Source organism: Yersinia sp. 2542 StPb PI (assembly GCF_048593855.1).
Lineage (GTDB): Bacteria > Pseudomonadota > Gammaproteobacteria > Enterobacterales > Enterobacteriaceae > Yersinia > Yersinia enterocolitica_E.
In genome coordinates this window covers 1-46329 of sequence record NZ_JAZGQA010000010.1, presented here as the reverse complement: position 1 = coordinate 46329, position 46329 = coordinate 1, and the positions used below count along the sequence as shown (strand labels likewise).

The following is a 46329-nucleotide window of genomic DNA, read 5'->3' as shown; positions in this document are numbered from 1 at the left end:
GGTGTAACTTGTAAAGATACTTATGAGTGGCTGTCAGGTAGTACTACTTTGACTTGCCAGGCTATTACTACTTGTACTGACAAGCACGGTAAAGTAACTAGCCGTACTGCTACAGCTACCAACATTGCTAACTGCAAATAAGATATAAATTAAGTATTCGTTAATTTTTATCGATATTTAATAGTATCCCAGGCAAGTGCGGGAGGGATTTCTGTACTTGCCTGATTTTTTAAAACTACCATCGATACTTAAATTCAAGAATTTTCGTATTAACTGAATATTAGAAAATTCATTTCTCGGACATAAATGTCATTTTACTCTGTTTATGTCTTACCTGAACTCTGATTGTGAATAGAACTAACTATGTCTACTGAAAAAAATATGTTTAGGAGTAAGGGATTCTTTATAGGCTACACACTGTTGGTTATCCTTATTTCTTCATTGATAACAACCGCCTATTTCCACTATTTCGTCCTCAATCAGGATGCGCAGGAAAGCTTGTTCGCTGTCAGTAGCAGCGACATTGAAAATAGCCCAATCAAAGACGATAAAAGCATTATCGAGATTTTCTCTTATGGCTGCCATTACTGCGCCATCAATGAAGAGAATGTCACCCAATTAGAAAACCGCATGCCAGAAGGGACGCGTTTTATCCGCCTGCATATCAGCAGTGATAAAACTACCGGTTTGGGGCGTTTTGCACCTATTTTCGCCACTTTATCCGTCATGGGTATTGAGCCGCAGCACCGCCAAAACGCATACAAAGCGGTACTGGAAGACAACATTGACCTGAGTGATAACAGCCAGCTCGAAACCTGGCTAAAAGCCAATGGCATTGATGTCGCCAAATATCAGCAAGTCAGCCAATCCGCTGAAGTGAAAGAGTTACTCGCCTATATGACGGCAGTGACTGCGCATTACAAGATAGACGCCACCCCGAGCTTTATTGTCGGCAAAAAATGGATAGCGTTGCAGGACAGGGAATTCCCTGCGTTCTCGGATCATCTCTTGTCATTACTCGAGCACGATAAGGCGCTGGAGAAATAATGAGACTGTTAGCCGTATGGAGCTATTTCGCCTGGAGAAACCAGCTCGATAAGCTGGCTTTGAGTGGGCGGTTACTTACCCGCGGGCAGGCCAGGCTGGCTTGCTGGCTGTTACGGCACGGTGATTATCGTTTCTTACTGATGCTCGGTGCTTTGCGCCGGGCTTTAGGCTTGATGCCAAAGCGACAGAAGAATCTGGCGCGAGTGGCGGCGGCCAACAGCCAGTGTTTATTGAATGGTGACAATAGTCCATCAGCACAGAATTTTATGCGTACCGCCCAGCGCCGTCAGGTATTGGAGCTGGCGGCGACTTATGGCCAAAACCGGCGGGTTTTAGCTCAGTTAGCAGCATGTACTCAGCAGTTAGATAGCCAGGTTCGTGCACTGCATGAGGCCGGTTCACCGGTTATTTTAGCGCCGCTGCATATGGTTTCTGATGTGCTCGCCGGCATGGTGGGGGCTAATGCTTATCCGGGGCAGGCGACCGTGGTGGTATCAGCCAGTGCCGAGGCGTATGAAGAGCAGGCGCGGCAGATGGGCGGGGTGAATATTTCCTATTGTTCCATCCATGCTGACAGCCGTGCAATCGCCGGTAACCTGATGGAAGGCATCATGGAAGCGGCCGAGCATAAGCGCAATATTATGATTTTCCCGGATATTACGCCGGATTACACCGTCAATAACCAGATGGCTGAAACGGCAAAAATACCCTGCCAATTGTTCAACCGCCCAGCCAATTTACACAGTGGCATTATTCGCCTTGCCAGAGCACTTTCAGCGCAGGTGGTTTTTTATTATCTGTACTACGACAAAGAAATAAAAATAAATATTTATCCTGCACTTAGCGCGCGAGAAGTGAAAAGTAAATTACCCGAATTGATTGAAACATCAATGACGCAACATCCGCAAGATTGGCTGTTATGGCACTCACATTCGTTATTTTTTATTAACGAATAATGGCACTCATAAAGAATAGTAGAAAATGGAAAAGATAATCCCGACCCAAGTTTTTCAAAGCGAAACCAATGAATGCGGTTTAGCCTGTATTGCGATGCTGGCACAGACGCAAGGCATCAACGCGCCGTTGGAAAGCTTACGGGAGCGTTATCCTGCCTCGGCGCATGGCACGTCATTGGCTACGCTTTGTACTATTTTATCTGAATTGGCGATACCCGCTTACCCTGTGGTGTTTGAACATCAGGAGCTGTCTGCCTTACCGCTGCCCGCCATTCTGCATTATGGCGCGAACCACTACGTGTTACTTGCTTACCGTAAAGGCAACTATGTCTGTGTGATGAATCCGGCAATCGGTCAGCAGTTGTTGCCAATGGAGGCTTTGAAAGCGGAAATTAGCGGTTATGCCTTGGTGTTGGATCCAGAAACACCGGCAGACCCAGAGGCGGTGAAGAAAATTGAACACAGTACGCGATTAAGCGCACTGGACTGCATGAGCTTGAAAGAGACCGCCAGTGTTCGTGGCATCTACTGGCTGATGACGTTGGCATTTTTGATCTCGCTGACACTGTTTATCATGCCGACCATGGTCAGTAGCGCCATTAATGACGTATTTTCTTCCGCGGGTGATAAAGACTTCCCCTATTTCTATTTCCTATTGGCTTTTGTGGTCTCAACGTCACTTGCTTTTTGCGTGCGATACATCACTGAGCGTTATATCAAACACTTTGTGGTGCTAAATAGTGTTGCCGGCTTCTCCCGTTTGCTCAGTCATTCGCTTAACTTTTTTGATAAACGCGCACCGGGTGATATTTTCAGCCGCTTCTCCAACTGGCAAATGGCGGCTACGCAAAAAATAGAACTGGATAACGGCCTGCGTACCGACTGGATAATTGGTGCTATTGCGCTGGCGGTGATGTGCTATATGAGTCCGGTGCTGGCGATGGTTTCTGCCGTCGGCGTGATGCTGATGGGGCTTATCAGTATTTGGGCCATCTACCGTGACCGTTATTACACCCAACAGTTACAAGTAAAAGGTGCTGAGCAAAGTGATTTTATTCTGGAAACCATTCAGGGATTTTCCACTATTAAATCAGCCGGTTTGGCCAGTCAACGCCAAGGGGTGTTTGCCGGTCTGGCACTTTCATTATTCAGTGCGTTACAGAAGAAGAAAATTTACGATCAGGTCAAAAATAGTCTGTATCAACTAATCGGCAGCCTGGAAATGGTGTTCTTTATGCTGCTGGCGTTGCCGTTGTTGAAGCAGGGGACGCTGAGTTTGGGGGAATTCTTTGCCTATAGCTTTGTCCGTGAGATCTTTACCTCGTATATCACCAAGATCTTCTATGCGATTTTGCAGAAAAACCAACTGCATGTCATTGATATCCGTGCCCGTGATCTGTTTCCTGCCGGGCAGGCAACACCCTCAACCAGCAGTTCACCGATTCCGCAGGCGATCCCGGCATTTACCCGCCAATTGGTCTATCAGAATATCCGTTTTGCCTATGACGCCAGTCAGCCGGTATTGCGCAATTTGTCGCTGTCACTGACGCGCGGGCAAAGTGTGGCGATCATCGGGGAATCTGGTGCGGGCAAAAGTACTTTGTTGAAAGTGATGGCGGGGTTGATGCCACCACAGCAAGGGCAGGTATTGGTGGATGGGGAGCCGGTAGATTTTCAGCAGGCCCATGCCTTGTTCTTCCTGCAAAGCCAGGAAGATATCCTGTTTAATGCCTCGGTATTACAAAACATCACTTTGTTTGATGGGCATGTCGATGCTGAAAAACGTCAACGTATTGAACGTTCACTCCAAGGGCTGCAATTAACCCCGGTTATCGATAAGTTGCCCGGTGGCCTCAGCGCTTTGGTACGTGAAAGCCATGCCGCACTCTCTTTAGGCCAGCGTCAGCGGTTATTGCTGGCCAGAGCGATGTACAGCGATTGCCCGGTATTGGTGTTAGATGAACCTACAGCCAATCTGGATGAAGACACCGCCCATCAGGTGATGCAGACCTTATTGGCACATTGCCGGGAATATCAGAAAACACTGATCACCGTGACACACAGTGAAAGTGTCTTACCCATGTTTGACAGTGTTTTCCGCTTAAATGACGGTCAGTTGGCGCGTTTTGCGCAATCTGCGGCATTAAGCCGCCTGACACCGGTTGCAGGTTAATCATGCGTATAAACATAGTGAACAACAGACCACGGTTACTCCTGATCCTGCTTATTACACTGCTGTTAGTTATCGGCGGTGGGGTAGTGCTGTGGTTATCTAATAGCGAGCAGGACGTACCGCAATTAACCGAAACTATTGGTCGCGGTGATATCGAACGAAACGTCATGGCAACCGGCAGCTTAAAACCCTCATTGCAGGTGAATGTTGGCGCACAGGTCAACGGACAGCTAACCAAACTCTATGTTAAACAGGGCGATCGCGTCACTCGTGGCCAATTGTTAGCTGAAATAGACCCGACCTTGCAGCAAAACGAGTTACGTAAATCGGAAGCTGAATTACAGAGCGCGCAGGCACAAAAGCAGGCGAGCCAAGCGTTGTTACGCCAATATCTACTTGAATTTCGCCGTCAACAGACTTTGGCGACGGAAGGTTCTGGTGTGAAAAGTGCGCTAGAAAAAGCGCAGGCGCAATACGACAGCCAGTTAGCACAATTGCACGTTAACGAAGCGCAAATTGTGCAAAGCCAAATGTCACTGCAAACCGCCAAAGCCAATCTGGGTTTTACCCGCATCATGGCGCCGATTGACGGCGAAGTACTGGGGATTGTCACCAAAGAGGGGCAAACCATTGTTTCCTCGCAAACTGTGCCGACAATTTTGGTGCTGGCGAATGTCGATACCATGACGGTTCACACCCGTATTTCAGAAACCGATATTCTCAAAGTCAGCGTTGGGCAGCCGCTATGGTTCTATGTGGTCGCTGACCCCGAGCGCCGCTATGAGAGCCGGATGGATGCTATTCAGGAAGCGTCGGCAGAAAGCTTACGCGAAGAGAGTTCCGGCACATCTAACAGTCAGCAACCTTCTGCCGTCTATTACAACGGCATATTCAGCATTGCCAACCGTGAGCGACTATTGCGCACATCAATGACGGCGCAGGTATTCATTATCACCGCGCAGGCGAAAAATGTGTTGCGAGTACCGCTGTCAGCGCTGGGGAGTCAACAGTCAGATAAACGCTATCAGGTTCAGGTCATCCAAGGCAAACAAACGGTGGTTCGTGAGGTATTGCTCGGTCTGCGTAATGATCAATATGCCGAAGTAAAAGAAGGATTACAGCCAGGTGATCAGGTGGTGCTAATGGGTGCACCTTCGGGAGTCACCAATGCGCGCTAATACCGTTGATTCTCCATGTCCGTTGATCGAACTTAATGGCATTTATCGCCATTTTGCGTCGGGTAGCCAATCGGTCGCGGTCCTTAAAGATATCTCGCTGTCTATTGGTAGCGGCGAAATGGTGGCGATCATCGGTGCTTCCGGGTCAGGTAAATCGACGCTAATGAATATCATTGGTTGTCTTGATAAGCCAACACAGGGGGAGATGTCGATTCATAACATCTCTACCCGGCAGGCCAGCAGTGAGCAACTGGCGCAATTAAGAAGCCAGTACATCGGTTTTATTTTTCAGCGCTACCACCTGATGCCATATCTGACGGCAACGGAGAATGTGGTCATTCCGGCACTTTACACTGCTATGCCATCTGCTGAGCGTCAGGAGCGTGCGACCTATTTATTGCGCCGCTTAGGTCTTGGTCAGCATCTGTTACACAAACCAGCACAGCTCTCGGGCGGGCAACAGCAGCGTGTCAGTATTGCTCGCGCTCTGATGAATGGTGCCGGTATTATTTTGGCCGATGAGCCGACCGGTGCGCTCGACAGAGCCAGTGGGCAAGAGTTGATGGGAATATTGCATGGCCTGCATCAGTCCGGCCACACCATTATTATCGTGACCCATGATCGTAATATCGCTAATCAGGCCCAGCGCATTATTGAGATAAGCGACGGTGAAATCATTGCTGATCGCCATAATGAGGCATCTGAGACAGAGGCTGTTCACGCCGCGTTACCCGCCACACTGGCAACGGGTCGGCCACACTGGTGGTTGAGTGTCAGGGAAGCTATCAAAATGGCCTGGCGCTCACTGCTCGGGCATCGCATCCGTGCTTTCTTATCGATGTTGGGCATCATTATCGGCATCTCATCGGTGGTCTCTTCCATGGCGGTGGGCGAAGGTGCGCGTCAAGAAATTCTAAGTGAAATCAGTCAACTGGGTACCAGTAATCTGGATATTCGTCCCGGATTGGGCTGGGATAAACCGCGCCCTGATTTTGAGCGCGCACTCACGCAGGCAGATGTGGCATTACTTAGCCAACAACCCTATGTCGATAGCTTGTCACCGGTGGTGAGCAAGATGGTTGCCGCGGTGCGTGGCGACAAACAAGTGATGATTTCGCTCTCTGGGGTCAGTAACGGTTTCTTTCAAGTAAAAGGGCTGAGTTTTACTGTGGGTGATGGTTTTACCCAGCACCACGTCAATGCGCGTGAGCCGGTGGTTATCTTGCAACCTGAGCTCAGTGACACCCTGTTTGCTGTCGGGGAAAATCCGATTGGCGAAATTGTTCAACTCGATGGTATTCCTCTGCGGGTGATCGGGGTCGCCAAGCGTAATGGTTCGTCATTTGGCGGGTTATTGGCCGCTTGGATGCCTTATACCTCACTCACCGAGCGCATTTCAGGTGATATTCCACTCGAATCAATCACCGTGCGGGTACGTGAGGGTTACAACCTGAATGAGGTGCAGCGCGAGGTTGAAACGCTGCTGGATATGGCCCACGGCCAGCGGGACTTTTTCATTCTGAGCAATGACCAGATGAGCAACGCGATTCAGAAAACCTCTGATTCGATGACATTGTTAATCACCTCCATTGCCGCGATTTCGTTGCTGGTGGGGGGGGTCGGGGTGATGAATATTATGCTGGTGTCGGTGACTGAACGGACCCATGAAATTGGTATTCGCTTGTCAGTTGGTGCTCGCCCCAGCGACATCATGATCCAGTTTCTGATTGAGGCGGTGGTTATCTGTACTCTCGGCGGCTTGATTGGGATTATCGGTTCGGCACTGGCGGGGGTGATTTTCTCGTGGGTTACCCAAGAATTTACCCTAATTTTCACCTGGCCGCCGTTAGTGCTGGCGTGCAGTTTCTCTGCGCTTATCGGGCTAGGGTTTGGTTTTTTCCCGGCGCGCAATGCCGCCCGTTTGCACCCAACCGAGGCACTGGCACGAGAATGAGCAGACTGATTAATGTAGGACTTATCATGCTGCTGTTAACCGGCTGCGGTTCATTACTGAAAAGCGATTATCAGCGCCCCATGCTGTCGGTTCCCGAGGAGTGGCGGGTTAAAGATACCGGCGGGGGTTACCTGCATCACAGTGTGCACTGGTGGGAAAATTTCGATGATCCACAACTGTCTGACAGCATCAGTCGCATGTTGGTCAGTAATAATGACTTAGCTGCTGCTGGCCTGAAATTACAGCAGGCGCGCCTGACGGCAGGGCTGACCAATACCAATTTGACACCGGATATCACCATGACCGGTGCGGGCAGTAATACCCGTTCGTTGAATGAAAATACCCAGCCGCGAGAAAGCTATAGCACCTCGCTTGGTCTGAGTTACGAGCTGGATTTGTGGGGCAAACTGGCCCGCGCCCGTGAGCAATCTGCCTGGCTGGTCAATGCGACCGAACAGGATCGACAAGAAACTGCGCTGTCACTGATTGGGACCACTGCGGATCTCTATTGGCAGATTGCTAAATTTAACCAGCAGTTGGGCTACCAACAGGCGGCGTTGGCTATTTCGCAAGATACGCTCAACATTGTGCGCTCGCGTCTGGCGGCGGGGGATGCCAGTGAAATTGAACTATTGCAGGCACAACAAGCCCTGCTGGATAGACAAAATCAGTATCAAAATCTCGAACAACTGCGGGAAGCTGCACGTAATGCCATGGCACTGCTGTTTAACCGCGCGCCTGATTATCGTCAGGCCGAACGCAAGTCATTGGATTTACAACAGCAAGTTGCGATAGCGGAAAGTTTACCGTTACAGGTGATTGCTCAACGGCCTGATGTGCAGGCTGCCGAATGGCGCTTGCGTGCAGCCTTGGCCGGATCTGATGTCGCCAAGCTGAATTTCTACCCGACCCTTTCGCTAGGAGCGAGTTTAGATGCCGGCAGCGCGGTGTTTTCACAATGGTTTAGCAACCCGAGCCGGACACTCAGTGTCAACAGCGCACTGCCTTTCCTCCAGTGGAACACTGTGCAGCTCACCATCGAGCAGTCAAAGCTGGAAGTGAAATTGGCGGCCGTTGATTTTCGCAGCAAGGTATATAGCGCCTTGAAAGATGTCGATGACGCGATGACGGCACGGCTGAGCTATCAGCAACAAAAACAGAATCAGTGGCAAAACCTGCAACTCAGCCAACGTCGGTTAATCCTGACCAACAGCCAATATCAAGCCGGTGCCGTCTCATTTCAGACCTTACTGGATGCGCAGGATGCCCTGCTGACCAGTGAAACCAATTTGCTCGAACTTCAATATAACTACCTAAATGCCACCATGAAACTGTGGTTGGCACTAGGGGGTGGTGTTGATAACAGCAGGGAAAGTAAAGGAATTAAATCATGACAAATACAAATAAACAGCGCCGCGTGGTGGTAACCGGCTATGGCAGCGTGACCCCGATGGGCATGACGGCACAGCAGAGCTGGGCGGCGATTATGGACTATCAATTGGGTTATCGTTATTACGATAAATCTGAGCAGGGTATCAAGTCGCGCTTTTTTGGTTTGCTTGATGCTGAGCCGAATCTGAAATCAGTGCCTGCGGCTATCCGCCGCCGCCTACCGCGTTATGCCCGTTTGGTACTGGCGGCAGCGAAAGAGGCGATGGGGATGGCCTTCGCCGAGCAATCTCCCGAGGCTCATTATGACTTGTTGGACTGCGGAACCATCATTGGTAGCGGTTGGGCGGGGCAGGATGAAACACATGATAACTATGAAGGTTATCTGGCAACCGGGCTGGGTACGCCTTTTGGCTGCTTCCTCTCAATGCCTAATGCGGGCACTGCGGCGTGCAGCCTGTACTGGGGGTTACGCGGCTATCAGAACTCCCCGATTGCTGCCTGCGCTACCGGGACCATAGCCATCGGTGATGCATTTGAAATTATCCGTAGTGGTCGGGCGTCAATGATGCTGGCAGGGGCGGGTGAATCATTGCGCAGCGATGCCGCAGTATGGAATATCGATATTCTGGGTGCACTGGCGCGCGAGCAAGACGATATCACCAAAGCCAGTTGCCCGTTTAGTTTGGATCGCAACGGCTTTGTGCTGTCTGAAGGTGCGGCAGTACTGTGCCTGGAAGAACGAGAAGGTGCGATTGCACGCGGTGCGACCATCCTCGGTGAGATCAAAGGTTACGGTAACTACTCTGATGCATTTGATTTCACCGCACCGGCGGAAGATCGGGTGGCGCGGGTGAAGACTATCCGTCACGCCTTGCAACAGGCCGGTTTGAGTGCTGATGAGATTGATTATGTGAACTTGCACGGCACCTCGACCCAGCTTAACGACCTCAATGAGACTCAGGCCATTAAACAGGCCTTTGGCGATGCGGCTTATACCACGCCATTGTCCAGCACCAAATCTTATTCCGGCCATCTAATTGCGGCGGCGGGCAGTTTTGAATCCATTATCTGTCTGCAAGCGCTTGAGCATCAGATAATGCCCGCCACCTGTAATTTGAAAAATGCTGATCCACAGTGCGATCTTGATTACATCAGCGAGGGGCATCGACCTAAAGTACTGCGCAATACCCTAAACCTGAGTTTCGGTTTTGGTGGCGCCAATGCCGCCTTGGTTATCGGGCTGGATTGAGCATGATATTCAACTACACCCTCAGTGATGCACAGCGTTGGGCTGCGTTTTCCGGCGATTACAATCCGATCCATTTTGATCTGCAACATGCACAACGGTTCGGCCAACAGGCACTTACCGTACATGGTATGCGTGCGATGTTAGATATCAAATATCAGCTCAGTGCTGGGTTATTACCCTGCTTGCCTGCAACGGATTTTCTGCGTTTTAACACCCGTTTACGTCAGCCGGTTCTGTGCAACACCCCCTACTACCTGCAACTCGAGCAAGGGGCAGGGCAAGCCAGTGGCAATCTGGTGGATATTGGCAGCGGCGAAAACTGTTTTAACAGCAAATTGCGCAGCGCACCGGCGTTGGTATTGTCAGAAAGCGAGCATTGGTCGGTCCTCTCGGCGGATAACCTTCATCAGTTAAGTCAACAGTATCCAGGAGATGCTACGCAACCCGCTGAATGTTGGGGGTTTTTCGATGCATTGCTGTTTAAATTATTAGTCGCCGCCCCACAAACACTGGCCACCGCTAAACAGGTGTTACCGGGCATTCAGGCTGACACCTTGATTGATGTCTTTAAGCATGTGCCAGTCATCCAGACTCACCATGACGTGCATTTCAGTGCTGAATTTATGGGCGTCAATAACCCAAATTTATTTGTCCGTGGCGCATTGCGCTACAGCATCGAGCCAACACTTATTGTCGGTAATGCCGATGATGGGTGGGTATTGCGCGCCGCTATTCAGGCCCGCTTAGATGCTGGGGCATTAATTACCACCGCTGTAACATTAAAAACGTGGCCATTAGCCGCGCACTAAATAAGGATAAGACCATGGAAAAGTATCAACACGTCTATGACACCGTTTGTGAAATGTTATCTGACGCCAAAGATCTGGAAATGTCGGCATTGTCACCGGATATGCCGCTGCATCAGCTAAAACTCGACAGCCTTGATTATGTCGAACTGATGGTGCTGGCAAAGCGCGAATTCGGGGCGACGCTGAATGCGGAAATGTTTATGGAAAATCCAGATATGACTTTAGGCGAGCTTTGCCAGAAGTTGGCAGAACAGAAGAAATAATATTATGAGTAGGCAATGGGTATTAATTACCGGTGGCAGTCGTGGTATTGGCCGTGCTTTGGTCGAAGAACTGGCCAAAGAGTGGAATGTGGTCTTTACCTGGCGCAGCGGTGAGCAACAGAGTCACGATGTGATAGCAAGCTGTGCGGGCCTGCCCGGCTGGGTAACCCACTATCGTTGTGATGGTAGCGACGAAGCGGATGTCGACCACCTCGCGCCACAACTGCTGGCGAAGTATGGTGCGCCCGGCGCGGTAATCCATAATGCGGGTATTACTGGTGATGGCCTGCATATTCAGCAAAATGGCGATAACTGGCGCAATGTGATGAACACCAATTTGAACGCTATCTTCTATTGGAATAAGCACCTATTGCCGCCGATGATCATGCAGGGCGAGGGCGCAGTTTTGCTGATGTCGTCGGTAACCGCTAGCAAAGGCAATGTCGGGCAGAGCGCATATGGTGCCAGTAAAGCCGCAATGATTGGCCTTGGCCGCTCATTGGCGCTGGAGATGGGACGTTTTGGTATCCGGGTTAATTGCCTGCTGCCGGGGATAATCGACAGCGATATGACGCGCGCGATGCCTGCCGATGCCTTAAAAGGCTTGCGTAAACAGATACCACTACGGCGTTTAGGTGATGCGCAAGAAGTCGCCCGTGTCAGTGCTTTTATGATAGGCAATGACAGCCGCTATATGACCGGGCAAACACTGGTATTGGACGGCGGATTGACCGCCTAATTCAGGTTGCCTGTTCAAATGCACTTGGCCTGATCCCATCCTGAATTTGGTATGGATGGCGGGCAAAATCCCACTTTTCGCGGTGTTGTTATCCACGTATTTGTCGGGTAATCGGGGGGCCAGCCCCCCTTTATATCGTAGGTCGACATATCGTAAGTCGACACAGGATAACGGCGGTTACACCCAACCCTTGGTGCGGAACATTTTTAGCACCGAGACAAAGGCCATCATCTCTTCCGGCGTCCCTAACGTGAGGCGGTTCCAACCCACCGCGGGGGGAAATTCACGCCCGACAAACACGTGATATTGTTTCATGCGGTTTTGATAGGTTTTCACATCCCCGTTCACCTGATGAAAAACAAAGTTCGCCTGCGACGGAACATAGGATAATTTCAGTTCGTCCAGGGTCTGAGTAACAATTCGACGCGCCTGATCGGCTGACTGGCGGCTGTATTGTACAAAGGCTTTGTCTTGCAACGAGGCTAAAGCCGCCGCTGCGCCGGCGGTATTGGTGTTATCCAGCGAAACAAAGTTTTCCACCGCGGCTATCAGTTCTGGATGCGCGATACCATAACCTACCCGAAGGCCCGCTAGCGCGTAAATTTTGGAGAATGTCCGAGTAACCAACAGATTTTTGTGGCCGGCTTGAACCAGCCCGATAGCACTGCGAAATGCAGGATCGCTGACAAACTCGGCATAAGCCTCGTCGATGATAAACAAGGTTTCCGGTGAGGCATTTTTAATCCAGGCTTCAATAAGGTTTGCCGGGGTAATGGTCGCGGTAGGGTTATTCGGATTACACAGATAGACGATTGAACGCCCTTTGAAGCTGGCGACTTTCTGCTGCATTACAGGCAGGTCAAATGCCATTTCTTTGGTCAGAACGACTTTCTCAATGGGAATGCCAAAAGGCTTGGCATAGAGTTCGGCGTAGTTAAATGTAGGGTCCGGCACCACGAGCTGGATTGGTGTATTCGCAAGTTCAGCCTGGCGGATAACCGCTTGAATGACTGCCTGAATCGTCTCTGATGAGCCATTCCCCAGCGAGATATTCTCAGTTTTGAGTTGGTATTGTGTGGCGATATTAGCAATCAATTGTTCGCGGGCAGCATCGGGGTAGCGAAATGCAGTCGGCAACGCGGCGATAATCGCCTGATGCGCTTTGGGTGACACTCCTAACGAGTTTTCATTAAAATTCAACAGCAGTGGCTGCTGTTCAGTAGGGATCAGCGGTTGTGCGTTTATCTTAGAACTTTTGGCCTGAGCCGTTGAAATAAAGTTACCCAGTGTTAATCCGCCCAGTAATAGACCGGATGATTTTAAAAGTGTACGACGATCCATGCTAACTTCCCCTGTATACCCCTTTACTTGTAGTTATAGGTGTATTAGCGACGTTCACTCACCCGAATGGCTTACTGACGTAAGTTGAACTGGATTAATGAGCCTTTTGAGATTCACCCTACGGGCATGGCATACATGCTGTTCAAATCAGTTCATAACCGATTTTCCCTTCATCTACCGCTCACCTGCAACTACAACTTCTTTGGGTATAACGCTCTGTTACATTTAGTTATAAGTGGGATGAGCATAGCCTGAGGCCTTATTTTTAAGCAATATCTTTTATCATAAACTCATTTTTTACCAGTAACTTACAAGATTATTCTTATCACTATCGGCGAATTCAATTTAGTTTGGGCTATTGGCTATTCATGGCGAAGATATCCGTTACCAAATGGATAATAGCCCCTCAACATCCAGCCGGTATTGCGGGGGGAATACTCGTTATTGACGCGGAATATATCCCCCTATCGGCCTTTCCCGACCCGTCATCGTGATGCTGCTCACAATAATTTGTGCAGTTGCCTAAAAAAACACGTCTTTATTGCCAATTTTGCAGCCAATCTCCTAATGACTAATGCAGGGTTATCTTCAATACTGGTAAGGTGAAATGATATTCCATTTAAATAGATCCGATGTTTTATTATTTTAAGTGAGTTAAATCATCATAAAAAATAGGGGTTTACTGCGTTAACTGACCAGAGACTCAATGAATTATAAAGGCAGGTAATCAGGTGAAAATAATATCAGTAGATGTAACCGTTTTTTCTTATCCGACCCGACGTGTTTCTGATACCGCAGGGCACTCGCATCCAGGCGCAGAGTCCTTAGCCAAAATGGCCATGCTGACGCTGACCACTGACGAAGGTGATTGCGGTTATGCATTTGCACCACCGGAAGTGATTCGCCCGCACATCGTCAATAGCTTCTTTAAAAAAGTTCTGATTGGGCAAAACCCGTTTGACCGCGAACGGTTATGGAATGATCTGGTGCATTGGCAGCGCGGCAGTGCCAATCAGTTAACCGACCGGGCGCTGGCCATTGCCGAGCAAGCCATTTGGGATTTGTTGGGGCGCAAACTGGGTCAGCCAGTCTATAAATTGCTGGGCGGATATCGCGACAAAGTATTGGCTTACGGTAGCACCATGTGTGGTGATGAGTTAGCTGATGGATTGTCGACCCCGGATGAGTATGCGCGTTTTGCCGAGCAACTGGTCGCCCGTGGCTATAAGGGGATTAAGCTGCATACCTGGATGCCGCCAGTCTCTTTTGCGCCAAGTCCGCAGATGGATGTTCGTGCTTGTGCGGCGGTGCGTGAAGCCGTCGGCCCGGATATTGCTCTGATGCTGGATGGCTACCATTGGTACAGCCGCAGTGATGCCCTCTATATTGGTCGCGAACTGCAAAAACTTAATTTCAGTTGGTTCGAAGAGCCGATGGAAGAGCAGAGCATGGCCTCTTACTGCTGGCTGCGGGAAAACCTGCAAATTGACATTATCGGACCTGAAAGTCTGGCCGGTAAATACTTTAGCCGTGCTGATTGGGTGAAGGCCGGTGCCTGCGATATTTTACGCGCTGGCGTCCAAGGCGTGGGCGGTATCACACCTTGTCTGAAAGTGGCTCATCTGGCGGAATCGTTCGGCATGGATTGTGAAATCCACGGCAATGGTGCGCCGAATCTGGCGGTAGTCGGTGCAATCCGTAACTGTCGTTGGTATGAGCGTGGGTTGTTGCATCCATTCCTGGATTATGACGAGCCTGCCGCGTATCTCAACAGCATCATTGACCCGATGGACAGTGATGGCTATGTCTCTCTGCCGACGAGAGCAGGCTTGGGCGAAGATATTAATTTCGATTATATCGCCGCCAATACCCTTAGTGCTTGAAGCCGCGGCAGTGCGAGCTGCCTACCTGCGACTCCAATCACTTTGGGGATAACTCTATTGTATCGACCTATAAAAACAAGCATTCAGATCTAGCCTTTTCTTACCGGAGATGGTCCATGAACGCGATAATAATAGTAAGAACACTCCTCCTTACCCTACTGATCACCCTGACGTCGACCGGCGTCAGTGTCGCTAAAACACCCGATGACCAACTGATTGTTGGCATGAATATGAATAACCTGCTGTCGCTCGATCCGGCAGCCATGACCGGCAATGATGCTGTCGCTATCATTGTTAACCTGTACGACTCTTTGGTGGAACTGGATCCACACACTCCCAGTAAGGTACTGCCCGGCGCTGCCACCGAGTGGAAAATCAGTGACGACGGCAAGTTGATCACCTTTACGTTGCGTGAGGGTATGAAGTTTCACTCCGGCAATCCCGTGACGGCGGCAGATTTTGCCTGGTCGATGAACCGCTTGATGCATCTGAATCTGGCACAGGCCACCACCTGGAAATCCTACGGTTTTACCGCCGATAACGTGGAGCAATTGATCCGCGCCAAAGATCCACTGACGGTCGAAATTGAGTTACCGAAACCCACCGATCCCAAGCTGGTAATTTATTCATTAGGTACTTTAGGCAGTGGATCGATCCTTGATCGCGCCACCGTCATGCAGCATGAGAAAAACGGTGACTGGGGTAATGGCTGGCTGACCACCAATGAAGCTGGCTCCGGCCCATTCAAACTGGATGTTTGGCAGGCAAAAGATGTGTTACGTATCAGCCGGGTAGATAATTACTGGCAAGGTGACGCCAAAATGAAGCGGGTGATATTCCGCCACATGACTGAGTCGCAGGCGCTGCGCTTAATGATTGAAAAGGGCGATATTGATATCGCCAGCGGGATGTCGGTACCGGATATCAATGCGCTGAAAAGTAACCCGCAAATCCAGGTTGATGAGGTCCAGCGCGGCACTATTTATTATGTCGCGATGAGCCTGAAAGAGCCGCATTTCGCTAACCCTAAAGTACGGGAAGCGGTGCGCTACCTGGTTGATTATGATGGTATTAATAAAACGATTATGCCGGGTTATGGCATCTTCCATCAACGGCCAATCCAGAAGGGTATGGATGTCACGCTACCGGATCCCGGCTACAAGTTGGATGTGGCTAGAGCTAAAGCATTGTTAGCAGAAGCCGGCTATCCCGACGGTTTCACCACCACCCTGCGGGTATTGTCTGATCCGCCGTTTATTAATGTCGCCACCTCGGTTCAATCGACACTGGCACAGGCAGGGATTCAGGCCAAAATTCTGACGGGCACCGGTAATCAGGTGTATGGCGCAATGCGTGATCGTCAGTTCGATATGCTGGTGGGCCGTGGTGGTGGTGGTGTCGATCCGCACCCGCACTCCAGTTTGCGTTCCATTGCCTATAACCCCGATAACAGCGATGCCGCCAAACTGACCAACTTCCAGGGTTGGCGCACTTCATTCTATGATCAACAACTCAACTCGCTGATCGACAACGCGTTAATCGAGAAAGATCCGGCTAAACAGAAGCAGATGTACATTGAAGTTCAGCAGCGTTATGACGCGCTATTCCCAGCCATTTTGCCGATTTCCCAAATGGTTGATTCGGTCGTCGTGCGTAAAGACGTGATGGATTATGTACCACATCCGTCGACCACAACCCGCCTGTTGCAGGTGTATAAGCAGCGTTAAACCGCTGCATGTTGGGGGAGATAGCATGAATGTTTCAGATTGGATGGCGCCACACGGGATCGTACGGCGTTTATCGAAGCGCTTTTTGCAGGTGGCCGTGACCTTATTCGGTTTATTGATTCTTACTTTTATTATTGGTCGGGTGATGCCGATTGATCCGGTACTGGCGATTGTGGGTCAGGATGCGGATCAAAGTACCTATCAGCAGGTCTACCTGCAATTGGGGCTGGATAAACCGCTATGGTCACAGTTCTTTATCTATTTTAACTCACTGATCCACGGTGATTTGGGCAATGCCTTACTCACCGGCCGTCCGGTAGTGGATGACATTATCCGGGTCTTCCCGGCCACCATTGAGCTGGCAACCATGGCGATTCTGGTCGGGGCTGGTCTCGGTATCCCGCTGGGGGTCATGGCGGCAGCACGTCGCGGCAAGTTTGCCGACTATGTGGTGCGGTTTATCAGTCTGGCGGGTTACTCAACTCCGATTTTCTGGGTGGGCATGATGGGCCTGTTGGTGTTCTACGCCTGGCTAAACTGGGTGGGGGGCGCGGGTCGGGTAGATATGGCCTACGACGGTTTAGTTGATCGCCGCACCGGCTTATTGTTGATTGATTCGGCGCTGGCGGGGGAGTGGGAGGTGTTTCGCAGCGCGGCAAACCATCTGGTGCTGCCCGCTACCATTCTCGGTTTCCACTCGCTGGCCTATATCAGCCGTATGACCCGCAGTTTTATGCTGGCGCAGTTGTCACAGGAATACATCATTACCGCCAAAGTGAAAGGATTGTCAGAGTTTCAGGTGCTGTGGGGCCATGCATTCCGCAATATTCTGGTGCAATTGCTGACCGTGGTGGCACTGGCCTACGGCTCATTACTGGAAGGCGCAGTCTTGATCGAAACCGTCTTTTCATGGCCCGGTTTTGGCTCTTATCTGACGGGCAGTCTGTTATTGGGTGACATGAATGCGGTGATGGGCTGTGTATTACTGGTGGGGCTGATCTTTGTTTCACTGAATTTACTGTCTGACATGCTGTATCAGATCTTCGACCCGAGGACGAATCAATGATGCTTTCCTCCGAACCCGATAATGTCGTAGCGCGCCCTGAGATGAAACCTCAGGGATGGAAGCGCGGGCTACGGCGGGTAGTTAATTTCTTCCGTTTGTTAATGGGCAACCCGCTGACGGCTATTGGTGTCGCTATCATCGGTTTGCTGTTAGTGGTGGCATTCTTGGCTCCGTGGCTGGCGACCCATGATCCATTGGCGCAAGATCTCAATAACTCACTACAGGCACCCGGTAGCCAACACTGGTTTGGCACCGATGAGTTTGGCCGTGATCAGTACAGTCGGTTGATTTATGGTGCCCGTACCACGCTGTATATCGTGGCGCTGGTGTCAGTGACTGTTGGGCCAATCGGCCTGTTACTGGGGGTGGTGGCGGGTTACTTCGGCGGTAAAGTCGACAGTATCCTGATGCGTATTACCGATATTTTCATCTCATTCCCGAGCCTGGTGCTGGCGCTGGCTTTTGTCGCGGCATTAGGCCCCGGTCTGGAGCATGTGGTTATTGCTATTACCCTGACGGCATGGCCGCCGATTGCCCGTCTGGCAAGGGCGGAAACCCTCTCTTTGCGTAATGCGGACTTTGTTTCTGCGGTTAAATTGCAGGGCGCGTCGCCACTGCGGATCTTGCTGCGTCACATTGTGCCACTGTGCCTGCCGTCGGTAATCATCCGTATCACCATGAATATGGCCGGTATCATTCTGACTGCTGCTGGTCTGGGCTTCCTTGGTTTGGGTGCTCAGCCACCGGACCCTGAGTGGGGAGCGATGATCTCCAGTGGCCGCCGTTACATGATGGAGTGCTGGTGGCTGGTGACAATTCCTGGTCTGGCGATTCTGCTGAACAGCCTGGCATTCAACTTCCTAGGAGATGGCCTACGTGACATTCTTGACCCCAGAACAGAATAAATCAGTGCCTTTGCTGGAAGTGGATGACCTGCGGGTTAGCTTCGTCAATGGCAAACAGGTGACCGACGCGGTGCGTGGTGTTTCGTTTTCCCTTGGTAAGGAGAAACTGGCGATTGTCGGTGAGTCTGGTTCGGGTAAATCAACGGTTGGCAGGGCGCTGCTCAAGCTGCATCCGGCCAGCGCGCAGATCCACGCTAATAGGTTGCGCTTTGCCGAAGTGGATTTGCTGAACGCCAGTGAAGCCCACATGCGTGAAGTGCGTGGTAAACGTATGTCGATGATTATGCAGGACCCAAAATACTCGCTCAATCCGGTGGTGTGCGTGGGTGATCAGGTGGCAGAAGCCTATCTGGCGCACCATAAAGTCTCGCGACAGGAAGCGCGCGAGCGCGTATTGGCGATGTTTGATGTGGTGCGTATCCGCCAGCCACAAAGGGTGTATCACCTCTATCCGCACGAGGTATCCGGCGGGCAGGGGCAGCGCATCATGATAGCGATGATGCTGATAACCGGGCCGGAAATGGTGATCGCCGATGAGCCAACCTCGGCACTGGATGTCTCGGTGCGTTTGCAGGTATTGGCGATGCTGGATGATTTGGTGCAAGAGCGTGGCTTGGGGCTGATCTTTATTAGTCATGATATCAATCTGGTGCGTAGTTTCTGCGATCGGGTGCTGGTGATGTATGCCGGCCGGGTCGTGGAGTCGATCGCGGCCTGTGACCTTGATCAGGCGCAACACCCCTATACCCGTGGTTTGCTAAATGCATTACCGGATATCGGCAACCGCCGTGATCGCTTGCCGGTTATGGTGCGTGATCCGGCCTGGATGAATGGTTAAGGAGCCTGTTATGTCTGCAAATGCGATGATTGAAATCAATAACCTTAACCTTATTTTTGGTGAAGGCAGCCAGCAGAATCAGGTGCTGTTTGATGTTAATCTGACGGTGAATAACGGTGAGATTTTTGGCTTGGTTGGGGAGTCCGGTTCGGGTAAAACCACAGTGCTGAAATGCCTGGCGGGGCTGTTTAACCATTGGAGCGGTCAGCTAACCTTGAATCAGATCCCCCTGGCACACCGGATTGAGCGTGAGCGCTGCCGCCATGTTCAGATGGTGTTTCAGGATCCCTATGGTTCGCTGCACCCGCGTCATACCATCGAATACATTTTGTCTGAGCCACTGATTATCCATGGCATTGGTGATCGCGACCAACGGATCGACACTATTTTAGATAAAGTGGGCCTCAACCGGCAGTTTCGCCAGCGCTATCCCCATCAGCTCTCGGGTGGGCAGCGCCAGCGCGTCGCCATTGCGCGGGCATTGATTCTCGAGCCGCGGGTATTGCTGCTGGATGAACCGACCTCGGCTCTGGATGTGTCGGTGCAGGCAGAGATCCTTAATCTGCTGGCTGAGTTGCAACAGCGGGAGAAGCTAACTTATCTGATGGTAACTCATGATTTGGGGGTCATTGCTCACCTTTGTCATCGGGTCGCGGTGATGCAACATGGCCGGATTCTGGAAACACTGAACACTGAGGATTTGACCACTGACTGCGAAAAAACCGCCTATACCCATATGCTGGTAGATGCCAGCCGCCACTATAGCCGTGATTTGGCGCAAAAAGCCGCCGAGATGTCGTAATAGCCTCAGGCGCTTCTGTGAGGGAGCGCCTGTACCTTAGGACTCATCAGCCATCTTCTTAAGCCACTGAATAAACGCGTTAATCTTTGGCCATTGCCGGTCGGATAATGTTGAAATGTAATAGCGTTGTTCACATCTGACTTCCATGTCGGGGAACGGCATAATCAACTCTTGGTTTTCCAACCGTTTGTTGACCAGCTTTTTACGGCCCATCGCCACCCCAACGTGATTTATGGCGGCGATAATCGCTAAATCGGAGCGATCAAACCCCATGCTGCGCTGGGTAGGATCAAGATCAAAACCGATTTGCTGACTCCAGCTATTCCACTCACTGCGATCGGAGTCATAGCTCCAGGCTTGCCGATCGTGCAGTAAGGTGCACTGCCGCAGATTGATCAGATTGCCGTGTAACTGATGTTTTTCCGCATATTCCGGGCTGCATACGGGGACCATCGATTCATCCATCAGGTGCTGATATGACAGTTTCTCCGGCGTTTTATCATCGAAATAAATCGCTAAATCAATGCCGCCGCCCTGAAAGTTAACATTCTCATTACCGGTCAGAATATTCAGGCTAATGGCAGGATAGCGATGGGCAAAGTCCGCCAATTTCGGTACCAGCCAACATTGGGCGATAGATGGCCGGGAATAGACGGTTAATGTACCGGACAACTCCTGATTTTTTATCTCCAAAATTTCCTGATTCAGGTACTCCAGCGACGATTTAAGCACCCAAAAGACACGTTCTCCCTCGCCGGTTAGCTCCACTTTACGATGAAAACGCTGGAACAGTTTGAACCCTAACTCCTCTTCCAAACTATTGATCCGGTGGCTAACGGCACTGGGGCTGATGGATAACTCATCAGCCGCCAGCGCAAATGAGCTGTGCCGCGCGGCAATTTCAAAGGTATAGAGTTTGGATAGCTGATAACCATTAAGCAGCTTATTACGGGTGATATAGCTTTTTTCCGGGTACATGGCGGCGGCTCAGACAATCATTTTTGACTAAATAGCATACCGTATTTATTGCTGGAGCAGACATTTAGGGTTATCTAATGTGATGCAAACCTGAATAAATCATAAAACTTTGACCAATATTACATGTTTGGGTCAATCCAGTTCATCTTAAGCTTAGTTTTCATCATTTGTCAGCCCCGGCTAATTCTTATTCAATAGTGATAGAACTTATTATTAGATGAGGTTGGCTATGGACTCACAAATATGGGTAGTGGGTACGTTATTATCAAGTATCATTATTATCATCTTCACCATTGTAAAACTGAAAATACATCCTTTTCTGGCGCTATTATTAGCCAGTTTTTATGTCGGGCTATTAATGGGCATGAATCCCATTGAGATGGTTAACTCCATTGAAAGTGGGATTGGCGGGACGCTGGGCTTTTTAGCCGCAGTGATCGGGCTGGGCACCATTTTAGGCAAAATGATGGAGATTTCTGGTGCGGCAGAGCGCATCGGTATCACCTTACAACGTTGCCGCTGGCTATCACCTGATGTCACGATGGTGTTAGTTGGATTGATCTGTGGCATTACGCTATTTGTTGAAGTGGGGGTGGTGTTATTGATTCCACTGGCTTTTTCCATCGCAAAAAAGACCAATACCTCGCTATTAAAACTGGCAATCCCGTTGTGTACGGCGCTAATGGCCGTTCACTGTGTGGTGCCACCGCATCCGGCAGCCATGTATGTCACCAATGCCTTAGGGGCTGACATTGGCACTGTGATTGTCTACGGGCTGGTGGTTGGGCTGTCAGCATCATTAATTGGTGGGCCGTTATTCTTGCGGCTAGTGGGTAATCGACTGCCCTTTAAAGCGGTACCGCAAGCGTTCTCTGAAATTAAAGTGCGCAATGAAGATGAATTGCCATCTCTGGGTGCAACCCTATTTACCGTGTTACTGCCCATTATTCTGATGTTGGCGAAAACCGCCGCAGAACTGAATATGGAAAAAGGCACTCCGCTATATTCAGTATTATCGTTTATCGGTAACCCCATTACCGCCATGTTTATTGCCGCATTTGTGGCCTACTACATGCTGGGCATTCGCCAAAATATAGGTATGAGTACGCTGCTGGCTAAAACCGAAGATAGTTTCTCCTCGATTGCTAATATCCTGTTGATTATCGGTGCCGGTGGGGCATTTAACGGCATATTAAAAGCCAGTGGTTTGGCAGATACGCTGGCGGTGATTTTATCCAATCTGGATATGCACCCGATTCTACTGGCCTGGTTGGTGGCATTGATTCTGCATGCGGCGGTTGGCTCGGCTACGGTAGCAATGATGGGGGCGACGGCGATAGTGGCACCGATATTACCGATGTATCCCAATGTCAGCCCGGAAATTATCACCTTGGCGATTGGCTCTGGTGCCATTGGTTTCACCATCGTCACTGACTCGCTATTCTGGTTGGTAAAGCAATACTGCGGTGCCACCCTTAATGAGACATTTAAATATTACACCACCGCGACTTTTATCGCCTCGGTGATCGCATTAGGTACTACCTTCCTACTTTCTTACATCATATGACCGAAAAGAGACATGCTATGAAACACACTGAAATTGATAAATTGATTACCGACTTTCCTTTGGTCAAAAAGCTTATCAATTTAGAGGAGGTCACTTGGTTTAACCCGTTATCGACCATATTGGCAGAGGGATTGCCGTATGTCGGATTAACGTCGTGGGATGTGGCGGATGCCGAGGCACGGCTGCAACATTTTGCGCCCTATCTGTGTCAGGCATTCCCTGAAACACAAAAGACTCACGGTATTATTGAATCTGATATCGTGGCGATTCCCACCATGAAAGAGACGTTGCAACAGCGATACGGCGTTGAAATTAGCGGTCGACTGTTATTAAAAAAAGATAGCCACCTGCCGATTTCTGGTTCGATTAAAGCGCGTGGCGGCATCTATGAAGTGTTAACCCATGCTGAAAAATTGGCGCTACAGGCTGGGCTATTGGCCGAAACCGATGATTACAGCAAACTGTTCTCAGATGATTTCCGCCAATTTTTCAGCCAGTACAGTATCGCGGTGGGGTCTACCGGTAATCTGGGGATGTCGATTGGCATCATGAGTGCCAAGCTGGGGTTCAGTGTCAGTGTGCATATGTCTGCCGATGCGCGTGAATGGAAAAAACGTAAACTGCGTGAACACGGCGTAAATGTGGTTGAGTATGCACAGGATTACGGCGTGGCGGTGGCACAAGGGCGCAAAGAGGCAGAATCTTATCCGAATTGCTTCTTTATCGACGATGAGAACTCGCCAACACTCTTTCTTGGCTACTCGGTGGCAGGCAGTCGGCTGAAAAAACAGTTTGCCGAGCAGCAGATTGTGGTTGATGAAAACCACCCGCTGTTCGTTTATCTGCCTTGCGGGGTTGGTGGCGGCCCCGGTGGTGTTGCTTTCGGCCTGAAGCTAGCGTTTGGTGACCATGTGCACTGTATTTTTGCCGAACCAACCCATTCACCTTGCATGTTGTTGGGGGTGTACACCGGCCTGCACGATGGTATTTCCGTGCAGGATATCGGTATCGACAACATCACCGCCGCCGATGGTTTGGCGGTAGGGCGGGCATCAGGGTTTGTTGGCCGTGCGATGGAGCATTTACTGGACGGTTTCTATACCTTAAGTGATGCTGAGATGTACGATCTGCTCGGCTTGCTAAATCGCGATGAAGGTATTCAGTTGGAGCCTTCGGCACTGGCTGGAATGCCGGGTGCAGCGCGGGTAAGTCAGTGTTCTGACTATTTAAGTAATAACCACTTTAGTGCTGAGAAAATGCAGAATGCAACCCATCTGGTTTGGGCTACCGGCGGTGGGATGGTACCTGCCGAAGAGATGAAAAAATATCTCGCAACAGCGAAGATTTGATTTCATGAGATGATAACAATATAAAAACGGGGTAAATGATTACCCCGTTTTTATATGGGGGATTATGTTATCGGCTGGGCGTCGCCAGCGATATCTGTACTCTCAGCCCTTGAAGGTCTGAAAATTGTTCTCCCAGACGCTCAACCCTATATTTATATTGGCACCATCAATTGGCTATTAATGATAGTGACTATATTTCTGGCTGTATTCTTTAAATCCTCTGAAAACCTGGCTGCAGCTTACGGTATTGCAGTGTCGTTAACGATGTTGATGACGTCTGGTTTGTTATTTGTCGCTATGCGCAAGATATGGCGTTGGAATTTACCAACCAGCATGTTAGTGGCGGGGGGATTTCTTATTATCGATACCAGCTTTTTAATCGCTAATCTTATCAAAGTGTTGGACGGCGGTTATATCCCGCTGCTGCTGGCGACCGTGGTCTGCACTGTCAGGTGGTAGAGATTAGCCGGCGGGTCGCTATCTAGCCAATTAAAAGCCGCCAGCGTAAAATTTTCCACTGGCGGCTGAGTATGTTACTGCGGTTTAACGTTTAGCCCTTACTGCCCCGGGCGGCAATAATCGTATCGGCGACATTACGTGGTGCCTCAGCATAGTGCTTGAACTCCATGGTATAGGTGGCACGGCCTTGCGACATGGAACGCAGCACGGTGGAGTAACCGAACATTTCGGATAACGGCACTTCTGCGCGGATAATCTTCCCGCCGCCAATCATCTCTTCCATGCCTTGTACCAAGCCACGGCGAGAGGAAAGGTCGCCCATCACATTACCGGCGTACTCTTCCGGTGTTTCTACTTCCACACTCATCACGGGTTCCAGAATCACCGGTGACGCCTGTTTGACCGCTTCTTTAAAACCAAAGATGGCAGCCATTTTAAACGCCAGTTCCGATGAGTCCACTTCGTGATAGGAACCGAAAGTCAGTGTTACTTTCACATCCACTACCGGATAACCGGCCAATACACCGGTATTGGTGGCTTCGAGTACACCTTTCTCTACCGCACCAATATATTCACGCGGGACCACACCGCCTTTAGTTGCATCAACAAACGCAAAGCCGCTGCCCGCTTCCTGCGGTTCGAGGGTAAAGACCACATGGCCATATTGCCCCTTACCGCCAGACTGGCGCACAAATTTGCCTTCGACGTCAGTCACGGTTTTACGCACAGTTTCACGGTAGGTCACCTGTGGTTTACCGATATTGGCTTCCACACCGAACTCACGTTTCATCCGATCGACAATTATCTCCAGATGTAACTCGCCCATACCGGAAATAATAGTCTGGCCTGATTCCTCGTCAGTACGGATACGGAACGACGGATCTTCTGATGCCAACCGTTGCAATGCGATCCCCATTTTCTCCTGATCGACTTTGGTCTTCGGTTCAATCGCTTGCGAAATCACTGGTTCGGGGAACTCCATCCGTACCAAGGTAATCACGGTATCCGGGTCACATAACGTCTCGCCGGTGGTGACATCTTTCAAACCGACACAGGCCGCAATATCACCGGCGCAGATTTCATCGACTTCAATGCGGTTGTTGGCATGCATCTGAACAATACGGCCAATACGCTCTTTCTTGCCGCGAATCGGGTTATAAACGCTATCACCTTTTCGCAACACACCGGAGTAAACCCGCACGAATGTTAACTGGCCGACGTAGGGGTCAGTCATCAGTTTAAATGCCAGTGCCGAGAATTTTTCATTATCATCGGCGCGGCGACTGACTTCATTGCCCTCTTCATCAGTGCCACTGACCGGTGGGATATCGACCGGTGACGGCATCAGTTCAACCACCGCATCCAGCATCCGTTGCACGCCCTTGTTTTTAAAGGCACTGCCGCACATCATGGGTTGTATTTCGCCCGCAATGGTACGGATACGCAGACCTTGGGTGACCTCTTCCAGCGTCAGGTCACCGGTCTCCAGATACTCGGTCATTAGCGCCTCAGAGGCTTCAGCCGCTTCAGCGACCATCTTCTCGCGCCACTGATTGGCGGTTGCCAGCAAGTTTTCCGGGATCGGGGCGTAACTGAATGTCATACCCTGAGAGGCTTCATCCCAGATAATGGCCCGCATCAAACGAAGATCTACCACACCGATAAAGTGCTCTTCACTGCCGATCGGAATCACAATGGGCACTGGATTGGCCTTCAGGCGGTCAATCATCATCTGCCTAACGCGGAAGAAATCAGCACCTGGGCGGTCCATCTTATTGACGAAAGCCAATCGTGGCACGCGGTATTTGTTGGCCTGACGCCAGACCGTTTCTGATTGTGGCTGTACGCCACCGACCGCGTCATACACCATCACTGCACCGTCGAGTACCCGCATAGAGCGTTCCACCTCAATGGTGAAATCTACGTGCCCGGGGGTGTCGATAATATTAATACGGTGTTCCGGTAAGGTACGGTCCATACCTTTCCAGAAGCAGGTCACGGCAGCCGATGTAATGGTAATGCCACGTTCCTGCTCCTGAGCCATCCAGTCAGTTGTCGCGCCACCATCATGCACTTCACCCAGCTTATGACTGACGCCGGTGTAGAACAGAATACGCTCAGTGGTGGTTGTTTTACCGGCGTCGATGTGGGCGGAGATACCGATGTTACGATAGCGCTCGATAGGAGTTTTACGTGCCATATTAAGTCCTTAAAAGATAATGGCAATTTCGGGGCGGGCGGTTTGCTGCTCTGCCGGGAAGTTGTTAAGTGATGATCTTGGTTGATCAATCGGTCGAGAGCAGTATAGTCCAATTGTACGAATATACACGTACAATTTGATTATTTGTTCTTAAAATATGCAATAATGGCGGCGTACAACGGCTGAGGTAGCTTTCAGCATGGCATAAGAATTAATTGTAGGGTCGACATGGCGTATAGGCTATATTGCGGCGCGCTAAGCTGTGTAGCGGTAACCAAATCAGGCGTGCTGGCCTGTCACTTATCTATAGGAATACTATGATTGCAAATCACCCTGAGCGTGAGCAGATCCGGCTGGAAAATGTGCTGACGGCTTTAGGTAATCCGCTGCGGTTAGCGGTAGTACGTAGGTTGGCGGCTGGTGGGGAGCATGCATGTGGCACCTTAGTGCAAGGGTTGTCTAAATCCACCCTGACCCATCATTGGCGCGTATTGCGGGAAAGCGGTGTTATCTGGCAGCGGCCTTGCGGGCGCGAGAGTTTGCTATCACTGCGACGCGATGATATCGATGCCCGTTTCCCCGGTTTATTGGATGTGTTGTTGAGCGCGGTGGAGAATGATGCAACCACCGATGAATCAACGGCGAAGCATCTGCCGGAGTGAGTTGAGGGCGACAGTGGCTATTTGCCGCCCTCAGTCAAAAGGTTAAATCTCTTGGGCGTGCGCCAAAACAAAATCTTCCGCTTCTTTCGACCACAAACCGTCGGTTTTACGCAAAATAGCCTGGAGTTGCTGTAATAACGGCAGCACTTGTGATTGACTCATCAACTCACTTAATGATGTCAGCGGGATATTTTTACCGGTATAGACCAATTTCTTACCACCAATAATCTGCGGTAGATTTAAGGTGGTCTCTGCCGCGTCATTTAAACCCAGAATATGGGAGACCACTTTGCCGGCATTCACCTTCTTCGTTTCAATTAATTTTACCGCTTCGCGCATATCATCGGTATTACCGCCAGAGGTACCGACATAATGGGTAAATGAATAATGGATATCGTAGAAATTAACCGACGCCATAAAATTCTTATCCTGCGGGCCGGCAAAGAAATTAAAGCAGCCGTCCGGTGCCAATAAGCTTGAAGCCAGGGTGACTAATTCTGCAGAAGGTACGAAGACAAATATATCGTCGTAGCCTTTTCCGCCAGTCAGAGCCATTAAACGCTCAAACTGATCCTCTGTTTGTTTGGTATTGAGATAATGTACTGCTGTTGATGATTCGCTCGGATACAGGCGGGCGGCATAGTCTAGTTTTTGCTGGTGACGGTCAGTTATCACCAGTAATTGTGGATTGACTGGCCCGTGCAGCGCGTAATCAATGGCCAATAATCCCATCGGGCCAGTACCGCCGAGAATTAGCACATTCCCACCAGGTTTTATGCCCATTTTATGCTGGTATGTGCCGGGAATAAGATGGTAATTGGCGTTAAATGCGCCGATAACACAAGAAAGTGGTTCTACCAAGGATCCTTCGAAATAGCTTTCACCTTCATAAGGCAGCAGACAGTCTTGTTCCATCACCTCATTAGGGATAACCACATGGGTGGCTTCGCCGCCGACATAAGGGAATGAATAGCCTGGGCAGTCAGGGCGGTCGGGTAATTGCAAGTTGGCTTGAATCACATAACGGCTGCCGGGTTTAAATTTATGCTGCCATTTTTGACCCACTTGTAAAATATCACCGCAAAATTCATGGCCGATAATAATCGGATTTTCTGCCACATTATCCGGCACCTTTTTATGCTCAGCCCCCAGATTGGCCTCTTTCCACGAAGAAAGACAAATACTGTCGGTCACTACCGTGGCCAGAATTTCATCATCATTTATTTCCGGTAAGGTGAAGCTTTCCAGTCGTAGGTCATTCTTACCATATAAACGCAATGCTTTGGTCTTCATTTGGAACCACCTCAATCATTTTTAAATATAAAAAAACAGCAGATCGAATAAAAAATCTCCCCGGCATAAATCAGGAAAGAATGCCAAGCCATGAGCCTAAAATACCAAGGCCAAACAAGGAGAAGATAAGCCAGATAGGGTTAATTTTACGTTTGAGTAATCGCATCATTAACAGGGTTAGTGCCAGTGCCAACAGGCCGGGACAGAGCTGATCCAGAATGTTTTGCACCGTCATGGTTACCGTGCTGCCGTCCTGTGCCGGTGTTTTCGAAATCACCAGTGGCACATTGATGCTGGTCCATTTGGTGACCAAAACCCCCATGATAAACAGGCCCAGAATGGACGCGCCTTCCGTCAGTTTTTGTAGCAGATTGCCGCCAAGGTCTTTGACGATATTGACTCCCTTGGTAAAGCCGTATTGCAGGCCAAACCATTTCAATGCCAGACGAACAGAGTTGAAGGATAAGAAGAACAGTATCGGGCCTAGTACATTGCCATTTAGCGCCAGCGAGGCCCCCAAGGCTGCGGTTATTGGGCGTAAGGTTCCCCAGATCAATGGGTCACCGACTCCGGCCAATGGCCCCATTAACCCGACTTTCAGACTATTAATTGCCCCTTCATCAATGTCGGCCCCATTGGCTCGCGCTTCTTCCATCGCCGCCGTCACCCCGATAACCGGGCCACAGACGGCGGGAGTGGTGTTGAAGAACACTAAATGACGTTTTAAGGCAGCAACCTGATCTTCTTTCAGTGGGTACAAACGCTTGATTGCGGGCACCATGTCATAGCAAAAACCTAAGCCGTGGATACGTTCATAGTTAAAAGAGGCTTGTTGTAAGTTACTGCGTAAGAACATTTTAAACAGATCAGAGCGAGTTAATTGTTTGTGAGGTGTGCTCATTTCAGCGTCTCCTAATCTTCTAATTCATCAAGTTTGGCGTGGCTGGCTGACGTCGCAGGAGCCGCCGGTTTCTGATACAGAGGATTTAACTGGATATATAGCAAGGCAATAATCAGGCCGATGCCACCGAAGGCGAGCAGGCTGAAACCAAGGTAGCCACCGACAATAAAACCGAGGAAGAAGAAGGGCATAAGGTATTTCACGCCCATCATGTTGAGTACCATGGCATAACCGACCACCACAATAAATCCGCCCGCGATTTGTAACCCATGGGTGACCACGGTTGGAATCGCGCTGAGCATGTGACTGACGGTATCGGCACTGACAAAGATGGATACGATCAAAACCGGTATCGCCACGCGCAGAGCCTGAACCAGTAGGGCTGAGACATGCATTAAGTCGATCATGGCAAAGTTGGCTTTTTCTGCGGCCCTATCTGCTGCGTGCTGGAAAACCACGGTAATGGTACGGGCGAACACTGTCAGCACCTGACCGGCTGCCGCCACGGGTAGGGCGATAGCAATCCCGGTGGCAATGTTTTGATGGCCGACAATCACCAGAATGGTTGAGATAATACTGGCGAGGGCGGAGTCGGGGGATTGCGCCGCACCGACGTTCATCCACCCGAGGGCGATCAATTCCAAGGTACCGCCGAGAATCACGCCGGTGGTCATATCACCGAGGATCAGGCCAGTAATGGTACAGGCGATTAATGGCCGGTGAGTTTGAAATTCATCCAGCACACTGCCCATACCGGCGATGCATGAGAAAATAAAGATTAAGATTATCTGTACTAAACTTATTTCCATGGTGGACCCCTTTCGGCAATATATTCCTATTAACCCTGGCCACTATCGCCATGGATTATCATTAAATAGTTTCATTGCCCAGGTTGAGTAATCGGATTTAAATGTTTAATAAAACCTGAGTTATTATTTGTCGGTTGTGTTAAATGTCGTTATTTAGACTCCAGTTCACGTATTTTTTTAATCACATCTACCTGTGGGTCGGAAGTGACTACCCGTAAATCCAAATGTACGCCACGTTCAGCTAATGCATAAAAGGCTTTAATATCTTCCTGATCAACTGATACTGCTTTAGTTAATTGCCTTTTACCTTGTTTAAATGCCATGCCACCAATATTAATAACTTCAATCTTCACACCTTGATCCACCAGGCGCAAAACATCGGTCGGATTGGTAAATAAATAAAACACGGTATCATTACTGTAATTAGGATTGTGGTAAACCGCGACGGCTTTTTCTATATTAACCACGTTTACTTTGATTCCCGGAGGTGCTGCCTGTTTTAATAACGTTTTACGAATATCATCGTTATAGACTTCGTCGCTACAGATAATAATCCGCCCAGCTTTGGCCTCTTTCGCCCATACCGTGGTGACCTGACCGTGAATCAGCCGGTCGTCAATTCTTGCCAGATTGATTTTCATATAAAGTCGGCCTCTTCTTCTTCGACATTCTGTAAGTGGTGGAATGACTGCACACACTGCGCGCCGATTTCCAGTAAGTAATCAGCCAATTCTCTTACTGCCATCGAGTGCTGGTTATCGACAATTTCCAGTGCCAGTGGTAGTGATAACCCACTGATAACTTGAATGTTGTGATTGTTGAATGCCAACCGTGCGGCAGCGTTGTATGGGCTGCCACCTTGCAAATCAACCGCAATCAGCCAAGAGCAACTGTCACTATGTGCCATCACATCCTGCATTTTTGTCACTAAATCTTCGGCATTTTCACCACGGTTAAATAACAGCGGGGTAATATTTTGTGTTTCGCCATACACCATATTGACGGAGTTAAGCATTGAAACCGCTAAATCACCGTGAGCGCAAAAAATGACACTAACCATCATGCCTCCTGTTTAGCCTCGGGTTTTACCACCGGCAATGTTGTAGGTAACGCCGGTAATATAGCTGGCACGTTCGGATAATAAGTAAGTCACAAAATCAGCCACTTCTGATAGTTTTCCAGCCCGGCCAATTGGAATGGCATTCTTGGTATAACCGTCACGCAACTGCTCAACCGTTATATTACGGGTGTAGGCCAGTGCTTCTTCATAATCCAGGGTGCGCAAACCGGTTTTCTCCAAAATACCCGGCGCGACGCCCACCACACGGATACCGTATTTTCCCAGTTCTTTGGCCCAGGAGCGGGTAAAACTATATAGTGCGGCTTTAGTTGCGGCATAACAGCTTTGTCCTTCAGAGCCTTCTAATCCACTTTCCGACGTGAGATTAATAATGACACCGCGTTTATTCTCAACCATATTGCGTGCCACGGCTTGTGACATCAGATACACCCCTTTCTGATTCACATTTACCATTTTTTCAAATTCGTTATCTTTCAGTTCATATTGGCTGTGGCTCTGTTTCGGATCGACCAGCAGACGGGGGAGATTAATCCCGGCATTATTAACTAATGCATCAATATGCCCATGTTGGGTTAGAATATTATCAATTGCAGTCTGTACACTGCTACGGTCTGAAATATCCAATTGAATAAAACTCAGCTGTGGATTATTTTTAATGCCACCGTCAAGTTTATTAACATCGGCTAATTGTACCTTGGCACCTGCCGCCAGTAACTCTTCCACAATAGCGTAGCCAATCCCTGATGCACCACCGGTTACAATGACAACTTTATCTTTTAAATTAAGCCAATCGTTCATAGAAATTCCCTGCTGTTCTGAATTTTGCTAATACTCAGCCATACACCCTAAGGCGCAATTAATTGAGTTGTTTTTGATATAAAGAGGAAAGGTTAATGATGACTGACAGTAAGCTTTTCCTCATTGTATTTCTTTAGCCGCTTTTTATGCCGTTAGTTTGAGTATCTCCTCAGCAGTTTCTTTCGTGGTCACCAGACTATTAATATACTTTCCTTTAATTGCTCCGATGATCCCGCTGATTTTTTCATGGGAATGCGCAATACCGATGGAATAACGGGCTTTTTTAATTTTCTCTAAGTCGATAGTGATCGTCTTATCGCTAATGTAGGTTTCCACCGGGTTGCCCTGCAAATCGTAAAAACGTGAACAAATATCGCCAGCAACCTGTCGGTCATTAAAGTGATCAATAACATCACTGCCATAAAAAGCGCGCCAGGTGGAATTCCCCGAGATATTGGGTGAACCAATACCGAATATAGCGATATCCAGCCGCTGCCAATAGTCAGCGATAGCCTGATAATGCTGAGATTGCACAATGCCATCACGGATAACACTTTTTTCCAGAATTGCCGGGAAATCGATCAACAATGACTCGCCTTTTAATTTCATTGCGGCGCTATAAACCAGGGTATTCACATGATAACGGCTTTCCAGCTTACCTGAGGGGCCACCCACCATTGGGATACAGGTTAACTGACGCGATACCGGTGATATATCCATTTGCTCAATCAGGGTGGCAATTGCACTGCCCCAAGAGAAGCCGAGAATATCGCCATTTTCAATAATTCGGTTCAACAATGCGGCACACTGTTTTGCCATTAATATCAACTGATGTTCTGGCGATTGATCATGCTCTGAAGAGACGACAATCGCCTCACGTAATTTAAAGCGCGACTTCAACTGCTGTTCCAGTAACAGATTCTCGTTATAGTTATAATTGATTGAAATAGTAACAATGCCCTGTTCGCGTACTTTTTTTAGCATTCGGCTGATACTGGTGCGATAAATACCGAGCGCGCGTGCTATCTCCGCTTGCGTGAAGTTTTGCTCGTAATACATTTGTGCAATTTTCACCATCAGGCGCAGATCGTCGCTCTTTTCCATTTTCAACCTCTTGCACATTTGTGCAAATGTCATTAAGTTATCTATGGCTTGATATAATCACTTTCCATTTTTGAAGTCAAAAGCACAATATAACGAATAACTTCCAATATCTTCCATAAAAAACCAATTCAAACGCTATTACCCACTTTAGTTATTGCACAGATGTGCATTCATATTTAATGAATTGATTTATATTAAATAAATTGAAATAGGGTTTTTGTGTGCAGCAACGATCTTGACGACAAAATTTGGATTGTGATCACATTTTTATTTTGCGTGATGTGGTTGGTTTTGCACATATGTGCAGAATGGCGCGGTTATAGCACTAACCCCGGTAATACTTATCCGAGGTTAGTCAGGGAGAGGGACTAATTCAGTAACGGTTTGTAGTGATGGGGCTGGCGCATGGTGACCAGATCTTTACGGCGCACTACATTGGTTGGGTAGGGGCTGCCGGCGAGAGACGCGGTATTAATGGTTTGTGTTACGGCTTGCGTTTCTTGCCACAGCAGCCGCTCAAAACGTGGGAAAGTGAAGGTTTCCGGCCCGAATATTCCGCTATATCCTCCTTGCTGATTGAGGTCATCGACAGCATTGGCAAAGGCCAGATAAAGATTATTTTCCCCCGCGCGGGTTCTGAATAAGTGCCAGTGTAGCGGGTCGGCTCCCATTGGAATCGGATAGTTTTGCACCACGACACTGCCCGTATGCGCAGCAGTGAACCCCGCAGGAAGTGCGGCGGAACAGGCGATAATATCGCATCCCATCAGGGCCAAAATACGTGCTGATTCGGGTAACAGTGCATCATGGCCCAGCAGCAATCCGACTCTTCCGAGCGCAGTATCAAATACGCGCCAGTGCTCCCCAGCGCTAGCCCACGCTTGATGTGCTCGAGACAGATGTATTTGCCGATAGGTGCCAATGACCCCCTCCGGCCCCAACAAAATCTGGGTGTTGTAGCACTTATCTTGCTGTTTTTCGGCCATTCCTACTACCAGATATACCCGTAACTTTATAGCCAGACGAGCCAGCGCCTGCACCGCGGGACTTTCTGGTGTTTGGGCCTGAGCCGCACCCGCGAGATAACCGGTCAGGGATAACTCCGGGAACACGATAAGCTCACTGTCTTGCTGTAACACCGCCTCTTCTGTCAGGGCGGTAATTGCTGCCAAATTGTCCTCCAGCCGTTCTGTTGGGGAGAACTGCGCTACCGTGATCCGGCTCTGCTTACCGGGCGGCAACGGCCGTTGCCCGTAAAGCCCAAAGAAATCCTGTGGGTTCCACAAAAAACTGTCACTTAATAGCGCGTGATAATAGTCAGGGCGGCGCTGCTCAAACACTAACTCGCCTAACACTTGACGCTGACGGCTACGGCTGATGTCAATTTCGGCATAAGCAATTCCATCGCCGCCATCCACCACCGCAGCAATGTTGCCATCAGGCTCAATGATGCAACTGCCACCGCTAAATTGCACGCCGCGCTCTAATCCCCAGCGGTTGCTTTCCAACAGATAGCAGCCATTTTCCATGGCCCGGCTGATCCAGTAAGGGGCCGGAGTGCGCTCTGCCAGCCAGTTGCTGATATGGCAAATGACATCAACACCATCCAGTGCCAGCAGACGGGCCGTTTCGGGAAAATGAATATCCATACACACCAGCATGCCAATACGTCCCAGCGCTGTATCAAACACTTGATGCCCGACGTCACCCGCAGCAGCCCATTTAGGCTCTGAAATATAGGGGTGGCTTTTGCGATGGCAGCCAATCACCCCCTGTGGCCCGATGAGTACCGCACTGTTGTAATACAGCGCTGTTTGCGGATCCACTTCTGGCATCCCTAAGACGATATAGCATTGATAGCGCTGTGCCAGTTGCGCAAAGCGGGCGGTGCTCTCACCGGGGACGGTTTCGACCATGGGCGCAATCTCTTGTCGATCAAACCAACAGTAACCGGTGGTCGCCATTTCTGGCGTGGTAATCAGACGAGCACCTTTCTGTGCCGCCTGTTCTACCAATGCCAGTAACTGACGCACATTCGCTTCTTTGGCAAACATTAAGGGTTCAAATTGAATTGTGGCTGCAAGAAAAGGCGTTATCGACATGATTATCCTCATAAATAATAAGTTTTAGGTTCGGCATATAGCGGCAATTAAACTCAATTCTTCCGGCTATTAGCAGCAGCTGGGGTGGTCCAAGAGAAAATATCGTTGGCCTGAATCAATGCACACGAGATCTCTTCGACGGTAATGCGCTTATCCATGGCCTGATGGCGCAGGATGTCGTAAGCCTGCTCTTCACCAATGCTGTGCATCCGCATCAGGATGGCTTTGGCCTCACTGACCTGGCGAACCCCGAGCACTTTCTTCTCCAGCCGTTCGATTCGATCACTCATCTGCCGCTGCTGTTGGGCATGGTGTAAAGCAAACACCATGGCTGACAATAAGCCTGAGGCACGAATGGGAGTGGTTATCGAGGTGCCCGCGCCCATATTGAGTGCTTGATCAATAAACGTCGGATTTTCATAGGTAATAACTGCTATCAGGGCATGTTTGTTAGGGTTGAGCCATGACACATCTGGTTCCGGGTTATCTGACTGTAATGCATAGAAAATCAGATCCGTATCGGCGGGGAGTTGCTCAGGGGTAGGCCAGAAAGCCTGAACCTTAAACCCCATTCGGCGTAAATGATTGGTGAGGGTGGCACCGTCTTCGTCGTCGGGATGTAACACCACACAACGGATCCCACGACTGAGTAATAGGGCGGTCGCACTGATTCTGCTATCGCTAGGTCGCATGTGGATACCCCACTGTCGTTAACTTCGTGACCCAATCGCCCTGAATCTGATTGGTCATATAGGGGTCGGGTTCGACGATACGGCGAGACTCCTGCACGATGGTAAATTGCCCATGCTCATTCGCCATACCAATGCGTGGATACAGTCCGGTATGTTGATTCAGTGGGTCAATACGAATGCGGCCTTGAGGGGCATCAAATTGGCTCCCACGCAGTGCGGCAGACAGCGGGAAGATATGGTCGCTGCCGCATTCTGCCATGGCTTTGGCAAACAGATGTACCTGGCTGTAAGTGGCTTCCCAATTCATGTCGGTGGTGAGTCCCGGCCCAAATTGTTGATGGAATTGTTTAAGTGCTGATTGATTTGCTTTGGTGCTAATGCTTTGGAAATAGGGGGCTGAACTGAAATGGCCCTGTGCCACTTGTGCCCCCATAATGGCAATCTCGGTTTCTGATGTATTCAGACTGCCAATTGGCATGCGGCCAGGATCCAGCCCCGCAGCCTGATAAGCCTGATACAAAAAGGGGACTGTTTGACCTACCACGGTACTGAAGATGAAGTCGGGCTGCTTTTTGGTTATCTCCTCAATGATGGGCAGAAACGCCTCATAAGGTGCATTCAGATCTAAATAGCGTTCGCCAATGACCGCGCCATCGTGGCGTTGCAGAATTAACTCCTGCATGTTGCGATTACATTCATAAGGGTAAATATAACGGGAGCCAATCAAATAAACCCGCGCGCCAAACTGCCCGGTGAGATAGTCCGCCAGTTGTACACAGTTTTGATTAGGTGCCGCGCCGCCGTAAAAGATATTCTCCGAAAACTCAAAGCCTTCATACAGTTGCGAGTAGAACAGCAGCCGACGGTACTTTTCGACGACGGGTGACATGGCTTTACGGCTACTGGAGGTGTAGCCGCCAAAAATCACATTAACCTCATGTTCGACGATCAATTGTTCGGCCAAGGCACGGAACTGCGTATCGTCAGATTGTGGGTCAAAATGAATCGCATTCAGTGGCCTGCCGTTGATGCCGCCATTTTGGTTAATTTCGGCAATAGCCTGTGTTGCTCCCCGCCATTGCGACAGCTCTTGTGCCGCCGTCACACCGCTGAAGGAGTACAGTAAGCCAATGTTGACCGGTGTATCTGAACTCATAGGCACCTGCTTATCCAAACTCGATGAATACCCGTCATACTTCAAGCTGCAGGGGATTGGCTGCCCTCGTTACTCGGCCCGTCCATGGGCCTCGCCTCTGCGAGGCCGCTGCAAACAGCGTTCAAATCGGTTCCTGGCTGATTTGCCACTCACTTGCCGCCTTCCTGCAACTCGAATTATTTAGGGTCTAGAATTTTTACTGTGCTAGCTGTTTTTACTGCGCTAAAAGTTCTTTGTTAAGCATCGCGCCGACGGTGTATTTCGGGTCGACCATGTTGCCCAGCCGCACTTTGCCGCATTGGCTCAGTAACATGTAGGCATCCCACTGCTCGAAGCCAAAATCGGCCACCAGCCAGTAAATCAGGTCGCGATAAGCAATGCGGGTGGCATCCTCTAACGGGCGCGCACTGCCGATACTCATGATGGTTTCGGCGTTCTCCATTCGTGGCCAGGAGAGTTGCCAGTTCTTAATCAAATCCACTTTGATAGTGGTGATTGAGGCGAACTCCACCGCGGTGCCGCAAATCTCCCCATCCCCCTGACAGGCATGAGCATCACCAATAAACAGGCGTCCTCCGGGGGCGCGCACCGGCAGATAAGTAATGCTCCCCGGCCCGATATCCGGGACATCCATATTCCCGCCGTGATTATCCGGCGTGAGTGAATTGATTGAGTCAATTTCTGGCGACACACTTAGGGTGCCAATGTGAGGTTTATAGGGCAGGGTATGGCGCTCGCTCCAGTAGACTTTTTCGCTGTCGAGCTTAATCATGCGCACTTTTTCTGGCAGTGGGTCATTGAGCATGGCGGTTAGATCTGTTCCGGTCAGCCCGCCAAAATGGGGGATCATGGCACAGATGCCGCGCGGGTTAACGCCACGCGGCAACATGGATTCGATATAAACTGCAATCACATCCCCTTTCTCGGCACCATTGACCATGATCGGGCCATTTTGCGGGTTGAGAAAGGGCATTTTGAGCAGTTGGCTCGGAATATCTTGCTCTGAGCTAATGGCACCCTCAAAGGCATCGCGGGTATCGACAATCACCCGATCACCAGGCTCAATGGTCAGCACCGGTGTTGAGTAGGGGCCGATGGTATAGTGAAATTCTTTTTGCATCTCTTCGGTCAGATGATGGGTCACCGGTTTACGTCCAGCACCGACACCGCGTTTGACCATGATTGATTCTTCCAGCCATTTCATTAGCAATTCTCCACGTAATAAGGGCATCCGGTTACAAAGCCAGATGACGGCGCATTAAAAGATCATCAGAAAGTTGTTGTTGGGTCAGGTTTTCTACTATTTGGCCTTTGTCCATCACCGCGCACCGTTGTGCGGCCCGCTGGATCATCGCGATATCCTGTTCAACCAGAATCACCGCCACATGCAGTTCGCGGGCAATGCGCACCAGGGTATCGGCAATGATATTGACGATAGAGGGCTGAACACCTTCCGAGGGTTCATCCAACAGTAATACTTTGGGTGAGCCGACCAAGGCTCTGGCGATAGCCAATTGTTGTTGCTCGCCGCCACTCATGGTGCCGGCTTTTTGTTTGAGTCTTTGGCGCAAGATGGGGAAGTAATCCAGCACCCGCTCCAGCAAGTCTTTAGCAAACTCACGGTGTTCTCGTACAAACTGCATGCCGACTTGCAGGTTCTCCGCCACCGTCAGACCAGCAAACACTTCACGTCCTTGCGGGACGTAACCCATCCCCAAGCGGGCACGGCGCTGCGGTGAGGCTAGGGTGATGTCAGTCTCGCCCAACAAAATGCTGCCTTGTTTCGTCGGTACCGCGCCAATTAAAGTGCGCATCAGTGTGGTTTTCCCCACCCCATTGCGGCCAATCAAACCTAAGACTTCTGCGGCGTGCAGTTGCAGTGTTACGCCATTAAGTACTTGCCCACCGCCATAACCGCCGGTCAGCCCCTCTATTTGCAACACCACGTTATTCATACCGCTTTCCCCAAATAGATATCTGCCACATCCTCACGGGCCAACACGTCGGCGGCATTGCCGTCAGCAAAAACCTGCCCGCCATGGAGGACCGTGACTTGTGAGGCAATCTGGCGCACGAATGTCATGTCGTGTTCCACTACCATCAGCGTCAGACCATCACTCTGCATCTGCTTAATCAGCTCGCCAGTGAGATAGGTTTCATCAATAGATAAGCCCGCCACCGGCTCATCAAGCATTAGCAACGTCGGTTGCAGCGACACAGCCATCGCAATTTCCAGCCACTGTTTTTTGCCGTGAGACAAGTTACCGGCCAACTGATGGTATTCAGCGCTGAGCTTAAAGCGCTCGAGTAGCTCATCGACACTGACCGCTTGTGAGCGAACCTCTGGGCGTAAGTGGCTGAGTGATAATTGCAAATGTTGCTCAACGGTCAATTCAGGGAAAATACCGGGGATCTGAAACTTAATGCTCATGCCCATCCTGATGCGCTGAAACGGTGCTAAAGTATTCAGCCGACGATTGAAGAAACGGATATCCCCATCACTTGGCGTATGTTCACCCGTCAGTAATTTGAAAAAGGTACTTTTACCGGCGCCATTCGGGCCAATGACACAGCGCACTTCACCGCGACGTATTTGCAAATCGACCTTATTGATAACCTGAATGCCACCGAAGCGCTTACTCAGCCCACGGGTTTCGAGGATCAAATCCTGTGATACCTGATTCATAGCGATTCCCCTTTCTTCTGACGTGCGGCAGATAAGCGGGTGATTTTCTCTGCCAGCCAAGGTAATAGGCCATTAGGGGCGGCCAGCACTACAAACAGCAAAATGGCACCCAGCAAAATCATGGCGTATTCGCTGCCATAGATAGCCAACCATTGGGATAACCACACCAGCAGGGCAGTGATGACCACCGTGCCGAAAATGTTTTTACGCCCAGCGGTCGCTACCCAGATAACCGGCATCGCGGCGGCGGTTAGCCCCATGGAAGAGGGGGTAATGTAAGAACCCCACAGGGTATAAAGTGCGCCGGATAACCCGGAGAGCACGCCACCCAGCACGAACACCAGTAATTGATAGCGGCGGATATCAATACCGAGCATTTCTGCCCGACGTGGGTTCTCACGGATAGAGGCCAGTGTCAGGCCAAAATCGGAGCGCAATAAGCGCCGAACAGCCCAATAAACCCCCGCGAGCAGCACGATAATCAGGTAGTAGAACGCATTGCCTTCCAGTGTCAGTAATTCGCCGCCAAACCACGGTAGGGAGAGTGGCGGCATACCTGACATACCATTAAACCCATTCAGTCGCGCGCTGCCGATAGCCCATTGCGGGCCAGCGGTCTGGGACATAAAGGTTTCCAATACCAGCGTGAAAGAGAGCGTCACAATGCCGATAAAAATACCGGTCACCCCGCCGTAAAACATCAGATAACCCAGTGCCGCCGCCACGGTGGCAGCCACTAGCAGTGCCATGACCAGACCCGACCAGGTGGAGAGTACCCCATCGCCAAAATTCAGCGTCATCACGCCATAGGTGTAACCGGCAAGGCCAAAGAAGGCGGTCTGCCCGAAAGATAAAATGCCGCCATGCCCCCACATTGCGGCCAATCCGATGGCACAGAAGGTCCAGAGTAGGAAGTAGGAGAAGTCGCCTATCATGGCGCTATCGACCACTAACGGCAGCGCGAGTGCGCCGGCCAGAATTAACAGTGCCGCCAGCCGAGTGGTGGACGGCGTGCGTTGCTTCACCGTCGATAAATTAACAGAGGTCATTGTCACATTAGGCTCCTAGCGGTTACGGGTAAACAGGCTGCCAATACCGTTAGGCAGTAAGCGGATAACCAAGACAGCGGTGACCAGTAAGCCAATTTGCCCCGCCAGTTGCCCATACCAGGAGTTCAGCCCGGTTTGTATCGCACCTAAGGCAATTGCTGCAGGAATGGTGCCAACAAGTACATTGGCGCCACCGACCACTACCGAAACAAAGGCTTGAACAATAAAGCTGCTGCCCATGGTGGGTACGGCGGTTAGCGTCGGGGCATAAATGGCACCTGCGAGCCCCGCCAGCCCTGCGCCCAGCGCGAATGTCAGGGTATAAATACGATCAGTTTCTAACCCCAGGCAGGAGGCCATGCGGGCGTTTTGAATGGTAGCTCTGGCACAGACGCCGTAATTGGTGTGGAAGAACAACCAATAGAGCACCATTAATATGGCAATGGCGAAAAAGGGCAGTAATGCGCGGTAAGTGGCAAACGAGTATTCGCCAAGGGTGAAAGAGCCGAAAGGCGTAGACAATCCCTCCAGTGATGGACCGGCGATCAGCAACATACTTTGCTGCACAATCAGGCTGATAGCCCACGTCGCCACCACCGAATCATACAAACGGCCATAGAGATGGCGCACCACAAGGCGCTCGACCACCCCGCCGAAGAACGCCGCCGCTAAGGTACCGGCGAGCATGGCAAAAGGCAGTGGCAAGCCTGCTTTGTTCATCAGGATGGTGACATAAGCACCACACATAATGAATTCGCCATGTGCCAGATTTATCACGCCCATCATGCCAAAAATAACCGCCAGCCCCAGTGCTGCCAGCACCAGATAGGCGAAGTTATCGCCAAACTGATAAATCACCGAATAGAGAAAGGATAGCGTTAACATCGTTTGGCAATCCCTGGTGTCCTGATTGACACTATTGAAAATGGATAACACAGGGAAGCCCGCTCAAGCGGTGACTTCCCTATAAAATAGCCCGTTCAAACTGCTGACAAAGTCAAATGAAGGGGAAACGTGCCGTTGGGGTCGCTCTTAGTTTCAAATACAAGTGCGTAAGCCACCGGAGCGCCCCGAGGTGTGGTCACCCCTTCACTCACCAAGCTATCAATAGCTTTGTCATTAGCGTGGTTTAGGCCTTTTTCGGCGGAGATGATGGCGTGTATTGGCTGTTATCCGGTTTCACCGGCAAGTTACAACCGGCTTCACCCAACCAATACGGTTTGATATCGGCCCACACTTTCGGGATCTCGATTGAGTGGTCATCTTTGACATGAGCCAGATAGATGGTGTGGCTCAAATGATGGCTTTTCGGATCGATACAGACTTTTCCTGAAGGGCCATCGGTACAGATATCACCACTTTCCAGTGATTTACGCACTGCGTCCATATCGGTGCTGCCCGCTTTTTCTACCGCCGCTTTGTACAGATAAACTGCGTCGTAGGCATTGGCCGCTTCCTGATTGATGTACGGTTCATTCGGGAATTTGGCGTGGAAACGCTGTTTGAAATCATTACTGGCGGGGCTATCCACCTCTTCAATGTAGTTAGCCGTGATATACATATCTTTCAGTGCCGGGGCTTTAAAGCGTTTGTGTTCATAAGCCTGGCCGACGTTAACTGAACTCCCCATCGGCAAGTTCAATTTTGCTGCGGCTTGTTGCTCGTAATAAGAAGATTGGTTCGCCCCGACCAGCAAAGTCATCACGAAATCAGGTTTGGCTTTCTGGATGTTCTGAATGGTTTGACCAAATTGCGAAACACTCAGCGGGATAAACTCCTCACCCACCATGGTGCCGCCATTCTCTTCCACAATTTTGCGCACCCATTCAGCCGAGATTTGCCCGAAGTTATAGTCGGCAGCAATGGTGTAAACTTTTTTGCCGTACTTCTCCATCATCCACGGGATCAGGGTTGAGAACTGCTGTTCAGGCACGGCGCCGGTGACGAAAACATTGGAGTCACACACGCCGCCTTCATACTGATTGTTATACCAATAGAGCTACTTTTCACGATCCATTATCGGGCGGATAGCTTCGCGTGAGGCACTGGAAAACGCCCCGAATATCACATCTACTTTGTCATTTTTAATTAAGCGGCGAGCCATTTGTTGAAAGCGGGTGTTATCGGATTGCGTATCGTATTTGACCAACTCGATTGGGCGTCCGAGTATGCCGCCTTTGGCATTGATTTCTTCTACTGCCAGTTCTGTGGCATGAATTTTGGGAATAACCGGCAAAGCAAAGTTACCGGAGCATCTTCCAATAAACCAATTTTCACCGGTTTTTCTGCCGCGATCGTCATACCTGAGTAGGTCACGGCAAATGCAGTTGCCAGCGCGATTGAGAGCGCAGCGTAATGACATTTTATTCTTGACCGTTTTATTCTGGACATAAGTACCCCTGATATTGGTTAAAAAAGTGGGTCTGAAAAAAAGCCAAAAAAAAAGCCCGGCAAAGTCAGATGACATTGCGAGGGCTCTATTGCCATAACCACAAGCCGACAACGTTGGCGTTCTTGCGGAGAAGTCAGGGTCACTATAAAAAGTAATCAGAGTTATTGTCAACGAAGAATTTTCAATAAAAATCAAATAGTAAAATTGAAATTCGTTGCACTAAATCAGGGCTTTACGTTGCACGTAAATGGTTCATTCGTTTGGGGCTGGTGGTCGGCGCTAACTGTGGATGATGAAAAGCAAAATGGCGAGATTATCCATGCAGAGCATAGCGAAGAGAATGGCGGAGGTTAATAAATTGCACCAGTGGGGTGCTTAAAAACTATTCGAAATTTTATCTGCTTTTTATCTGTAAATTTTTTATTTGTAATAAATCCAACCTCGGCGAAACCACCGAGGTTGGATTTTAATGTTAACCGCAGCGGTTACATCTTGATGCCTGGATCTGTTGGAAGAAATCATTACCTTTATCATCTACCAAGATAAAGGCTGGGAAGTCTTCCACTTCAATTTTCCAGATGGCTTCCATACCCAGTTCAGGATATTCCACACACTCCAGACTCTTAATGCTGTTTTGTGCCAATACTGCGGCTGGGCCGCCAATGCTGCCCAAATAGAAGCCGCCATGTTTGTGACAGGCATCGGTCACTTGCTGGCTACGGTTGCCTTTTGCCAGCATGATCATGCTGCCGCCGTGGGATTGCAGGAGGTCCACGTAGGAATCCATGCGGCCCGCGGTGGTTGGCCCGAGGGAACCTGATGCATAACCTTCCGGTGTTTTGGCCGGCCCGGCGTAGTAGATCGGATGATCTTTAATGTATTGCGGCAAACCTTCACCGTTATCCAGCCGTTCTTTTAATTTGGCATGGGCAATATCACGGCCAACAATAATCGTCCCACTCAGTGACAGGCGGGTTGATACCGGATACTGAGACAGCTCTTTTAAGATATCGGCCATTGGGCGGTTAAGGTCGATTTTAACCACTTTGCCTTCGGTGCTCTGGCGCAAATGCTCAGGAATATATTTCCCTGGGTTTTGCTCTAGCCTTTCCAGCCAAATCCCTTTGCGGTTAATCTTGCCTTTAATATTACGGTCGGCAGAGCAGGAGACCCCCATCCCGACAGGGCAGGATGCACCATGACGCGGCAAACGCACCACCCGCACATCATGAGCAAAGTATTTGCCGCCGAACTGCGCGCCTAAACCTAAGTCCTGTGCCGCTTCCAGTAGCTCTTGTTCCAGCGCGGTATCACGGAAAGCTTGCCCGTGCTCATTCCCTTCAGTCGGCAGACCATCATAATATTTGGTTGAGGCTAACTTGACGGTCTTGAGGGTACTTTCAGCCGACGTCCCACCAATCACAAAGGCGATATGGTATGGCGGGCAGGCCGCGGTACCCAAGGTGCGCATTTTCTCGACCAGATACTCTTTCAGCTTGCCCGGAGACAGCAGCGCCTTGGTTTCCTGATACAGATAGGTCTTGTTGGCTGAACCGCCACCTTTGGTGACGAACAGGAATTTGTAGTCCTCGCCTTCAGTGCTGTACAGGTCAATTTGTGCTGGCAGGTTGGTGCCGGTGTTCACTTCTTGGTACATATCCAGCGCCGCGTTTTGCGAGTAGCGCAGGTTATCTTCAATAAAGGTGTTATACACGCCGCGTGACAGGGCTTCTGCGTCATTGCCACCGGTCCAAACACGTTGGCCTTTTTTGCCGACGATAATTGCGGTGCCGGTATCCTGACAGGTCGGTAAAATCCCTTTGGCGGAAATTTCCGAATTACGCAGGAATTGCAGAGCAACATATTGGTCATTTTCGCTCGCTTCTGGGTCATCCAAAATAGCGGCAACTTGCTTTTGGTGAGCGGGGCGTAGCAGGAATGAGGCGTCGTGGAAAGCGTGTTGGGCGAGGAGGGTCAGGGCTTCTGGCTCGACTTTTAGCATGTCGTGGCCTTCAAACTGGGTAACCGAGACGTGATTATTACTGACAAGGTAATACTCAGTATCATCTTCCTTTAACGGGAAGGGATCCTGATAGTGGAACGGTTTGTTTGACATATTTTTCTCACATTCAACATCAGTTAGCGAAAGCGTTCGATAACAGAAACAATCGTTAGTAATCGATAGAAGAACCAAGCCGATATTTTTTAGTATGACTTTAACAAGAATTTTACTATAGATTGTCAGTGCGAGGCGACGGCTCCACCCTCTTTATAACGGGTGGATCTCATTTTCCGCACTTATCGGTGGTTCTGGCAGGATGATGTTATTGTGTTTTTTACTAAATTCTGCCTGTGATGCCGCTACATGACTCTGCTTAACGCCTCGGCAATGCACTTAAATTTGTCAAAACGCGCTCTCAATATCCGGTGTTTTTCAGCATTGGGTAACCACTACACCGATAGTGAATGGTTTATTGGCTTTTTGTGGCACTTTACTGTCATCCGCCCAAGCGGCATGGGAAGCTATTAATGTGGTTATTAAGCAGGGTAAGATTAACTTTTTCATTATTAAATCCTCTGAAAGAACAATTTTAGAAAGCATCAAGACGTCCTGCTTTGTATATATAAAGAGAGAAAGCAAAGCAGCTTGGCTTATTCTTATTGTGTGACTGTTTCACTGGTGTTGACGCTATTATTCTGATGAATAATTTTGTTATTTATCTGATTCA

39 protein-coding genes and 3 pseudogenes are annotated in these 46329 nt (G+C 49.8%); 21 read left to right on the top strand and 21 right to left on the bottom strand.

Annotated elements, in window-relative coordinates; translation table 11 throughout:
* The 11 genes from V1952_RS02935 to V1952_RS02885 form a co-directional block, all read left to right on the top strand.
* Nucleotides 1–141: DUF4762 domain-containing protein (locus tag V1952_RS02935; RefSeq protein WP_420074293.1), on the top strand; the 141-nt coding region annotated here is incomplete at its 5' end.
* Nucleotides 142–420: 279 nt separating this feature from the next.
* Nucleotides 421–1047 (top strand): DsbA family protein, encoded by a 627-nt coding sequence (locus V1952_RS02930; RefSeq protein ID WP_420074292.1) that lies wholly within the window; start codon nucleotides 421–423, stop codon nucleotides 1045–1047.
* A complete protein-coding gene (locus V1952_RS02925; RefSeq protein WP_420074291.1) occupies nucleotides 1047–2003 on the top strand; it encodes an ABC transporter in 957 nt (318 codons plus the stop codon). The genes V1952_RS02930 and V1952_RS02925 overlap by 1 nt, the downstream gene beginning before the upstream one ends.
* A 25-nt stretch (nucleotides 2004–2028) precedes the next feature.
* Nucleotides 2029–4176, top strand: a complete 2148-nt coding sequence (locus V1952_RS02920) for a peptidase domain-containing ABC transporter (protein ID WP_420074290.1) — start codon at nucleotides 2029–2031, stop codon at nucleotides 4174–4176.
* A 2-nt stretch (nucleotides 4177–4178) separates the two neighbouring features.
* A complete protein-coding gene (locus tag V1952_RS02915) occupies nucleotides 4179–5354 on the top strand; it encodes an efflux RND transporter periplasmic adaptor subunit (RefSeq protein ID WP_420071415.1) in 1176 nt (391 codons plus the stop codon).
* On the top strand, nucleotides 5344–7308 hold the full coding sequence (locus V1952_RS02910; protein ID WP_420074289.1) for an ABC transporter permease: 1965 nt from the start codon (nucleotides 5344–5346) through the stop codon (nucleotides 7306–7308). Before V1952_RS02915 ends, V1952_RS02910 begins: the two co-directional genes overlap by 11 nt.
* Nucleotides 7305–8702, top strand: a complete 1398-nt coding sequence (locus V1952_RS02905) for an efflux transporter outer membrane subunit (RefSeq protein WP_420074288.1) — start codon at nucleotides 7305–7307, stop codon at nucleotides 8700–8702. The genes V1952_RS02910 and V1952_RS02905 overlap by 4 nt, the downstream gene beginning before the upstream one ends.
* Nucleotides 8699–9949, top strand: coding sequence for a beta-ketoacyl-[acyl-carrier-protein] synthase family protein (locus tag V1952_RS02900; protein WP_372558079.1), 1251 nt, complete (start codon nucleotides 8699–8701; stop codon nucleotides 9947–9949). Before V1952_RS02905 ends, V1952_RS02900 begins: the two co-directional genes overlap by 4 nt.
* A gap of 2 nt (nucleotides 9950–9951) precedes the next feature.
* Nucleotides 9952–10758, top strand: coding sequence for a hypothetical protein (locus tag V1952_RS02895; RefSeq protein WP_420074287.1), 807 nt, complete (start codon nucleotides 9952–9954; stop codon nucleotides 10756–10758).
* Nucleotides 10759–10772: 14 nt separating this feature from the next.
* Nucleotides 10773–11021, top strand: a complete 249-nt coding sequence (locus V1952_RS02890) for an acyl carrier protein (protein ID WP_042568505.1) — start codon at nucleotides 10773–10775, stop codon at nucleotides 11019–11021.
* A 4-nt stretch (nucleotides 11022–11025) separates the two neighbouring features.
* Nucleotides 11026–11760 carry an SDR family NAD(P)-dependent oxidoreductase gene (locus V1952_RS02885; RefSeq protein ID WP_372558081.1) on the top strand — a complete coding sequence of 245 codons (735 nt, stop codon included), beginning with the start codon at nucleotides 11026–11028 and terminating at the stop codon, nucleotides 11758–11760.
* 177 nt (nucleotides 11761–11937) lie between these two features.
* Here the strand turns inward: V1952_RS02885 and V1952_RS02880 are convergent, their stop codons facing one another.
* The gene (locus V1952_RS02880; RefSeq protein ID WP_420074286.1) at nucleotides 11938–13101 is read right to left on the bottom strand and encodes a pyridoxal phosphate-dependent aminotransferase; all 1164 of its coding nucleotides are present in this window, start codon (nucleotides 13099–13101) and stop codon (nucleotides 11938–11940) included.
* A 731-nt stretch (nucleotides 13102–13832) separates the two neighbouring features.
* Here V1952_RS02880 and V1952_RS02875 point away from each other — a divergent pair.
* From V1952_RS02875 to V1952_RS02850, 6 genes are all read left to right on the top strand, one after another.
* Nucleotides 13833–14984, top strand: a complete 1152-nt coding sequence (locus V1952_RS02875; RefSeq protein ID WP_372558083.1) for a mandelate racemase family protein — start codon at nucleotides 13833–13835, stop codon at nucleotides 14982–14984.
* Nucleotides 14985–15208: 224 nt separating this feature from the next.
* Entirely contained in the window at nucleotides 15209–16711 is a 1503-nt protein-coding gene (locus tag V1952_RS02870; protein ID WP_372559828.1) for an ABC transporter substrate-binding protein, read from the top strand.
* 25 nt (nucleotides 16712–16736) lie between these two features.
* Entirely contained in the window at nucleotides 16737–17777 is a 1041-nt protein-coding gene (locus V1952_RS02865) for an ABC transporter permease (RefSeq protein WP_420071410.1), read from the top strand.
* A 41-nt stretch (nucleotides 17778–17818) separates the two neighbouring features.
* Nucleotides 17819–18682 (top strand): ABC transporter permease, encoded by an 864-nt coding sequence (locus V1952_RS02860; RefSeq protein WP_072088690.1) that lies wholly within the window; start codon nucleotides 17819–17821, stop codon nucleotides 18680–18682.
* Nucleotides 18645–19520: an ABC transporter ATP-binding protein gene (locus tag V1952_RS02855; RefSeq protein WP_372558084.1), complete on the top strand. Its 876-nt coding sequence runs from the start codon at nucleotides 18645–18647 to the stop codon at nucleotides 19518–19520. Before V1952_RS02860 ends, V1952_RS02855 begins: the two co-directional genes overlap by 38 nt.
* A gap of 25 nt (nucleotides 19521–19545) precedes the next feature.
* Complete coding sequence (locus V1952_RS02850; protein WP_083163844.1) at nucleotides 19546–20322, top strand: ABC transporter ATP-binding protein; 777 nt, start codon at nucleotides 19546–19548, stop codon at nucleotides 20320–20322.
* Between the two features lie 36 nt (nucleotides 20323–20358).
* On the opposite strand, the gene dsdC is transcribed toward V1952_RS02850, so the two are convergent.
* Nucleotides 20359–21300, bottom strand: coding sequence for a DNA-binding transcriptional regulator DsdC (dsdC, locus tag V1952_RS02845; RefSeq protein ID WP_372558085.1), 942 nt, complete (start codon nucleotides 21298–21300; stop codon nucleotides 20359–20361).
* 229 nt (nucleotides 21301–21529) lie between these two features.
* Here dsdC and dsdX point away from each other — a divergent pair, with 229 nt between their 5' ends.
* From dsdX to V1952_RS02830, 3 genes and pseudogenes are all read left to right on the top strand, one after another.
* Complete coding sequence (dsdX, locus tag V1952_RS02840; RefSeq protein WP_420071409.1) at nucleotides 21530–22867, top strand: D-serine transporter DsdX; 1338 nt, start codon at nucleotides 21530–21532, stop codon at nucleotides 22865–22867.
* 17 nt (nucleotides 22868–22884) lie between these two features.
* Nucleotides 22885–24216 carry a D-serine ammonia-lyase gene (locus V1952_RS02835; RefSeq protein ID WP_420074285.1) on the top strand — a complete coding sequence of 444 codons (1332 nt, stop codon included), beginning with the start codon at nucleotides 22885–22887 and terminating at the stop codon, nucleotides 24214–24216.
* A gap of 150 nt (nucleotides 24217–24366) precedes the next feature.
* Nucleotides 24367–24657, top strand: a pseudogene (locus V1952_RS02830) (KUP/HAK/KT family potassium transporter); the annotation flags it as partial.
* Between the two features lie 109 nt (nucleotides 24658–24766).
* On the opposite strand, the gene fusA reads toward V1952_RS02830, so the two are convergent.
* Complete coding sequence (gene fusA / locus V1952_RS02825; protein WP_420074284.1) at nucleotides 24767–26875, bottom strand: elongation factor G; 2109 nt, start codon at nucleotides 26873–26875, stop codon at nucleotides 24767–24769.
* Nucleotides 26876–27192: 317 nt separating this feature from the next.
* Between fusA and V1952_RS02820 the strand changes: the two genes are divergently transcribed.
* Nucleotides 27193–27537 carry an ArsR/SmtB family transcription factor gene (locus tag V1952_RS02820; protein WP_005181869.1) on the top strand — a complete coding sequence of 115 codons (345 nt, stop codon included), beginning with the start codon at nucleotides 27193–27195 and terminating at the stop codon, nucleotides 27535–27537.
* A 42-nt stretch (nucleotides 27538–27579) separates the two neighbouring features.
* Here V1952_RS02820 and V1952_RS02815 read toward each other — a convergent pair whose 3' ends face one another.
* The 18 genes and pseudogenes from V1952_RS02815 to V1952_RS02730 all read right to left on the bottom strand — a co-directional run.
* Entirely contained in the window at nucleotides 27580–28830 is a 1251-nt protein-coding gene (locus V1952_RS02815) for a zinc-binding dehydrogenase (protein ID WP_420074283.1), read from the bottom strand.
* Between the two features lie 70 nt (nucleotides 28831–28900).
* Nucleotides 28901–29731, bottom strand: coding sequence for a PTS system mannose/fructose/sorbose family transporter subunit IID (locus V1952_RS02810; RefSeq protein WP_083160339.1), 831 nt, complete (start codon nucleotides 29729–29731; stop codon nucleotides 28901–28903).
* 11 nt (nucleotides 29732–29742) lie between these two features.
* Nucleotides 29743–30540 carry a PTS mannose/fructose/sorbose transporter subunit IIC gene (locus tag V1952_RS02805; RefSeq protein WP_193784718.1) on the bottom strand — a complete coding sequence of 266 codons (798 nt, stop codon included), beginning with the start codon at nucleotides 30538–30540 and terminating at the stop codon, nucleotides 29743–29745.
* A gap of 149 nt (nucleotides 30541–30689) precedes the next feature.
* Nucleotides 30690–31181 (bottom strand): mannose/fructose/sorbose PTS transporter subunit IIB, encoded by a 492-nt coding sequence (locus V1952_RS02800; RefSeq protein WP_372558090.1) that lies wholly within the window; start codon nucleotides 31179–31181, stop codon nucleotides 30690–30692.
* Nucleotides 31178–31600 (bottom strand): PTS sugar transporter subunit IIA, encoded by a 423-nt coding sequence (locus V1952_RS02795; protein ID WP_372559831.1) that lies wholly within the window; start codon nucleotides 31598–31600, stop codon nucleotides 31178–31180. Before V1952_RS02795 ends, V1952_RS02800 begins: the two co-directional genes overlap by 4 nt.
* Nucleotides 31601–31612: 12 nt before the next feature.
* Nucleotides 31613–32419 (bottom strand): SDR family oxidoreductase, encoded by an 807-nt coding sequence (locus V1952_RS02790; RefSeq protein WP_420074282.1) that lies wholly within the window; start codon nucleotides 32417–32419, stop codon nucleotides 31613–31615.
* Between the two features lie 144 nt (nucleotides 32420–32563).
* Nucleotides 32564–33523 (bottom strand): sugar-binding transcriptional regulator, encoded by a 960-nt coding sequence (locus V1952_RS02785; protein WP_083160323.1) that lies wholly within the window; start codon nucleotides 33521–33523, stop codon nucleotides 32564–32566.
* A 368-nt stretch (nucleotides 33524–33891) separates the two neighbouring features.
* Nucleotides 33892–35625, bottom strand: coding sequence for a nitrilase-related carbon-nitrogen hydrolase (locus V1952_RS02780; protein WP_420074281.1), 1734 nt, complete (start codon nucleotides 35623–35625; stop codon nucleotides 33892–33894).
* A 53-nt stretch (nucleotides 35626–35678) separates the two neighbouring features.
* Nucleotides 35679–36317, bottom strand: a complete 639-nt coding sequence (locus V1952_RS02775; protein ID WP_372558093.1) for an ANTAR domain-containing response regulator — start codon at nucleotides 36315–36317, stop codon at nucleotides 35679–35681.
* Nucleotides 36307–37473, bottom strand: coding sequence for a transporter substrate-binding domain-containing protein (locus V1952_RS02770; protein WP_372558094.1), 1167 nt, complete (start codon nucleotides 37471–37473; stop codon nucleotides 36307–36309). Before V1952_RS02770 ends, V1952_RS02775 begins: the two co-directional genes overlap by 11 nt.
* A 214-nt stretch (nucleotides 37474–37687) precedes the next feature.
* The gene (locus tag V1952_RS02765; protein WP_420074280.1) at nucleotides 37688–38677 is read right to left on the bottom strand and encodes an acetamidase/formamidase family protein; all 990 of its coding nucleotides are present in this window, start codon (nucleotides 38675–38677) and stop codon (nucleotides 37688–37690) included.
* 31 nt (nucleotides 38678–38708) lie between these two features.
* Nucleotides 38709–39428 carry an ABC transporter ATP-binding protein gene (locus tag V1952_RS02760; protein WP_372558095.1) on the bottom strand — a complete coding sequence of 240 codons (720 nt, stop codon included), beginning with the start codon at nucleotides 39426–39428 and terminating at the stop codon, nucleotides 38709–38711.
* Complete coding sequence (locus V1952_RS02755) at nucleotides 39425–40159, bottom strand: ATP-binding cassette domain-containing protein (RefSeq protein WP_372558096.1); 735 nt, start codon at nucleotides 40157–40159, stop codon at nucleotides 39425–39427. Before V1952_RS02755 ends, V1952_RS02760 begins: the two co-directional genes overlap by 4 nt.
* A complete protein-coding gene (locus tag V1952_RS02750; RefSeq protein ID WP_420071977.1) occupies nucleotides 40156–41214 on the bottom strand; it encodes an ABC transporter permease subunit in 1059 nt (352 codons plus the stop codon). The genes V1952_RS02755 and V1952_RS02750 overlap by 4 nt, the downstream gene beginning before the upstream one ends.
* 9 nt (nucleotides 41215–41223) lie before the next feature.
* Entirely contained in the window at nucleotides 41224–42093 is an 870-nt protein-coding gene (locus V1952_RS02745; protein WP_005181910.1) for an ABC transporter permease subunit, read from the bottom strand.
* A gap of 244 nt (nucleotides 42094–42337) precedes the next feature.
* Nucleotides 42338–43503: pseudogene (locus V1952_RS02740) on the bottom strand (urea ABC transporter substrate-binding protein).
* Nucleotides 43504–44072: 569 nt separating this feature from the next.
* Entirely contained in the window at nucleotides 44073–45716 is a 1644-nt protein-coding gene (gene fumA / locus V1952_RS02735) for a class I fumarate hydratase FumA (protein ID WP_372558098.1), read from the bottom strand.
* Nucleotides 45717–46046: 330 nt separating this feature from the next.
* A pseudogene (locus V1952_RS02730) lies at nucleotides 46047–46166 on the bottom strand (autoinducer 2 ABC transporter substrate-binding protein); the annotation flags it as partial.
* Between the last annotated feature and the right edge of the window lie 163 nt (nucleotides 46167–46329).

Coding starts and splice junctions, on each gene's coding strand:
- V1952_RS02860 (WP_072088690.1), top strand. CDS start 17,819: ATGAAACCTCAGGGATGGAAGCGCGGGCTACGGCGGGTAGTTAATTTC.
- V1952_RS02850 (WP_083163844.1), top strand. CDS start 19,546: ATGATTGAAATCAATAACCTTAACCTTATTTTTGGTGAAGGCAGCCAG.
- fumA (WP_372558098.1), bottom strand. CDS start 45,716: ATGTCAAACAAACCGTTCCACTATCAGGATCCCTTCCCGTTAAAGGAA.
- V1952_RS02815 (WP_420074283.1), bottom strand. CDS start 28,830: ATGAAGACCAAAGCATTGCGTTTATATGGTAAGAATGACCTACGACTG.
- V1952_RS02745 (WP_005181910.1), bottom strand. CDS start 42,093: ATGTTAACGCTATCCTTTCTCTATTCGGTGATTTATCAGTTTGGCGAT.
- V1952_RS02800 (WP_372558090.1), bottom strand. CDS start 31,181: ATGAAAATCAATCTGGCAAGAATTGACGACCGGCTGATTCACGGTCAG.
- V1952_RS02895 (WP_420074287.1), top strand. CDS start 9,952: ATGATATTCAACTACACCCTCAGTGATGCACAGCGTTGGGCTGCGTTT.
- V1952_RS02900 (WP_372558079.1), top strand. CDS start 8,699: ATGACAAATACAAATAAACAGCGCCGCGTGGTGGTAACCGGCTATGGC.
- V1952_RS02755 (WP_372558096.1), bottom strand. CDS start 40,159: ATGAATCAGGTATCACAGGATTTGATCCTCGAAACCCGTGGGCTGAGT.
- V1952_RS02925 (WP_420074291.1), top strand. CDS start 1,047: ATGAGACTGTTAGCCGTATGGAGCTATTTCGCCTGGAGAAACCAGCTC.
- V1952_RS02805 (WP_193784718.1), bottom strand. CDS start 30,540: ATGGAAATAAGTTTAGTACAGATAATCTTAATCTTTATTTTCTCATGC.
- V1952_RS02790 (WP_420074282.1), bottom strand. CDS start 32,419: ATGAACGATTGGCTTAATTTAAAAGATAAAGTTGTCATTGTAACCGGT.
- dsdX (WP_420071409.1), top strand. CDS start 21,530: ATGGACTCACAAATATGGGTAGTGGGTACGTTATTATCAAGTATCATT.
- V1952_RS02760 (WP_372558095.1), bottom strand. CDS start 39,428: ATGAATAACGTGGTGTTGCAAATAGAGGGGCTGACCGGCGGTTATGGC.
- V1952_RS02835 (WP_420074285.1), top strand. CDS start 22,885: ATGAAACACACTGAAATTGATAAATTGATTACCGACTTTCCTTTGGTC.
- V1952_RS02765 (WP_420074280.1), bottom strand. CDS start 38,677: ATGAAATGGCTGGAAGAATCAATCATGGTCAAACGCGGTGTCGGTGCT.
- V1952_RS02865 (WP_420071410.1), top strand. CDS start 16,737: ATGAATGTTTCAGATTGGATGGCGCCACACGGGATCGTACGGCGTTTA.
- V1952_RS02910 (WP_420074289.1), top strand. CDS start 5,344: ATGCGCGCTAATACCGTTGATTCTCCATGTCCGTTGATCGAACTTAAT.
- V1952_RS02795 (WP_372559831.1), bottom strand. CDS start 31,600: ATGGTTAGTGTCATTTTTTGCGCTCACGGTGATTTAGCGGTTTCAATG.
- V1952_RS02785 (WP_083160323.1), bottom strand. CDS start 33,523: ATGGAAAAGAGCGACGATCTGCGCCTGATGGTGAAAATTGCACAAATG.
- V1952_RS02915 (WP_420071415.1), top strand. CDS start 4,179: ATGCGTATAAACATAGTGAACAACAGACCACGGTTACTCCTGATCCTG.
- V1952_RS02810 (WP_083160339.1), bottom strand. CDS start 29,731: ATGAGCACACCTCACAAACAATTAACTCGCTCTGATCTGTTTAAAATG.
- V1952_RS02880 (WP_420074286.1), bottom strand. CDS start 13,101: ATGGATCGTCGTACACTTTTAAAATCATCCGGTCTATTACTGGGCGGA.
- V1952_RS02855 (WP_372558084.1), top strand. CDS start 18,645: ATGGCCTACGTGACATTCTTGACCCCAGAACAGAATAAATCAGTGCCT.
- V1952_RS02920 (WP_420074290.1), top strand. CDS start 2,029: ATGGAAAAGATAATCCCGACCCAAGTTTTTCAAAGCGAAACCAATGAA.
- V1952_RS02905 (WP_420074288.1), top strand. CDS start 7,305: ATGAGCAGACTGATTAATGTAGGACTTATCATGCTGCTGTTAACCGGC.
- dsdC (WP_372558085.1), bottom strand. CDS start 21,300: ATGTACCCGGAAAAAAGCTATATCACCCGTAATAAGCTGCTTAATGGT.
- V1952_RS02890 (WP_042568505.1), top strand. CDS start 10,773: ATGGAAAAGTATCAACACGTCTATGACACCGTTTGTGAAATGTTATCT.
- V1952_RS02770 (WP_372558094.1), bottom strand. CDS start 37,473: ATGAGTTCAGATACACCGGTCAACATTGGCTTACTGTACTCCTTCAGC.
- V1952_RS02870 (WP_372559828.1), top strand. CDS start 15,209: ATGAATATGAATAACCTGCTGTCGCTCGATCCGGCAGCCATGACCGGC.
- V1952_RS02780 (WP_420074281.1), bottom strand. CDS start 35,625: ATGTCGATAACGCCTTTTCTTGCAGCCACAATTCAATTTGAACCCTTA.
- V1952_RS02885 (WP_372558081.1), top strand. CDS start 11,026: ATGAGTAGGCAATGGGTATTAATTACCGGTGGCAGTCGTGGTATTGGC.
- V1952_RS02775 (WP_372558093.1), bottom strand. CDS start 36,317: ATGCGACCTAGCGATAGCAGAATCAGTGCGACCGCCCTATTACTCAGT.
- V1952_RS02820 (WP_005181869.1), top strand. CDS start 27,193: ATGATTGCAAATCACCCTGAGCGTGAGCAGATCCGGCTGGAAAATGTG.
- fusA (WP_420074284.1), bottom strand. CDS start 26,875: ATGGCACGTAAAACTCCTATCGAGCGCTATCGTAACATCGGTATCTCC.